We start from the raw sequence: 56,178 nt of genomic DNA, 5'->3' as shown, positions 1-56,178 counted from the left end.
GCTCGGGGTCCCGGGTGTTTATCCCGACGAACTGGACACCCTGGTCCTTCGTCTCCTCGGAGACCTGGGCGAAGTACTTCGCCTCCAGCCGGCAGGGGCCGCACCAGGAGCCCCAGACGTTGAGCACGACGACCTTGCCCTGGTAGTCCGCGACGTCGAGCGGCTTGCCGTCCAGCCCCTCGCCGTCGAGCTTCGGCGCGGCCACCCGGTCCGCCTTCGCGACGGTGGAGATGCCTCCGCTGCCGGTGATGAAGTTGGTGTTGCCGCCACCCCCGGCCTTGTTGCCGTCGCCGCACGCGGACAGTGTCAGGGCACCGGCCACGGCGGTGGCGGCGAGCAGGGTGAAGCGGCGTCGGGACGCGCGGCCAAAGCTCATGTGAAAAGTTTCGCATGGCAGTTTCCGGGGATCTGCGCGCCCCCCTCGGTGCCCGTAAAGCCCCTTGTCAAGCCTGTTTAAAGAAGGAGTTCCAGCCGCCTGCGGGCGCCTGTCCGACGTCCAGCGTCCGGAGCTTGGCGAGCACGGCGGGATCCTGGGCGTCGAGCCAGTCGACGTACTGCCGGAACGAGACGAGACGCACGTCGTCCTTGTCCGCGACCTTCTTGATCACTTCTTCCACGGCGTCCATGTAAATGCCGCCGTTCCACTCCTCGAAGTGGTTGCCGATGTAGAACGGCGCGCGATTCGACTCGTAGGCGCGCTGGAATCCGGCGAGATAGGCGCCGGTCGCCTGCTGCCGCCAGCCGGGATAACGCGAAGGCATGCCCTTGGTCGAATTATTCGACTGGTTGGCGAGGATGTTGTAGTCCATCGAGAGGACCTCGAAGGAGTGGCCGGGGAACGGCATCGCCTGGAGCGGCAGGTCCCAGACGCCGCCGCGCTTCACGGGCCAGGTCTGACGACCGCCGGGCGAGCTGGCGTCGTAGCGCCAGCCCAGCTTGCGCGCGGTCGGCAGGAGGTTGTCCTGGCCGAGCAGACAGGGGGTGCGGCCGCCGACCAGTTCCTTGCGGTAGTCGAACGGGAGCGGCTCCTCGTTCTCCCAGCCGGTGTTGGTCCGCCATTCCGTGACGAACGACATAGCCTGATTGATCTCGCTGTGCCATTGGGCCGGAGTCCAGCGCTCCACGGATCCGGAACCGCCGCAGAAATGCCCGTTGAAGTGGGTGCCGATCTCATGGCCGTCCAGCCACGCCTGACGTACGTACTTCAGTGTGTCCTTGACGTGATCATCGGTGAGATAGCCGATGTCGGAGGCGCCGCGGGGGTTGTTCGGCGGACGGTAGAGGGACTTCTTCGACTCGGGCAGCAGATAGATGCCGGAGAGGAAGAAGGTCATCGCCGCGTCGTGTTCCTTGGCGAGTTCGAGAAAGCGCGGGAAGAGCCCGTTGCCGACCTCGCCCGCACCGTCCCAGGAAAAGATCACGAACTGCGGCGGCTTCTGGCCGGGTTCGAGCGGGACCGGGGCCTCGGGCTGATGGGGCTGCTTGCCGGTGTCGGCCGTCGAACCGTCACCGATCAGCCGGACCTTGTTCTTCGGCGAACCGTTTCCACTGCCGTTGCCTCCGGCGCCGGAGTCGCCCGCGCCCGTGCCGCCCCGGCCGGACCCCCCATCACCGGCGGAGCCCGAGGTGCCACAGGCGGCGAGCCCGATCGCGGCTGCGGCCCCGAGCCCTGCGCCGAGCAGGCCCCTTCGATCGATGTCGCGCATACCGTCCCCATCTGCGGTCGTTTTATCTCAAGTCCATACAAACTGCTGCAGGGTTAGATGAGGTGCGCAACACGTCGGTTCCGTGCATTTAGGGACTTTCTTTGCGCTTTACCTTCCGATCGCGACGAGACGCCCATGCGGCTCTCGCACATCCTCACGAGCCACCCTGAAGGCGGGGACGCGGGAACGGCCCTCCGCAGTTCTGCCACCGGCCGGCGGATCGCGGATCGCGGGCCGGACGGACAGCGGATCGACTTCCCCGCCCCGTCGAACTCATGCGCGGTCGCGGGGATCGTTCGCCGTGCCGGCCGGGGGGGGCGCCGCCGAGCGTTCGACGCGGGGGGGGGACGGGCGACACGGAAAAAGGGGACGGGACCGCCCGCCGCAGTGTGCGGCAGCCGGTCCCGTACGTCCGTCTCGTCCTGGCGTCGTGCCGTGGCGCCCGGGGTTGGCACCCCGTGTTGGCGCCCCGTGTTGGCGCCCCGTGTTGCCGTCCGTGGCGTCGGACTACGCCCCGAACGCCTTCGACTGGCCCTTCGCGGCCTTCCCCTTCACCGGCTTGGCCCCGGCCAGCAGATGCGCGGGCACCAGGTCCCGGGCCGGCTCCGAGTAGCCGACCGAGACGATCTTGTCGCCCCGGTAGGTGAAGCTGGTCAGCGAGGCCAGCGTGCACTGCCGCTTGCGCGGGTCGTGCCACAGGCGGCGGCGCTCCACGAAGGACCGCAGGATCCAGATCGGCAGCTGGTGGCTGACGCAGACCGCCTCGTGCCCGCGCGCCGCGTCCCGCGCCGTGTCGATCGCGCCCATCATCCGGACGACCTGCTCGATGTACGGCTCGCCCCAGGACGGCTTGAACGGGTTGGTGAGGTGCTTCCAGTTGTCCGGCTTGCGCAGCGCGCCGTCGCCGACGCCGAAGGTCTTGCCCTCGAAGACGTTGGCGGCCTCGATCAGCCGGGCGTCGGTGGCCAGGTCCAGGCCGTGCGCCTTCGCGATGGGGTCGGCGGTCTCCTGGGCGCGCTCCAGCGGGGAGGCGACGACATGGGTGATGTCGCGCTTCTCCAGGTGCTCGGCGACCCGGTCGGCCATCTTCCGGCCCAGGTCGGAGAGGTGGTAGCCGGGGCGGCGGCCGTAGAGCACGCCGTCCGGGTTGTCCACCTCGCCGTGCCGGACGACGTGCACCACGGTCAGCTGCTCGTCGCGGTCGACGCCTTCGGAGCCGGAGCCTTCGGGGCCGGTGCTGTTCTGGCTCATGCGGTGGCCTCCGATGCGGCGCGGGCGGCGGCGGGCAGGGCGGCGGCGATGCGCTCGATCGCCCGCTCGTCGTGGGCCGTGGAGACGAACCAGGACTCGAACGCCGAGGGCGGCAGGTAGACGCCCTGCTCCAGCATGGAGTGGAAGAACGCGGTGAAGCGGAAGACGTCCTGCTTCTTGGCGTCGTCGTAGTTCCGCACCGGCCGGTCGGTGAAGAAGACGGAGAACATGTTGCTCGCGGCCGACACCGTGTGCGCGACGCCCTCCTTGGTCAGCGCGTCGCCCACCAGGGAGCGCAGCTCGGCGGAGACCGCGTCGATCTTCGCGTACGCCGCGTCGTCCAGCAGCCGCAGCTGGGCGAGCCCGGCGGCCGTGGCGACCGGGTTCCCGGAGAGGGTGCCCGCCTGGTAGACCGGGCCGGCCGGGGCCAGGTGCGCCATCACGTCGCCGCGACCGCCGAAGGCCGCGGCGGGGAAGCCGCCGCCCATCACCTTGCCGAAGGTCATCAGGTCGGGGCGGACGCCGTCGACGCCGTACCAGCCGGCCTTCGACGTACGGAAACCCGTCATGACCTCGTCGGAGATGTACAGCGCGCCGTCGGCCGCGCAGAGCTCCTTGAGCCCGGCGTTGAAGCCGTCCGCCGGCGGGACGACGCCCATGTTGCCGGGCGAGGCCTCGGTGATCACGCAGGCGATCTCGCCCGGGTGCGCGGCAAAGGCGGCGCGGACCGCGTCCAGGTCGTTGTACGGCAGCACCACGGTGTCCCCGGCCGTGGCGCCCGTGACACCCGGGGTGTCGGGCAGCCCGAAGGTGGCCAGGCCCGATCCGGCGGCGGCGAGCAGCGCGTCCACGTGGCCGTGGTAGCAGCCGGCGAACTTCACGACCTTGGCCCGGCCCGTGAAGCCGCGGGCCAGCCGGATCGCCGACATCGTCGCCTCGGTGCCGGAGGAGACCAGGCGCACCTGCTCGACCGGCTCGATCCGCGCCACGATCTCCTCGGCGAGCGCGACCTCGCCCTCACCCGGCGTGCCGAAGGAGGTGCCCCGGGAGACCGCTTCCTGGACGGCTGCGATGACCTCGGGGTGAGAGTGGCCGAGAATCATCGGCCCCCACGAGCAGACGAGGTCGACGTACTCACGGCCGTCGGCGTCGGTGAGGTACGGACCGGTGCCGGAGACCATGAACCTGGGCGTACCGCCCACGGCCCGGAAGGCACGCACGGGAGAGTTCACGCCGCCGGGCGTCACGACGGACGCCCGGTCGAACAGCGACTGCGAAACTGGGGCTTCGTATGAATACGCCACTTTGGTCCTGATCTGCGATTCGGGTGTCGGAGGGGCCGGGCCGGGAAATCCCGAACGATCTCGGCCACCGGTGAGCAGGGAGGGCGCTCCCCTCGTATCACGAAAGAGCGTCAGTGCTCTCGCGTCTGCGAAACTGGGGCGTCACAGGGAAAGCTCACCCATGCCATGGTGTCAGAGGCACGGACGGTCTTTGCGGACAGGTGTTTCACCGCACTCCCGCGGGGGAGGTCACTGACACGATGATCGGGTTGCGCGGCGGGGGCTGTGTCTCCTAAGAAGTAGTCGGGTGGATGAGATATGCATCGCGGTGGCGGAGTGGGCGAAGGGACCGACGACCTGGGGCCCGAGCCTGCCCGGCGAGGGCGGCACCGGCGCAGGGCCGAGCGCGCACAGAGCAGGGGCGCGGAGAGCACGCCGCCCCCCGGGACCAGGAGCGGGGGCGGGATGGGGGTGACGTACAAGTATTTCGGCGCGCCGGACGGCGCCACCGCCGCACGGGTGCCCATCTCGATGCGCCCGGAGGAGCTCGGCGGTGACGAGCTGGGCATGGGCGGCATGTTCACCAAGATCAAGCCGGAGACCGTGGCCGCCATGGTCCTCACCGGCATCCAGGGCATACCCCTGCACAAGGTCCCCCCGCTGGAACTGGTCGTCCTCCACCCCGACTACGCCGTGGTCAAGCTCCCGATGACCGTCGTCGACCCGCTGCGCGGCGTCGGCGAGGAGTCGGTCGGCGCGGCGGCCTTCATCTGGTCCACGGTCCCCGACCGCGGCGGCCCGCGCGACGCGTTCAACGTCTACCAGCTGCTCCACGAGTGGCAGGACTTCTCCCACCGCCTGCACGACGCGGGACATCAGGCGTACTGCCTGGTCTGGCCCTGATCCCGGCTCTTCTCGGTCGATCCGGCCGCACAGCGGGTCGAGGCGTTCAAACAGACGCACCCACGCGCACGCGTCCGGTCACATTCCGGCCAGGTCTCAGGGGTATTTGGCCGACGACAGGTCTTCAGCCGACCCGCCCGGCACGCCGATGGACAGGACACCGACCATCGAGGAGGTCCGCCGTGGGCGACGTTCTGCTGGCCCTGTCCATCCCCGTGCTCGTCTTCGGCGGCGGCATCTACGCCGCCTGCGACTGCTGGTGGCGCCGCAGGCACCCGGCGCCACCGTCCCCGTACACCCACCGGGCGGCCCGGCTGGCAGAGCAGGAGATGCTCCTCCTCGCCGAGGAGATCGTCGACGACGCGTACGCCGCGCTCGGCCCCCTCTACGACGCGCCGTCCGACGCGCCCGCTCCCGCCGGCCCGCCCTCCGGGCTCAGCCCGCGGTCGTCCCGCTCGCCCCGGCCGCCGTCCCCCGCGTCCACCCCGGATCGCGCCCCGTCACCGCCAGCAGCCGTTCGAAAGCCGTAGCGCTCTCCGGCACCGGGAACGGCTCGCCGAACATATTCATCTCCCGGGCCTGCGGAGCCATCGCCGCCAGCCCCGGGCCCACCTCGTCCAGCACGCTCCGGTCCGGCTCGAAGTCCGTGCCGGTCGCCCGCGCCAGGTCCCAGGCGTGCACGGTCAGATCGCCGAGCACCATGAGCCCCACCGTCCGGGCCGGCAGCCCCATCCGCCCCGTCGTGCCCTCCTCGACACCCGGCACGCTCCACGCCGCCACCAGCCGGGCCGTCTCCTCGCCGAACCTGCCCCGCCAGTCGCCGTCCGCCACGAAGTCCGGCTCCTGACCAAAATCCACGTCCTCGCGGGCCGCCAGGGCCTGGAAGTTCACGACCACCAGGAACAGGTGGTTCAGCAGCGCCCGTACGTCGTACTCGGCGCAGGGCGTGGGGCCGCCCAGTTGCCCGTCGTCGATCCCCCGCACCACGGGCAGGGCCCGGTCCGCGGCGGTTTCCAGCAGTTCACCGATCGTCTGAGTCATGCCCCCACCCTGCGCCGGGCGCCCGGCCCGCGTCTTGAAGAAACACGACAGACGTCCGGATCCCCCACTCGACCGGAGCCCCCACTAAAATCGTGGTCATGGCCGCCGGACCCCGCCGCGACACCCGGGGCATCGTCGACGCCCCGGACCTCTTCGCGCACGTCCGCTTCCGCCGCCGCGAGCCCGCCGCCGCGCTGCGCCCGTATCTGGAGCACTACTGGCTGATCGACTGGGACCTCGCCGAGCCGTACGCCGCCCATGTCGTCCCGCACCCGTCGGTGAACCTGGTCTGCCAGCGGTACGAGGCGGGGGACAGCCCCCGGGAGCGGTCCGGGTACGCCGAGGTGGCGGGGGTGGACCCCGGGCTCTTCACCCGGAAGCTGGCCGGGCGCGGCCGGGTCTGCGGGGTGCAGTTCCGGCCCGGCGGCTTCCGCCCGTTCGCCCCCGGGCCCCCGGTCTCCGCCTGGACCGGGCTGCGGGCCGACGCGGCCGGGGTGCTGCGGCTGCCGCCCCCCGTCGACGCGGTCCTCGGCCCGGACGACGAGGACGCGCGGGTCGCGGCGCTGGACGTCTTCCTGCTGGCGCTGGAGCCGCGCCCCGACTCCCGGGCGGCTCTCGCGATGGCCGCCGTCGACCGGGTGCGTACCGACCGCACGGTGCGCCGGGTGGACGGGCTCGCCCGGGACACCGGACTCTCCGCCCGCTCCCTGCAACGGCTGTTCGCGGCGTATGTCGGCGTCGGCCCGAAGTGGGTCATCCTCCGCTACCGCGTCCACGAGGCGCTGGAGGCCGCCGAGTCCGGCCCGGAAGTCGACTGGGCGCGGCTCGCGGCGGACCTCGGCTACAGCGACCAGGCCCATCTGGTGCGGGACTTCACCGCGACGGTGGGCGTGCCCCCGACGGCGTTCGCACCGCACTGAACCGGCCGGGGCGCACACCCGCGCGCCCCGCCAAATCCCTGGCAGGCCGTCCCCCGCCGGTGGCATCCTGACCGGGTGAACGGCCCCGAGATCACCCTCGAAGTAGCCCCTGAGCTGCGGCTCTTCGTCCCGCATGACCGACGCGGCGGGCCCACCCCCCTCGTCACCGACGGCTCCTCGACCCTCGGCCATGTCATCGAGTCCCTCGGCGTCCCGCTCACCGAGGCCGGAACGCTGCTGGTGAACGGCGCCCCGGTGGCCCGCTCGCACGTGCCCGGCCCCGGCGAACACGTCGACGTACGCGCCGTGGAACGCCCCCAGCGGGTCCCCGGCGCACCCCTGCGCTTCCTCCTCGACGTCCATCTCGGCACGCTGGCCCGCCGGCTGCGGCTCCTGGGCGTCGACGCCGCGTACGAGAGCGAGGACATCGGCGACCCCGCCCTGGCCGCCCTCTCCGCGCGCGAGCGGCGCGTCCTGCTCTCCCGGGACCGCGGGCTGCTGCGCCGCCGCGAGATCTGGGCGGGGGCGTACGTCTACAGCGACCGCCCCACGGAGCAGCTCCGCGACGTGCTCGGCCGCTTCGCCCCGGCCCTGGACCCGTGGTCCCGCTGCACCTCGTGCAACGGGACCCTGACCGGGGCCGCCAAGGACTCCGTGAGCGGACTGCTGGAGCACGGCACGCAGGAGGCGTACGACGTGTTCGCCCAGTGCACGGAGTGCTCCCGGGTGTACTGGCGCGGCGCCCACCACGGCCACCTGGAGACGATCGTGTCCGACGCCGTCCGCGAGTTCGGGCGCCCACCGGCGTAACGGCGCGCACCGCGCACCGCGCACGGGGCGCCCCGCGACGCCTGCCTATCCTTGCCCCGTACCCGTTCAGCAGCCGCCCGAGGAGATCCGCCATGGCCGCCACCCCCATCGCCGTCGTCACCGGCGCGAGCAGCGGCATCGGCGCCGCGACCGCCCGTACGCTGGCCGCCGAGGGCTTCCGCGTCGTCCTCACCGCGCGCCGCAAGGACCGCATCGAGGCGCTGGCCGCCGAGCTCAACGAGGCCGGTCACCAGGCGACGGCGTACGCCCTGGACGTCACCGACCGGGCGGCGGTCGACGAGTTCGCCACCGCGTTCCGCTCCCTCGCCGTCCTCGTCAACAACGCGGGCGGGGCGCTCGGGGCCGACCCGGTGGCGACCGGCGATCCCGCCGACTGGCGCCAGATGTACGAGACGAACGTGATCGGCACGCTCAACGTCACCCAGGCCCTGCTGCCCGCCCTCACCGCGAGCGGCGACGGCACGATCGTGATCCTTTCGTCGACCGCGGCGCTCTCCTCGTACGAGGGCGGCGGCGGGTACGTCGCCGCCAAGCACGGCGAGCACGTCCTGGCCGAGACCCTGCGGCTGGAGATCGTCGGCACCCCCGTCCGCGTCATCGAGGTGGCCCCCGGCATGGTCAGGACCGAGGAGTTCGCCACCACGCGCTTCCGCGGCGACACCGAGAAGGCCGCCAAGGTCTACGCGGGCGTCGACGCCCCGCTGACCGCCGAGGACGTGGCCGACACGATCGGCTGGGCCGTCACCCGCCCCAGCCACGTCAACATCGACCTCCTGGTCGTCCGCCCGCGCGCCCAGGCCTCCAACACGAAGGTGCACCGCACGCTGTGAGCACGGCACGGGGGCCCGGGACCGGCGTACCGGTCCCGGGCCCCCGTGGTCTTCGGTCTCGGCCCACCGTGACGTCGTCGGCCTCGGCACCGCCGTGCCACAGGCGGCCTCGGCACCGCCGTGCCACAGGTCCAGGGGCATCACGCGACAGGTTCAGGGGCATCACGCGCAGCGCTCGCGGCGGCCGGCTTTCCGGCCCTCGCGGACTCGCTCCCCTTCATCTACACCGTGACGGACGGGGCACCGGCCCGCTCGGCGACGAGCACGGGGTGCTCGTGCGGGGTGATCGTGCAGCGCGCTCCCGGAGCCAGGGCGGTCGCCTCCCAGCTGGGCAGGTCCGCCTTGCACGCGACCCCGGAATCGGTGGTCAGGTGCAGCCGGGTGGTGGGCCCGAGGAAGGTCGCCACCCGTACGGTCGCCGGGGTCCCCACCCCGTCGTCGGCGGCGCCCACCGCCAGCCCCTCGGGGCGCAGCAGGACGTCGACCTCGGCGCCGGCGGCGGGCCGCTCGCCGTGGACGGGCAGCCGCCGCCCGAACAGCTCGACGACCCCGCCGTCCCGGACGGTGCCCGGCAGCCGGTTCATGGTGCCGACGAACTCGGCGACGAACGGCGTGGCCGGGCGGTCGTACAACTCGCTCGGGGCGGCGCACTGTTCGAGCCGGCCGTCCTTCATCACGGCGACGCGGTCCGCCATGGACAGCGCCTCCTCCTGGTCGTGGGTGACGAAGACGGTGGTGATGCCCAGATCCAGCTGGATGCGCCGGATCTCCTCGCGGAGGCTGAGCCGCACCTTGGCGTCCAGGGCGGACAGCGGCTCGTCCAGGAGCAGCACCTTGGGCCGGATCGCCAGGGCGCGGGCGAGTGCGACGCGCTGCTGCTGGCCGCCGGAGAGCTGGTGCGGGTAGTGGCCCTCACGGCCGGGCAGCCCGACCAGATCCAGCAACTCCCCCGCCCGCTGCTTGCGTTCGGCGGCACCCCGGCCCCGTACCCGCAGGCCGTACGCGATGTTCTCGGCGGCCGTCATGTTCGGGAACAGGCTGTACGACTGGAACACCATGCCGATGTCCCGGCGGTTGGCCGGGACGGAGGTGACGTCGTCGCCGCCCATCAGCAGCTCGCCGCCGTCGGCGGTCTCGAAGCCCGCGACGATGCGCAGGGCGGTGGTCTTCCCGCAGCCGGACGGGCCGAGCAGGGCGACCATCTCGCCCGCGGCGATCTCCAGGTCGAGCCCGTCGAGCGCGACCGTGGAGCCGAACTTCCGGCGCAGTTGCTTGAGATGCACGGGGACGGTCATGACACGGTCTTCTTTCGGTTCTCGCGGTTCTCGCGTCCGGAGTTCGGGGGCGTACGACGGCGGCTGCGGCCACCGGCCAGGGTGGTGAGCAGGAGCAGCAGCCCCCACGTGATCAGCAGGCTCAGCATCGCGGCCGCCACCGAGAGCTGCGCCTCGGAGTCCTTGATCTCCACCATCCAGACGGAGAACGGACGGTAGGAGAGCACGGAGGCGACGGTGTACTCGCCGAGCACCATGGCCAGGCTGAGGACCGCGCCGCCCACCACGGCGGTCCGCAGGTTCGGCACGATCACCTGCCACAGGGTCTGGAGCCGGGAGGCACCGAGCGAGCGGGCGGCCTCGACGAGCGTGCGCAGATCGACGGCGCGCAGCCCGGCGTCCAGCGAGCGGTACAGGAACGGCAGGGACATGACCGTGTACACAAGGACGAGGACGAGCGGGAAGTTCTCGTCCCGCAGCATCTGGAAGGTCATGTAGAAGGGCGTGTCGGCCAGGTCCTGTTCCCAGGACAGCACCGTGGTCACCCCCGCGACCAGCGCGATCGGCGGGACCACCAGCGGCATCATGCACAGGATCTCGACGGTCCGGCGCAGCCCCGGCAGATAGAGCGCGACCGCCACCAGGGTCGGCACCATCAGGAGCAGCCCGCAGACGATGGTGGCCAGGCCCAGGCGCACCGAGAGCATCAGGCTGGTGGTCAGCCCCTCGGTGCCGAGCCCCTGGGTGTACGCGTCGAAGCTGATGCCCTCGACCTCGTTGACGCTGAACCAGATCGAGGCGCCGATGGGCACCAGGAAGTACAGCGCGGCGAGCGGCAGGACGACGGCCCGCGAGGTCAACTTCATCCGAGCCATCGGGCACTCCTGCGCTGCAACGGTATCTGTACGGCCATCACGAGCAGCGCGATCACGACCATGTTGAGGCTCATGGCCAGGGCCAGGTTCTCCTGCCCCACCAGGACGTTGCCGTTGAGCGCGTTGGCGATCTGGATCGTGATCAGCGGCTGCGAGGAGCCGACCATCACGGCGGCGGTGGCGTGCGAGGCGAACGCCGTACCGAACATCAGCACCGCGCCGCCGAGCAGCGACGGCGTCAGCACCGGGACCCCGACGTGGCGCCAGTACTGCCCCCGGGTCGCCCCGCAGGAAGCGGCGGCCTCCTGCCACTGGGAGCGCAGCCCGTCGAGCGCGGGCAGCACGGTCACCACCATCAGCGGGACCATGAAGTAGAGGTAGGCCAGCACCAGACCGGTGAAGCTGTAGAGGCTGAAGCCGGTCCGGTCCAGGTGGAGGAGCTGGGTGACCGTGCCGGTCGTACCGAGCGTCGCGATGAACGCGAAGGCGAGCGGCGCCCCGGAGAAGTTGGCGAGCACCCCGCTCGCCGAGACGACGACCCCACGCAGCGCCGGGCGCGGCGACGTGACGACGGCCTGGGCGATCAGCGTGCCGATCACGGTCGCCAACAGGGCGGTCACGAGCGAGAGTTCGACACTCCCGGTCAGCCCGGTGGCGTACGCCCCGGACAGCGAACCGCTGACGTTCTCCGTGGAGAAGCGGCTCGCACCGCTCTCCGGGTCCAGGACGGTGAACGCCCCGTACATCATGGTCCCGGCGGGCAGCCCGAAGCACACCGCGAGAAACGCGAAGAACGGGACGACGACGGGCCACCGGTGCCCCCGCACGCCACGGCGGCGGGGGGCGCCCCCGCCCCCGGCGGCGGCCGGGGCGGGCGGCACGGGGGCGGCCGTGCCCGTCACGGGCACGGAGCCCGTGACAGGGGCGGGAAGTGCGGTCTGGTCGGGCATGGTCAGCTGACCGCCTTGCCCCAGCCCTGGACGACGGTCTCCTTGGCCTTCGCCTCCTGCTCCGCGGTCGGCGCCTGCGGAGTGCCGTGGACCTCGGGGATCCGGGCGACGGCGGCCTTGTCGGCGGTGCCGTCCTTCTTCATCGCCTCCAGGAGCGCCGGGCGGGAGAAGCCCTTGAGCCAGATGTTCTGGCCCTCGGGGCTGTAGATGAACTCCAGCCACAGCCGGGCGGCCGCCGGGTGCGGGGCGTACTTGTTGACGCCCTGGTTGTAGTAGCGCGCGTACAGGCCGTCGGCGGGCACCACGACCTGCCAGTCGACGCCCTTGGGCTCGAGCTTCTGGCCGTACCCCAGGTTGAGGTAGTCCCAGTCGATCGAGATCGGCGTCTCGCCCTGCTGGATGGTGGCCAGCGTGGACTTCGCGGGAACGAAGTTGCCCTTCTTCCGCAGCTCCTGGAAGAAGTCGAGCCCCGGCTGTGCGTCGTCCAGGGAACCGCCGGCCGCGAGCGAGGCCGCGATCACCGCGGCCAGCGCCGAACTGGACTCGGTCGGGTCGCCGTTGAGCGCGACCTTGTTCCGGTACTCGGGCTTGAGCAGGTCCCGATACGTCTCCGGGCAGTTCTTCACCGCCTTGGCGTCACAGCCGATGGAGATGTAGCCGCCGTAGTTGTTCATGAAGGAGGCGTCCGGCTGCTTCTGCGTGTCCGGGATGTCGCCCCAGCCCTTGACCTTGTACGGCGCGAGCAGGCCCTGCTTCTTGGCCTCCTGCATGTACGAGGTGCCCAGGTCCAGCGCGTCCACGGCCCGCTCCTGGCCCTTGCGCTTGGCCGCCGCGTTCAGCGCGCCCTGGCTGCTGCCGCCCGGGTCCTCGTTGTTGACCTCGATGGCGTACTTCTTCTCGAACGCCGCGATCATCTCGCCGTAGTTGGCCCAGTCCGGCGCGAGGGCGTAGACGTTGAGCTTGCCCTCCTTCTCCGCCGCCGCGACGAGCTCCTCCATACCGCCGAGGTCCGCCGCCGACTCCGCCTTCGCCGCCTTGCTGTTCTGCCCGCCCGCGTTGTCGGGGGCGGAGCCACAGCCGGTGGCCACCAGAGCGGTGAGGCCGACGAGGGCCGCGGCGGTCAGGACGCGGCGGGGATGGTGTGCCTTCACGATGCGTACTCCTGGGTCTGCGGCGAGCCACCTGTATGGACAAGCCATCGTCAGTAAGCGAGCTGAAGCTAGCAGCAGGGCAGCAGGAAGGTAAAGCCTTCCGGAAGGAAAAAGTGCAGGTCAGAAGCGTTATGAAGACGTAGGTTTACGTTCCTCGAATCTGGTAAGACGCAGGGTTCACACTTCGGCGGGGAACATGGACTGCGCGCAGTTACGAGGATGCGGAACACCTCGCACGGATGACATGATCACCCTGGCCCATCCACCCGCGCGCCGCCCCGAGGCCCCATGACGCCCCAAGGCGCCCCATGACGCTCCCTAGGAGAGACGTGACCCGACGGCACCAGCAGATCGCCGAGGAGCTGCGCCTCGCCATCGCCGACGGCACCTACCCCGTGGGCTCCGAGCTGCCGTCCGAGTCCGAACTCGCCCTGGCCCACGGCGTTTCGCGCGGCACCCTCCGGCAGGCCTTCGGCACGCTCCAGTCGGAGGGGCTGATCGGCTCCCGGCAGGGCGCCCGCCGCACGGTCCTGTCCACCACCCCCAGCCAGAGCTTCGCCGAACTGCGCAGCTTCGCCCAGTGGGCCAGGGCGGGCGGCCGCACCCCCGGCGGCCTGGTCCTCGGCTCCCGCCACGCGAAGGCGACCGAGGCGGAGGCCGCCCAGCTCCACCTCGCGCCCGGCGACGCGGTCCTGCACGTCCTGCGGGTCCGCACCCTGGACGGCGAACCGGCGCTCCTGGAACGCACGGTGTACGCCGGGTGGGTCGCGGCGGCCGTCGAACGCCTCCCGGACGACTGCGAGTCGGTCACCCAGAGCCTCTACGACGAGGCGGGCGTGGTCATGAGCCACGGCGAACACCACCTGGACGCGGTCGCCGCGGGCACCACGGACGCCCGTGAGCTGGCCGTACGACGCGGCGCACCGCTGCTGCGGGTGCGCCGCACCACGACCACCCCGGACGGCCGCCCGGTGGAGACGTCGGACGACCGCTACAAGCCGGACTCGGTGGTGTTCACGGTACGCAACTCGGTCCAGGCGAACCCGCTGGTACGCACGGCACCGGACTGAGGACCGGGCCGGCCACGACCGCCGCGCGGCTCCCCGCGCCCGGCTCCCCGTGCCCGGCGCGCACGCCCCCCGCACCCCCACTCCCGGCCCTCCGCACACGGTTCCCGCACCCCGGCCCCCGACCCCAGGAACAGCGAGCCCAGCCATGCCCCCGCTCCCCCAGCACGCCCAGCTCCCCCCGCTCCCCCGCCCGGCGGCCCTGCTCTGCGACATGGACGGCACCCTCGTCGACACCGAGCACGCCTGGCTGGACACCGTCGCCGGCTTCCTGCGGGCGCAGGGCTCCCCGGCCGACCCGGGCACGCTCGCCCCGTTCGCGGGCGCCGCACTGGCCGACGCCGCCGACCGCCTCGTACGCGACGGCCGCACCGCGCTGTCCCCGGCGCAGGCGGCGGCGCGGCTGGACCGGGAGTTCACGGCACGGGTGGCGGCCGGGGTGACCGTCCAGCCGGGCGCGCTCCGGCTCCTGGACCGGGCGCGCGCCCTGGGCGTACCGACGGCCCTGGTGACCGCGTCCGAGCGGCACGTGGCCGACCTGGTGCTGGACACCCTGGGCCGGCACCGCTTCGACGCATCGGTCGCCTCGGGCGAGACGGAGCGGGGGAAGCCGCACCCCGACCCGTACCTGGCCGCGGCCGCCGCGCTCGGCGTGGCAGCACCCGACTGCCTGGCCGTCGAGGACACCCCCACCGGCGCGGCCGCCGCCCTGGCCGCGGGGTGCCGCCTGCTCGCGGTCCCGTCGGTGCCGGGCATCGAACCGGGTCCGCGCACGGTCCTGGTGACCTCGCTGACGGAGGCGGACCTGGCGGACGCGGCGCGCTGAGCCGCGTGCCGCGCGGGCGGCCGTGCCAGGAAGAAGGGCGGCCCCGGCGGGCCTCTCCGTCCACATCTTCGCGGTGACGGGGACGCCGGACTGCACGACGCACGGGGGCGGGGAGCAGGCGGATCCCCCCCCAGGGGGGACCCGCCTCGGACCGGAAAGACCTCAGCCCTTGATGCAGATGACCTGCTTGAGCTTCGCGACGACCTCGACCAGGTCCCGCTGCTGCTCCATGACCTGGTCGATCGGCTTGTACGCGGCCGGGATCTCGTCCAGGACACCGGAGTCCTTCCGGCACTCCACGCCCCGCGTCTGCTCCTCCAGGTCGCGCACCGTGAATCGGCGCTTGGCCGCGTTCCGGCTCATCCGGCGACCGGCGCCGTGCGAAGCCGAGTTGAACGCCTTCTCGTTGCCGAGGCCCTTCACGATGTACGAACTGGTCCCCATCGAACCGGGGATGATCCCGTACTCCCCGGAACCGGCGCGGATCGCCCCCTTGCGGGTCACGAGCAGGTCCGCCCCGTCGTACCGCTCCTCCGCCACGTAGTTGTGGTGGCAGGAGATCTCCGGCTCGAAGACCGGCTTCGCCTTCTTGAACTCCCGGCGGACCACGTCCTTGAAGAGCGCCATCATGACCGCGCGGTTGTACTTGGCGTACTCCTGCGCCCAGTAGAGGTCGTTCCGGTAGTCGGCCATCTGCGGGGTGTCCGAGATGAAGACCGCCAGGTCCCGGTCGACGAGGCCCTGGTTGTGCGGAAGCTTCTGCGCGATGCCGATGTGGTGCTCGGCAAGCTCCTTGCCGATGTTGCGGGAGCCCGAGTGCAGCATCAGCCACACCGCACCCTCACTGTCGAGGCAGAACTCGATCATGTGATTTCCCGATCCGAGCGTCCCCATCTGCTTCGTGGCACGCTCCTGACGGAACTTGACCGCGTCCGCGATCCCCCCGAACCGCCCCCAGAAGTCGTCCCAGCCCGCCGTGGGGAACCCGTGCAGCCTCCCCGGGTCCACCGCGTCGTCGTGCATCCCCCGGCCGACCGGAATCGCCTGCTCGATCTTGGAGCGCAGCCGTGACAGGTCACCGGGGAGATCGTTCGCGGTGAGGGACGTCCTGACGGCGGACATCCCGCAGCCGATGTCCACCCCGACCGCCGCCGGGCACACCGCGCCCCGCATCGCGATCACCGATCCGACCGTCGCCCCCTTGCCGAAGTGGACGTCCGGCATGACGGCCAGACCCTTGATCCACGGCAGCGTGGACACGTTGCGCAGCTGCTGCATGGCGACGTCCTCGACCGACGCGGGGTCCGTCCACATCCGGATGGGAACCTTCGCCCCCGGCACCTCTACGTACGACATAACTCCTCGATTCCCCCGAAAAGACTGAAAGCGCAAAACCGGTGCCAAGGTCGGCAAACCCGTCGGCCGACCGGCATTCACAGCAGCGCGTGCGATACACATTGTGTCCATCGGCCGCCTTCGAGCGGCAACTCGTTTTCCGTACCGAAGGGAGCCTGGGACGGTGCGACACATGGCGTACGTACCCGGCGTCGCGCTTCTCGCAGCGCTCGTCGTCGGCTGCAGCGCCGGCGACGGCGGCAACGCGAACGGCGCCGACAGCAAGGCGGGCAGCCCGACGGTCACCCCCGCGCCCCCCGGCAAGTACCTCACCCTGCCCGCCCCTTGCCGGGCCGTGCCGCGCTCCACGCTGAAGGACCTGCTCCCCGGCGCCGCGGAACTGCCCGGGGACCAGCAGGACAAGGTGTTCCGGGGCTCGGCGGCCGTCACGTACGACACGGACCGCAAGGTCGGCTGCAGTTGGAAGGCCGACGGGCCGAACGCCACCCGGAGCCTCTCCATCGACTTCGAGCGCGTCGTCTCGTACGACCCCGCCGTCAGCGACGACGACCGCGCCGACACCGTGTACGCGAAGAAGGAGAAGGCCGCGGGCCTGTCCTCGGCGACCCCGCCCGACGAGAAGGACAAGAAGGGCGAGGCGAGCGAGAAGGCGAAGGATCCGGCCGACGGCGACGCCGACGCCACGGGTTCCGCCGACCCCTCGCCCTCCGGAAGCGACGGCGAAAGCACCGGCGGGACCCCCGGAAGCAGCGGCAGCCCGGAGGAAGCCCTCCCCTCCCGCATCCTCGACAACCTCGGAGATGCCGCATTCCTACAGGATCTACCCAAAACGGCAGGTTCCACCGCACAGCATCACCGGGTGAGCGTGGTGTTCCGCACATCGAACGTGGTCGTGACCGTCCGGTACGCCGAGCAGCCGGCCCTCGTCACCCAGGTGCCCGACGGCAAGGAACTTCAGGAGAAGGCCCAGGCACTGGCCCGGAAGCTGGCCGAGGCGCTCAGCGAATAGCCCCCTCCGACGAGCCCCCACCGGCCGGTTCTCCGGTCCTCGGGGGCTCCCGGCGGCGGCGCGGCAGGCCGGCCGCCCGTCGTACGGTGGCTGTCCGGAAGACGTACCGACCCGCTACCGAGCCCGCCCGCACACCGCACGAACCGAGACCTCCAGCACCGAGGGCTCCCCTCCGTGCCATCCGAGTGAAGGAACCATGCACCGATCTGCCCCGCGCCTGTCCCGCATCCTCGCCTGCGCCGCCGTTCCGGTGATGCTCGTAGCCGTCGGCTGCTCGTCGGACTCCGGCTCCGACGGCAAGAAGAGCGCGGGCTCCTCGGCGTCCGGCACGGCCGGCACCAAGCCCTCGGAGCCCACCGTCGAACCGGCGAAGTTCTCCGATCTGCCCGACCCGTGCACCTCGATCGGGAAGAAGACGATCGAGGACCTGGTGCCCGACGCCAAGAAGAAGGGCGGCACCGCGGGCGGGTCCTCCGACCTGTCGGTCCGCAGCAGCTGCTCCTGGAACGGCCTGGACGACCAGGGCGTCAAGGGCTCGCAGTACCGCTGGATGGACGTCGGCTTCACCCGGTTCGACTCGGACCAGTCGCTGGGCAGCGGCGCCAAGCGCGCCACCGCCGACTACACGAAGCAGGTCACCAAGGCGAAGGAGTCCGAGGGCGCCAAGAAGGTCGCCGCGGAGCCCGCCGCCGGCATCGGCGACGAGGCGACCCTGGTCACGTACGGCCTCAGCAAGACGGACGAGGACTTCGTGTACGCCACCGTCGTGGCGCGCACGGGCAACGTCGTCGTCACCCTGACGTACAACGGCGCGGGCTACGCGGGTGCGAAGACCCCGTCCTCCTCGGACATCGTCAAGGGCGCCCGGAAGGCGGCGAAGGAAGCGGTCGCCGCGGTCGACGAGATCGCCGACGCCGAGACCACGCCTCCGGCGAAGAGCGGCTCCGGGGACGACGCCAAGGGCGACGGGAAGGACAGCTCCGAGAGCGGCGGGAAGGACGCGGCCACGGGCAAGGGCACGACCAAGCCGAAGTCGAGCTGACGTCCCGCCCCCGGGGGCCGCACGCCCCGGGTGACCTGAGGCCCGCACGGCCGACGGGGCGTGACGACCTCGGTGAACACAGCTTTTCCGGAACCCGGCCCTCCTCCGAGAGCCGGGTTCCGCACGTTCGGGCACATCCCGCCGGCATACGCCTGTCACCTTCATGCCAACCCTCTCCCGGTTGCGTTTCGAGCGGGCGGGGCGCCGTTACGCTCCACGGCGAACCCCGAGGAAAGGCAAGTACATTGCGCAATCGAATCGCACTCGCCGCAGCGCTCACCACCGGTCTGATCGCGCTCACCGCCACCGCCGCCACCGCGGCTCCGGCCCAGCCCGCGACGGCGGCATCCGGCGATACCCGTGCGTGCGGGGACGTGAAGCTGTCGGGCGCCCTGCCCGTACCGCCCGAGGGCATGGCCGTACGGCAGGACGTCTCCATCGGCCCCGACTGCGAGCCGGTGCTCGGCCCCGCACGGCTGGTCGCGAAGTCCGGCCCGGCCGCGACCGCACGGACGACCCGGGCCGCCGCCCAGGGCGACCGGCAGGTCCGCAGCTGGTCCGAGATGTACGACTGCTGCAACATCCGGATGACGGGGCTCTACACGACGTCCGACTGGAGCTCCGACGGCACGGTGGTCACCGCCTCGTCCACCGAAGCGACCCAGCAGTGGAACCGCGAACCGTGGAACGCGGGCTGGTCGCTGAAGTCCTCGGGCACCTCCGCCGACTGCGTCGCGAACTGCGCCGTCTCCACCAACGTGGCCGACGCCTCGTTCACCTACAAGGGAATCTTCGACCTGACGGGCAACGTGTACGCCAACACGCACCGCTCCACCGTCGCCCTCAAGGCCGACGGAACCGCGTCCTGCGAGTTCGAGGTCGACCTGAAAAACACGTTTATCGGCTGGAACTGGCAGCGCGGCTGCGAGTAACAGAAACAAGGGCCTTCACTCCGCCGGAAGAAATAGCCGGGGACGCACATTCCGCTGTGGCACCCACCTGCCACTCCTCTTGATCGACGCATCGCGGGTCAGCACGATAAGCCTCGCCATGCTCCATCCGTAGAGAGAAAAGGAGTGTCATCCATGAAGAAGGCTGTCTACGAGACCCCTGAGTTCAATGCCGCGGGCTCCTTCCGCAGCGAGACCGGCCTGGTCGTCATCATCCAGGCCGACTGGAACGCCCCCGGCTGGTTCTAGTAACTCGTTCCTCAGGAGTTGACTGTGATGGATCACGGCACGCCGCACTTCCTGGCCTTTCCCGATCGGGACGACGCGGCGGCCGTGGTCCGTCGCCTGCGTTCCGCGCACCCCGGCTTCAAGTCGGTCGACCACCCTTCGGGCCGCCCCTGGATCCTGGGCAACTGGGACGACGAAGACCTGGCCGTGGCCCGGGCCGGGCACGACTCCGTGGCGCTGATCGGCACCCTTCCCCGGCTCGGGGGCGAGCTCCAGGACCTGGTCGCCCGCATGAACGGCTCCCCCGCCGCGCTCGACAACCTGCCGTCGGTGCTGCCCGGCGACTTCCATGTGCTCGGCAGCGTCGCGGGCGCGCTGCACGTCCAGGGCACCGCCTACGGCACCCGGCGCGTCTACCACGGCCGGGTCGACGGCACGGTGGTCGCCTCGGACCGGGCGCTGCGCCTGGCCGAACTCGTCGGGGCCTCCATCGACATGTCGGCGCTCGCCTGGAAGCTGCTGCTGCCGGTGCCGCGACACCTGGACGGCCGCACCATGTGGCTCGGCGTCGACGCCGTGGAGCCCGGTCTGCGCCTGGTGGTCGGCGCGGGCGACGAACGGGTCCGCACCGTACGCCGGCACCGGCCGCCCGAGTCCCGGCTGCGGATGGCCGAGGGAGCCGCGGCCGTACGGGAAGCCCTGGTCTCCTCGGTGCGAGCCCGCACCCACCGCGGCGGACTGATGAGCTCCGACCTCTCCGGCGGCCTCGATTCCACCTCGCTCAGCTCGATCGCCGCGGGCCAGCTCGGCGAGGGAGAATTCATCGTCTGCACCAACGGCGGTGACGAATCCATCAACGAGGACGGCCACTGGGCGCGGGTCGCCGCATCCGCATGGCCGCACGTGGAGCATTACCAGCTCCCTCCCGAGGAACAGCCGCTCTTCTATTCGGGCGCACTCGACACCACCTGTCGGTCCGATTTTCCCGGAATGATCGCAGTCAGCCGGAAACGCGCGACAATCCTCATGTCCCGCATGGCGGAACGGGGCTCCCGGCTGCATATGGGCGGCCAGGGCGGAGACCATCTGTTCTTCAGTTCCGGATCGCACTATTACAGCCTGCTGACCCGTCGCCCTCTTCTCTCTCTTCAGCGTATTCGCGCATATGGAATTCTTTATGGATGGTCCTGGACCACCGTGCTGCGCCAACTGGCCAACCGGGGTTCGTACCGCAGCTCCTTGGCCGCCGTCGACCTGGACGGGTCGGGCGATCTCAGCTTCAGCGCCCCCGGGCTGAACTGGGTACGCCAGCCCGTGGTGCCGTCCTGGCTCACGGCCGACTGCCGGGAGCTGCTGGCGAAGGAGCTCGCCCGGGTGGTCGCGGAGGCGGAGCCCCGCAGTCCGGTCGTCAGCCGGCATCTGGAGCTGGACAACCTGCTCACCACCACCCTGGACATGGCGTCCACCTGTGACGCCTCCCGGCTCGCCGGAGTGCCGTTGTCCATGCCGTACTTCGACGAGGCCGTGGTGGACGCCGCGCTCTCCGTACGCGTCGAGGACCGGGCGACCCCCTACGCGTACAAGCCGCTGCTGATGGAGGCGATGCGCGGGATCCTGCCGGACGCGTGTCGGGCCCGCACCTCCAAGGCCGAGGGCAGCTTCGACGCGGTCGGCGGTCTCTACCGGCACCGCGCGGAACTCATCGAGCTCTGGCAGGAGAGCGCGCTGGGCAAGGCGGGGCTCATCGACGCCGCCCGTCTCGCGGATCTGTGCAGCCGGCCGGGCACCCCGGACCTGAAGGACGGATCCATCAACTCCACGCTCAGCTGCGAGGTCTGGCTGCGTTCCGTCGCCTGACGGGCGGCCACACGACGCAGCGACGACGGCACCCACCCCACAGACAAGGATGAGCCAGGCATGAAACTGCGCAACCGCAAGCATCTGGTCGTCACCGACACCGACTACGGCGCCGTGCTGCTGGACTCCAAGAGCGGGCAGTACTGGCAGCTCAACCCGCCCGGTGCGGTGATCGTCCGGACGTTGCTGGACGGCGAAGGACCCGACGAGGCGATCCGGCGGGTCACCGAACGATTCGACGTGGAGACCGAGCGGGCCACCACCGATGTGCACGCGCTGATCGACGCCATGCGCTCCGCCGGGGTGGTGGAGAAGTGAGCGTCACCGTCGCGCTCAACCGCGACCACCGGCCGCGCTCCTGGAAGCTGCGCCTCCAGACCAGGCTCGCCATCTGCCTCGCCCGGATCCTGGCGCTCTTCAAGCCGTACGTGGTGCGCCGCGTGCTGGTCCGGTTGAGCAAGGGGGCGAAGGCCGCCGACGCCGCCGAGGTCACGTCCGCGCGGGACTCCGTGCTCGCCTCCAGCCTCGGGCTGCACGGGCTGCGCGCCTGTCTGCCCCGCTCTCTGGCGACGGCGCTGCTGTGCCGGTTCCGGGGGACCTGGCCGACCTGGTGCGTGGGGGTGCGCACGGCACCGCCGTTCGCCGCCCACGCCTGGGTCGAGGCCGGGCGGGAGATGATCGGCGAGACGGGCGGTTACGACAGCTACTCACGGCTGTTCACCGTGCCGCCGACCACGCCGCTTCCCCGCGCGGAGAGAGAACCGGCCACGAAGGACGAACCGGCCACGGATCAGTAGGCCCGGCCCGCCGAAGGCCCCCGCCCTCAGGGCCGGGACCGCCGACGGCAGGCCCGAACCCCGGGCGGGAATCCCGCCAGAAACCCCGGCAAGTCGCCGCCATGGCGGTCGCCCCGAGCCGCCCGCGCTCCTCCCCGCGTAACGAAACTCGCACACATGTGCCAGGCTGTGCCATCGCCGGGCGTCTGAAGCCTGGCCGAAAAACAAGGCCGGGCACACGTCGGGTTCGGGTAACAGAGGTCGGGGAGGGGATCGCTGGTGGCCGCGATGCAGCTGACACGCACGCACCGCATACTCATCGGGGTCGTCGTCGCGGGCGCGGTGGTCATCGCCGCGATCGGGTTCGCGGGTTCCTACGCCGCCGTGCGCGAACTCGCGGAGGAGAAGGGCTTCGGGACGTTCTCCCTGGTCTTCCCGATCGGCATCGACGCGGGCATCTGCGTCCTGCTCGCCCTGGACCTCCTGCTGACCTGGATGCGGATCCCGTTCCCGATGCTGCGTCAGACGGCGTGGCTGCTGACGGCGGCGACGATCGCGTTCAACGGCGCCGCCTCCTGGCCCGATCCGCTGGGCACCGCGATGCACGCGGTGATCCCGGTGCTGTTCGTCGTCTCGGTCGAGGCGGCCCGGCACGCGGTGGGCCGGATCGCGGACATCACGGCCGACAAGCACATGGAGGGCGTCCGCCTCACCCGCTGGCTGCTCTCGCCGATCCCCACGTTCAAGCTGTGGCGGCGGATGAAGCTGTGGGAGCTGCGCAGTTACGAACAGGTCATCAAGCTCGAACAGGACCGGCTGATCTACCAGGCCCGCCTCCAGGCCCGCTTCGGCCGCAACTGGCGGCGCAAGGCCCCGGTCGAGTCGATGATGCCGCTGCGCCTGGCGAAGTACGGGGTCCCGCTCGCCGAGACCGCCCCGGCCGGCCTGGCCGCCGCCGGCATCGAACCGGCTCTGCTGCCGCCGGTGCCCGTCGAGGCCGACCGCCCGAAGGCCGAACTGCGCCCCGCCGGGCCGGACCGGGCCGCCGAGCCCGTTCACGCCGAGCTGCCGTACGGACCGCGGCCCGGCACCGAGCACGGGCAGCAGGACGGCCAGGAGCACGGCCAGCAGGACGGCCAGCAGGACGCCCACGGGCACGGCCGGCCCGACCAGGGCCGGCACCCGGAACACGCCCAGCCCCACCCCCAGCCCCAAGAGCCCCACCCCGCCTCGCTCCAGAAGCAGGACCCGCCCGTCCCGCCCACCCACGACAGCCCCTGGTTCGCCGCGCAGAAGCTGCCGGACAACGGCCACGAGAGCGCGTACGACCCGCAGCACGTCGAGGGCCCGGAGCCGGGCCCGGTCCAGATCCCCGCGGGCCCCGGCCGCACCCGGCCGCTCGGTGACGTCGGCACGATCGGCGCGGTCCCGCACCCCCGCCAGGAGGAGCAGGCCCCCGAGCCGCCGGAGGTCCCCGATCCGGAGGAGGCCCCGCAGGTGGAGCAGTGGCCCATGGAGGACACCGACTTCGCCCGGGAGGCGTACGAGGTGTTCAGCGAGTACACCGACGCGCAGGGGCAGTACCCGTCCGTGGAGGTCCTGGACATCCACCTCGCCGACACGCGCAACGTCCGCCACCCGCGCTCGACGGAGCTGCTCCAGCAGCTGATGCCGCAGTTCAGGGACGCCTACGCGCAGCGGCCGACCGCCGAGCAGCCCGCCTGAGGCACCGGCGTACGACAGACGGCGGAGGGCCGCCGCCCGGGAGTGGTTCCCGGGCAGCGGCCCTCCGCCGTTGTCAGGGTGTTACGCGCCCAGCAGCCTGCGCACCCGGTCCGCCCCCACCGCGAGGAGCAGCGTGGGCAGACGCGGGCCCGTGTCGCGGCTGACGAGGAGGCGGTAGAGCAGCGCGAAGAAGGACCGCTGCGCGGCCTTCAGCTCGGGCGTCGGCTTGGCGTCCGGCTCCAGGCCCGCCAGCACCTTCGGCACGCCGTAGACGAGCGTGGTGAGCCCGTCCAGCGACCAGTGCGTGTCCAGACCCTCCAGGAGGAGGCGCAGCGACTCCCGGCCCTGGTCGTCGAGCGAGCCCAGCAGCTCCTTGTCGGGCTCGTCCCGGACGATGGTGCGGGCCTCGGCCGGGACCTGGGTGGTGATCCAGTTCTCGGCCCGGTCGAGGCGCGGGCGCGCCTCGTCCAGCGAGGTCAGCGGGTTCTCCGGGTCCAGCTCGCTGAGGATGCGCAGCGTCTGGTCCTCGGCGCCCGCGGTGATGTCGGCGACCGAGGCGAGCGTCCGGTACGGCAGGGGGCGCGGGGTGCTCGGAAGCTCCCCGGCGGCCGTGCGGACGGCCCGGGAGTACGCGGCGGCGTCGGCGGGCAGCACCGTGCCGTCGGCGACCTTGCGGCCCAGCGAGTCCCACTCGTCGTACAGCCGCTGGATCTCCTGGTCGAAGGCGATCTTGAACGACTGGTTGGGCTTGCGGCGGGCGTACAACCAGCGCAGCAGCGGCGCTTCCATGATCTTCAGCGCGTCGGCCGGGGTGGGCACCCCGCCCTTGCTGCTGGACATCTTGGCCATGCCGGAGATGCCGACGAAGGCGTACATCGGCCCGATGGGCTGGACGCCGTCGAAGACCTCGCGGACGATCTGGCCGCCGACGACGAAGGAGGAGCCGGGCGAGGAGTGGTCGACGCCGCTGGGCTCGAAGATCACGCCCTCGTAGGCCCAGCGCATCGGCCAGTCGACCTTCCAGACCAGCTTGCCGCGGTTGAACTCGCCCAGCCGGACCGTTTCGGCGAAGCCGCACGCCGAGCAGGTGTAGTTCAGCTCGGTGGTGTCGTCGTCGTAGGAGGTGACGACGGTGAGGTCCTTCTCGCAGTTGCCGCAGTAGGGCTTGTACGGGAAGTAGCCGGCGCTGTTGCCGCTGCCGTCGTCCTCGTCGGCGGCGCCGGAGCCCTCGGCGGCCTCCAGCTCGGCCTCGTCGACCTTCTTCTGCTGCTGCGGCTTCTTGCCGCCCTTGCCCTGCGCCGCCGGGTCCTTCTTGGTGCGGTAGCGGTCGAGGACGGCGTCGATGTCGGCGCGGTGCTTCATCGCGTGCAGGATCTGCTCGCGATAGGTCCCGGAGGTGTACTGCTCCGTCTGGCTGATCCCGTCGTACTCCACGCCCAGCTCGTCCAGGGCCGCCGTCATGGCGGCCTTGAAGTGCTCGGCCCAGTTCGCGTACGCCGACCCGGCCGGGGCGGGCACCGAGGTCAGCGGCTTGCCGATGTGCTCGGCCCAGGACGCGTCGACGCCCGGGACACCGTTCGGGACCTTGCGGTAGCGGTCGTAGTCGTCCCAGGAGATCAGGTGGCGCACGGTGTACCCGCGGCGGCGGATCTCGTCGGCGACCAGGTGCGGGGTCATGACCTCGCGGAGGTTGCCGAGGTGGATCGGGCCCGACGGGGACAGACCGGAGGCGACGACGACCGGTTTGCCAGGCGCACGACGCTCCGATTCGGCGATGACATCGTCCGCGAAGCGGGAGACCCAGTCGGTCTCGGTGCTGGTCTGACTCTCGGCCACGGTCGGCACGTCCTTCTCTCGTCTGTCGTTTCCCGATGGGGTACGGACCATTCTCCCAGCTACCACCCGCAGCGCGAAAACGGCTTTGCACCCCGTGGGATACTGGACCGATCCCTTGTACCCCTACGGAAACGGCAGCCAGACCATGGCCTCGGTCCCTTCCCTCGCTTCCACGCTCCAGCAGCAGCTGGCGGACGCCCTGACGGCAGCGCTGCCGGATGCCGGCACCGCGGACCCGCTGCTGCGCCGAAGCGACCGGGCCGACTTCCAGGCCAACGGCATCCTGGCGCTCGCCAAGAAGCTCAAGGGCAACCCCCGGGAGCTGGCCGGCCAGGTCACCGCCGCCCTCCCGGCGGGTGAGCTGATCAAGGACATCGAGGTCTCCGGCCCCGGCTTCCTCAACATAACGCTCGCGGACCGGGCCATCGTCGAGACGCTGGCCGCCCGGGCGGCGGACGGCGAGGGCCGGCTCGGCGTGCCGCTGCGGCCGGAGGCGGGGAAGACCGTCGTCGACTACGCCCAGCCCAACGTGGCCAAGGAGATGCACGTCGGCCACCTACGGTCGGCGGTCATCGGCGACGCGATGGTCAACATCCTGGAGTTCACCGGCGAGGACGTCGTACGGCGGCACCACATCGGCGACTGGGGCACCCAGTTCGGCATGCTCATCCAGTATCTGATCGAGCACCCGGGCGCCCTGAAGCACGAGGGCGGCGCCACGGACGGCGAGGCGGCCATGTCGACGCTGAACCGCGTCTACAAGGCGTCCCGGGCGCTGTTCGACTCGGACGAGGAGTTCAAGGCCCGGTCCCGGGACCGGGTGGTGGCCCTCCAGGCCGGTGACCCGGAGACGCTGGAGCTGTGGCAGGGCTTCGTCGACGAGTCGAAGATCTACTTCCACTCGGTCTTCGACAAGCTCGACATGGAGGTCCGTGACCCCGACATCGTCGGTGAGTCCGGCTACAACGACATGCTGGAGGAGACCTGCCGGATCCTGGAGGAGACGGGTGTCGCCGTCCGCTCCGAGGGTGCGCTGTGCGTGTTCTTCGACGATGTGAAGGGCCCGGACGGCAACAAGGTCCCGCTCATCGTGAAGAAGACGAACGGCGGCTACGGCTACGCGGCCACCGACCTCTCCGCGATCCGCGACCGGGTCCAGGACCTCAAGGCCGACACCCTGGTGTACGTGGTGGACGCCCGGCAGTCGCTGCACTTCAAGATGGTCTTCGAGACGGCCCGCCGGGCGGGCTGGCTGAACGAGGACGTCAAGGCCGTGCAGCTGGCGTTCGGCACGGTCCTCGGCAAGGACGGCAAGCCGTTCAAGACCCGTGAGGGCGAGACGGTGCGGCTGGAGGACCTCCTCGACGAGGCGGTCTCGCGGGCCACGGCGGTCGTCCGGGAGAAGGCCGAGAAGGTGGGCCTGTCCGAGGACGAGATCGTGGAGAACGGCCGGTACGTCGGCGTCGGCGCCGTGAAGTACGCGGACCTGTCGACCTCCGCCGTGCGGGACTACAAGTTCGACCTGGACCAGATGGTGTCGCTGAACGGCGACACGTCGGTGTACCTCCAGTACGCCTACGCGCGGATCCAGTCGATCCTGCGCAAGGCCGGGGACGCGGTTCCGGCCGCCCACCCGGAGCTGGAGCTGGCCCCGGCGGAGCGGGCGCTCGGTCTGCACCTGGACCAGTTCGGCGAGGTGCTGGCCGAGGTGGCGGCAGGCTACGAGCCGCACAAGCTGGCCGCGTACCTGTACCAGCTGGCGTCGCACCTGACCACGTTCTACGACCAGTGCCAGGTGCTCAGCGCGGACAACGCCCCGGAGGTCGTCGAGAACCGGCTCTTCCTGGTGGACCTCACCGCCCGGACCCTGCACCGGGGGATGGCGCTGCTGGGCATCCGGACGCCCGAGCGCCTCTGACCGCGTCCGCCGCGCGGGCACCTATACGACCGGCCCCGGCCACCTGTTTCGCGGGTGCCGGGGCCGACGGTCGCCGCCTCCCACGCCGCCGCCCCGGGGCTGCCGACCGGCTACTGGGGACGGCCCAGCGCCCACCCCGACACATCGGAGAGCCGCCCGCGCCACAGGGTCAGGGAGACGGGGGCCTGGGCCCCGGTGACGAGGGTGACGTCGCGCAGATGGATCCAGCGGGGCAGCCGGGCCGCCCCGGTCCCGTCCTCCTCCTCCGCGCGCAGCTCCCGGACACCCTGGTCGACGGTCTCGGGGAACTCGGCGAGCAGGTCTGCCCCCTCGCCTTCCACCTGACGCAGGCTCCTGGCCCACTCGGCCTTCCACTGCTCGTGCCCGATGACGTCTCCGTGCAGGATGCCACCGGGGTGCGTGAGGGTGAGGGGCAGACTGGAGCGGGGGTCCTCGTCGAGGAGCTGGATGAGCAACTGGAGCTGAAGGTCGGGCAGCGGTTCGGTGATCACCGCGGCGGACGGTGCGGACGAGGTCTCGGCGGTGGCGCTCATGGGCCCTTCCCCTCACATGTCGGGCGGCGGTCGTCCTCCCCGCCTGCCCGCCGAACGCGCGGCCACGCCTCGGCGGGCCCGGGACCTCGGCCGATCAGAGGAAGCGGCGGATCGGTACGACGGCCGCTTCCCGGGCCCGCTGGAGGAGATCGCGGCGCTTCCACCGGCCGTGCTCGATCAGCACGCTCCTCGCCCGGTCCTCCTCGAAGTGGCCGTCGAGGGTGGCGGTGAAGTCCCGGTCGAGGACGGCGAGCATGACTTCCTCGTCGTGGTCGAGGGAGCGCCGGTTGAAGTTGGTGGAGCCGATGAGCGAGGCGACCCGGTCGACGGTGAGCGTCTTGGTGTGCAGCATCGTCGGCTGGTACTGGTGGATCTTCACACCGCAGGCGGTGAGGTCCTCGTAGAAGCGCTGCCCGGCGAGCTGGCAGACCCGCTTGTCGGTGTGCGGCCCCGGCAGCAGGATCTCGACCTCGACGCCACGCCGGGCGGCGTCGCAGAGGAGCCCCGTGAAGTAGGCGTCGGGGGCGAAGTAGGCGGTGGTGAGGCGGATGCGCTCCTCGGCGGACTCCAGGACGACCCGGATCAGGGTCTGCATGTCCTGCCAGCCGAAGGAGGCGGAGCCGCGCACCACCTGCACGACGGCGTCCCCGTGGTGCTCCTCGTCGATGAAGCGGTCACGCTCGTCGAACAGCTCCGCGTGGCACTCGGCCCAGTTCTGCGCGAACGCGGCGGCCAGACCGTCGACGGCGGGCCCGGTGACCTGGACGTGCGTGTCGCGCCACTCGTGCTCGTTGCGGGCGTCGCCGCACCATTCCTCCGCTATCCCGACGCCGCCGGTGAAAGCGGTTCGCTCATCGACGACGAGGACCTTCCGGTGGCAGCGGTGGTTCTGCTTGAACGGGGAGAGGTGGAGGGGCTTGCGGAACCAGGTGACGGTGACCCCGGCGGCGTCCATGAGGTCCAGCTGGTCCTGCTCGATGAGCCGCGACCCGAACCCGTCGAGCATGAGGCGCACCCGGACCCCGGCGCGGGCGCGGTCGGCCAGCGCCTCGGCGAACCGGAGGGCGATGTCACCCCGCCAGTAGACGAAGGTCATCAGGTCGACGGTGTGCTCCGCCTCCTCGATGGCCTTCAGCATGGCTCCGAAGATCGCGTCGCCGTTGCGGAGCGGGACGAGGGCGTTTCCCTCGGTGGCGGCGATGCCGATCAACCGCTCCAGTCTGCGTCTGAGCCGCAGGGACCGCTCCTCGCAGGTGCGATCGTCCAGGGCCGGCAGTCCGCCTGGGGCAGGTCGGTCGTCCGGGGCAGGTCGGTCGGTGGATTCGGCAGCAGTGGCGGACATGGATCACCTGTGGGCACGGGGCGGGGCGGCCGGCACCGTCGTCGCGCGGCGGCGGGGCTGCCAGAACCTCGCAGACTGTACTCCCGCGTTCTGGACATGCGTACGAACACCTGTCGGTCTGCCACCGGGACGGACTGCACATCTCAGGGCTGACCGGCGCGCTCCCAGCCGTAGCCGGGTCCCCCGTGCACGTACTCCGGACGCCCCTTCATCCCGCTCAGGCGGAACGGCTTCCCGCGGTCGTCGATCCGCAGCGTCCCCTCGTTGCCCCCGCTGCTCCACTCCAGCTCCAGGTACCAGCTCACGTCGTGGCTCACGGCCGTCATCTCCAGGTTGAAGACCTCCACGTCCTCGGACGACACCTTGTACGGGAAGTCCACCGCCGGGACCTCGGCGTCCCCCTGCTTCCCCGGCACCGCCCGGAGGACGGGGTGCCCGGCGTCGAGGCCGGCGGCGAAGGTCTGCGGGGTGATCCCGCTGCCGCAGCCGTTGCCCATCAGATACGCCGACCAGGGCAGCGGCGCCTTCCGGGACACGACGCGGACGTTCATCCCCTTCAGGACGACCGCCTCGCGCGAGGTCCCCTGCACGGTGAGCTGGAGCCGGGTGACCCCGCCCTCGACCCCGCCGTACGACTCCGCCCAGCCGCGCCGGTCCTGCGGTGCGGGCGGCGGGTCGAGCTTGTCCGGGCCCTGGTTGACCAGAAAGTGCTGCCCGCAGGGTTCCTCCCAGTTGTACGAGGAGATGGTGACGGCCGGCGGAGCGCCGAGGCCCGTACCGCCGCCGCCCGCCGCACCGCCACCGCTCCGCGGCTGCCCCGGCCCGGAACCTCCCGGCTGCTTCGCGGACGGCTGCCCGGACGGGGAAGCGGACGCGCCCGCCGAGGAGCCGGACGGGCTCGGGCTCGCGGAGGGCCGGGGCATACCGGAAGTGGAGCCTTCCGGAGCCGCGGCGAGGCCCCCGCCCGCGTCCTCCACCCGGTCCGCGGCGCTCCCGCCGCCGTCCTTCCCCGACCCGACGAGATCGACGGCGACGACGGTGCCGGGCACGAGGAGCGCGGCGACTCCGGCGGCGGCGATGAGCACCCGCGTACTCCGGGAGAGCCGGCCCCAACGGGAGCCAGGACCCGACGCGGGGCCCTGGCGCACCTCCGGTGCCCGGCGCACCTCGGGCGTCCGGGACGGCTCAGGCCCCCCGGACGACTCGGGCTCCCGGGGCGCCGGAGTCGGCTCACTCGCCTCGCCCCCACCGGGAACGGCGTCAGGCACGACAGCAGGCGCGGCGGCTCCCGCCGGAGCCCGCCGCCGGGCCGCGTCCGCCACGATCCACCGCCGGTGCACCTCCACCAGCTCGTCGCCCGACGCCCCGCACAGCCGCGCGAACCGCTCGATCGGCGCGTACTCGTTCGGCACCGCGTCCCCGTTGCAGTACCGGTGGAGGGTCGACGTACTGACGTGCAGCCTTCCGGCCAGCACCCCGTAGCTACGCCCCGAACGGTTCTTCAGTTCCTTCAGCAGGGCCGCGAAATGCTCGGCCTCAGGCGTCGCCACGACGGCGTTCCCTCCCTGGTCCGTCCCGGAACGGCGTTCCAGGGACGCGGAATTCCCGCAGGTCACCCTACGCGTAGACGTTCCAGCATCCCCAATGGTTCGGCAGGCGTTGCGGCCGGATTCCGCCACCCCGCAAGCTCGGACCAGACCACAGCAGGACCGCAGATCAACCGAGTACGGGGAGTACCACCGCCATGCGCACCAACCGCATCCGCACCACCGCCCTCGCCGCAACCGCCCTCGCGGCCGCCCTGTCGCTGACCGCCTGCGGCGGGGACGACAAGGCCATGGGGACCAAGCCGGCCGGCGCCGCCGAGACGGCGGCCCCGGCGGCGACGAACACCGACGGCAAGGCACCGACGGACGCGCCGGAGGCCGGCGCACCCGAGACGCAGACCGTGCCCACCGAGGGGAAGCACGCGGGCGGCAACGGGGACAGCCGCGCCAAGAAGCCGGAGACCGCGCGGAACGCGGAGGCGGCGGCCTCGATCCCGGCCTGCACGCCCGAGAACTCCACGATCAAGGTCTCCTCGGTGAGCCGCCCCATCAACCACCTGCTGCTCACGGTGACCAACACCGGCTCCAAGGACTGCGCCGCGTACTACGCGCCGTTCCTCCGCTTCGACGACGCGCAGGCGGTGTACCCGATCCTCGACGACAGCAAGCCGCAGGCGGTCGTCGTGCTCTCTCCGGGCGAGAAGGCGTACGCGGGCATCGGCCTGCTCGGCGAGCCCGGCGAGGACGAGCCGGTCAAGAGCGACAACCTCGGCGTGATCATGGTCGACAGGAACAACACGTCCAAGGGCGAGACCACGCTGAAGCTCCCGGCGGAGACGTACACGGACAGCCGGGGCTTCGTCACCTACTGGCAGTCGGACATCGAGACCGCGCTGATGTTCTGAGCCGCGGAGCCCCCCGGAGCACCCCGGAGCACCACGAAGCGCCGCCGAGCGCCCTCTCGGGAACACCTCCGGCCAGCGCCTGACGTGCCGTAACCATGCGCGACCCGTACAGATGTGTTGTACGGGTCGCGCATGCGTGAAGCGGGTTCCGGGGTGGGAGGGGGAACCGTATGCACCCCAGAAAGCGGCAGCGCAAAAACGCGTCGACGATGAAGCTCGTGGGCAAGCTCCTGGCCCGGTTCCGCGCCGAGGCGGGCATGACCCAGGTCGAACTGGCCCTGGCGGCAGGCGTACAGGAGGACACGATCGCCTCCATCGAGCAGGGCAGACGCTCGCTCGTGCCGGATCTGGCGGAGACGATCGACGATCTGCTGGACACCAAGGGCGCGTTGGCGACGGCGGTCGACAACATGCCTGAATACGACCTGATTCCGCTGTGGGCCGAGCACTACCTCAACATGGAACACGAGGCGCTGGCGCTCTCCTGGTACGACAACCAGGTCATCCCGGGCCTGCTCCAGACGAAGGCGTACGCGGACGCGGTGTTCAGCAACAAAATCCCCGTCTACAGCCCGGAGGAGATCGAGACGCAGACGGCGACGCGGCTGCAACGCCAGCAGATCCTGGACCGGAAGAAACCGCCGACGATCAGCATGGTGATCTGGGAGCCGGTGCTGATGATGAAACTGACGTCGGACGAGGACCACCGGGAGCAGCTGCGCCACCTCTACGCGATGGCCCAACTCCCGGGTGTCTGCCTCCAGGTGCTGCCGCTGGACAGCAGGGCCCACGCAAGCCTCGACGGCCCGTTCATCCTCTTGGAAACACCGGACCACCAGCACATCGCCTACACCGAGACCCAGCGCGGCAGCCACCTGATCTCGGACCGGAATGAGATCAGCATCCTCGCCCAGAAATATGCGATGCTGCGAGCCCAGGCGCTCACCCCTCTTGAGACCCTGCGCCTGCTGGCCCGCTTACTGGGAGAGACATGAGCACCGGACTGAACTGGTTCAAGTCGAGCTACAGCGGCAGCGAAGGCGGCCAGTGCCTCGAAGTCGCCTACGACTGGCAGAAGTCGAGCTACAGCGCCAGTGAAGGCGGGGCCTGCGTCGAGATCGCCGCGCACCCCGCCGCCGTCCACGTCCGTGACTCCAAGGACATCGAGGGCCCGACCTTCACCGTCGCGCCTTCGGCCTGGTCGGCGTTCGCCGCCTACGCGGCCACCGCCTGACGCCCTCCGGTCATCCCGCCCGGACCGTCTCGTAACGGAGCAGGACGACTCCGTTCCCGAAGGTCCGGGTCTCCATCAGCCGGAGCATCTGCCGCTCCTCGGTGTCCCGGAAGAAGGGGCGGCCCCGGCCGAGGATGACGGGGTGGATGTAGATCCGGTACTCGTCGATCAGATCGGCCTGCCGGAACGACTCCAGCAGATCCGCCCCGCCGACCGCCAGGTCCCCCGACGCGGCGTCCCGCAGGCCGCGCACCTGCTCGGGGTCGACCTCGTGCAGCAGGGTCGCGTTCGGCCCCACGCTCTCCAGCGTCCGCGAGAAGACGAACTTCGGCATGTCCCGCCAGATGCCAGCGAATTCGGCCATCGGGCCTTCGTTGTCCGGGTCCTGATCGGCGGTCGGCCAGAACTCCTCCATCAGCTCGTAGGTGACACGCCCTTCCACGAACCCGCCCATGGTCCGGAAGTAGTCGTTGAAGTGCTGGTGCACCTCCTCATCGACCGTGTGCCAGTCGATGTCCTGGTCGGGCCCTTCGAAGAAGCCGTCGAGGGAGAGCGAGATGGACGTGACGATCCTGTTCACGGAGGCTCCTGGGGGGTTCGTTGGGGGACTCGTCAGGTGGCTCGTTAGGTGGCTCGTTAGGTGACTCGCGGGGTGGTCGTCAGGTGACTCGCGGGGTCGTCAGGTGGCTCGCGAACTGGCATCTTCCTGGCGTCGCACCATCTCGGCGATCCAGGCGGGCGCGTACGGGGACGTGCAGTTCGGCGGGGTCGGGTAGTCCTTGAGGACCTCCAGACGCTCACCGATGGCGACGGCACGGGCGCGGTGTCCGGGGTGCTGGATGCCGATCTGGGCCAGGCAGTGGTTCATCGCCCACTGGAGCCGGTCCGGGGCGTCCTTCATCTCCGCCTCGACGGTGCCCAGCAGCCCGGCGAGGTCCAGCCCTTCGGGCTTCTTCACCACCCGCTCGGTGGTCAGCGCCCACCCGGCGCTCGCGACCACGGGGTCGGGGTCCTCGGTCCAGGCGAGGCGCAGCTCCTCGGCGTGCGGGCTCTTCTTCACCACGTAGTTGACGAGCCAGTCGTGCACCTTGGGGGCGCGCGCCTCACGGAGCATGGTGTCCAGCTCCTGCCGCCCGAATGCCTTCGGGCGGCAGATCAGGAGCGCCAGAAGGCGGGCCGCCGTGTCGTCGGTGGCCCAGAGGTCGCGGGCGAGGTCCTGCTGCGTCTTGAGCCGCTTGGCCAGTGCGCGCAGCTTGCCGAGGTTCACGCCGTGGTCGTCGCCGTGCCGCTCGTTGACCGCGCGTGCCTTCGGGTCCTCCAGCCCGGCCAGCTCCGCCATGACCTGCGCCGCAGTCGTTCCGGCTGTTCCGGCTGTTCCGGTCGCCCCGGACGCGCCGGACTTCGCGGTCGCGCCGGACTTCGCGGTCCCCGCTGTCATCGCGGTCTCCTTCCCGTGGCCGTGGTCGCGTCGCACGGCAGTTTTCAGCCTATGACCGACAGGGGCCGCCCGCTCCCGCTCGGCATCCAGTCGGCACAAGCTGTCAGTGCCCGCTACCCGTACCCACTGCCAGTGCCCGCTGCCCGTACCCACTTGGCAGTACCCGCTGCCCGTACCCACTTGTCAGTGCCCACTGTCCGTACCCACTTGTCAGTGCCCCCGCCTAGGCTCCCCCTCATGGCGACGCTCCCGAATCCTCTGCCCTCCCTGGCCTCCTCCGGCCTGGATCTCCCGCCCGGCTCCCTGGTGGACGCCACGCTGGACGGCCCCTGGCACGAGCCGCTGCTCTGGTACGCGGACGGCCCGGCGACCCCGCGCGACTGGCCGGACCTGCGGGCGGCCGGGCGGCGGGTCGGGCTGCTGCCGGTGCTCGTCACCGGCGGCTCGCGCGACCAGTGGCCCGAGGACTGGGACCTCTGCCCGGACGACACCTCGTATCCCGGCGACCACGACGCCGACGAGGTCCTCGCGGGGTACTGGACGGACTACGCGGACGACGAGCCGGGCGAGGGCACGGCGGCCGACGAGACCGGCGAGGCGAGCGGGGAGGACGAGAAGAACGGGGAGGACGGGGAGGGCGGGGAACAGCCCGGCGGCGCCGGCTCCTGGCCCGGCCTCGCGCCCGTCCCCGCCCGGGAGGCCCCCGAGGACCCGGACGCGGTGGCGGCAGGGCTCGCGGGCGTCATCGCCGCCGACGCCGACGCGTGGCTCGGCGGAGCCCGCATCGCCCTCGTCCCGGCCCGCCGGAGCGCCGACATACCGGCGGCGATCGGCTGGTCGGGCCCGATGAACCACGAGAACGACGTGGCCCGGCTCTGCGCGGTGCTCCGCTCGTGGGAGGACCGCTACGACGCCCGGGTCGTGGTGCTCGGCTTCGACACGATGATCGTCTCCGTGGGCCGCCCGCCCGGCACGATCGAGGAGGCCCGCGCCCTGGCCGCCGAGCACTACGCGTTCTGCCCGGACAACATCGACCAGTCCCCGCCGTACGACCTCGACGCCTACGCCGAGAAGGCCGTGCTCAACCAGGAAGCGTGGTCGTTCTGGTGGGACTGAACACGGACCTCGGCAGGATCAAGGCCTGGTGGCGCACGCTGGGCGGCGACCGCTTCGCCGTCCTGCCTCCCCCCACCCGGGGCCGCTACACCCAGTCGGACGGCCACGAGGACGCGGCGGAGATGTTCGCGTCCCGGGGCATCGCCACCGACACCTCCTTCGCCTACTGGCACTGGCAGTCCCATGACGCCTTCGCCCGCTCCGGCGAACTGACCGGCGTGCTCTACCTGCACTGGGGCGGCGACCACGCCACGGTCGCCGCCGGTCTCGGGGAGGGCCCGCCCGGCTACCGGATCGTCGACAACGGTCCGCAGGGGGCCTTCCAGCTGGACAAGGTCACGGCGACGGACGCCGACGGGCTGCCCGACCCCGAAGACACCGCGGGCGTACGCCAGTTCCTCGCCCGCGTCGACGAACCGCGCAGCCGGAGCACCCGGTCCACGGAGTACGACCCGCTGACCGCCGCCGAGGAACGCTGGCTCCACGACCGGCTGGCGGGCCCCGTGGACCTGGCCGCCGCCCACCGCTTCGCCGCCCCGCTGGAACACCGGCAGGCGCTGACCCCGGACGAGACGGCGCGGCTGCTGTCCGCCTGGCGGGAGACGTACGCCGGACGGCTCACGGCCTGGCAGGGCTGGCGTTCCGTGCTCCTCGCCCTGCTGCGCCAGGAGCACCCGGAGGCCTGGGAGGTGGCCGCCGAGCTGGGCGCCGACGCGTCCCACGCCCTCGCCGCGCATCCGTCCCCGCGCTCGCTGGAGCTGCTCCGCGCATGGGCGCTGACCGGTGACGGCAGTGCCGTACGCGGCTGGTTCCGCGCCCACCACGCCCTGCGCGAACCGGACCCGGTGCGCGCCGCCGCCGCGCTCTCCGAGGAGCTGACGGCGCACACCGCACCCGAGACCGCGCAGACCGGCCTCCTCCACGCACTGCGGGGAGCCGTCACCGCCGAGCACCGCACCCCCCGCCCGCCCACCTCCGAGAGGTTCTTCCCGCTCCTGCTCTCCACCGTCCGGTTCGCCACGGACGAGCGGCTGCCGCGCCCGCTGCGGGTCGCCGCGGCGCAGGCCGCCGCCGACACGGCCGGCCGCGTGCGCGAGGCGGCCGGCCGCCTCGCCGACCCCGCCGAAGCGGCCGACGCACTGGCGGCCGTCGACCGCTACGAGACCGCCCGCGACGACCTCCTCGCGGGCACCGGCCCCGACCTGTCCGGCTACGAGGGCCGCCTCGGCGACATCTGGCACCACTACCGCACCCTCGCCCCGTCCGACGTCCAGTGGCTCCGCGACCGGCTGGCCGACCCGGCCACCGGCGTCCAGGGCATCGCGTTCTGCCTGGAGTTGCTGTACGCCCACGGCGAGGCCACGGAGACGGACCTGCAAGCGCTCCTCCCCCGCTGGAAGAAGGAACTGTCCAAGCAGTACCGCACCACGTACACCGAGTGGCGCCACCCGTTGGTCACCCTGACCTGCCTGGCGCTCGACCTGGAACACCCCGCCGCGGCCGACCTGCTGGCCTGGTGGGCGAAGCCCAAACCGCTCTGGAAGGCGCCGGTCCGGCTGCTCACCCACCTCGGCGCGCCCGACGAGGAGAAGGCCGCCGAGCTGTGGGAGTTCATCGTCTCCGGCGGACACGACACCGGGCACCTGATGACGTGGGTGCTGCTCCGCGCCCGCCTCGACGGCGTCCACCCGCTGCACGTCGCGGAGAAGCTGATCGACGAGCCGGGCATCCGCGCGTACGTCCTGCACCACGTCCTGATCGGGGTCGCCGACCCCGCCCAGCCGCTCTGGCACTACACGATCGACTCGCGCAGCCACAGCTGGTGGCACCGCGCCCAGGAGGTGGCCGACCACCCCGCGCTCTCCGCCGGGGCCCGCGCGATCGGGCTGAAGGCGGCCCGCGAGCACTGCATCACGCGCTACCCGGACCAGGTGCGCCCGGCCCTCACGGAAGGCGAGGTGAACACGGCACGCGCCTGGCTGGCGGCCCGCGCCGACCGGACCGCCGCCGACTGAGCCCTCGTACTCATGCGGGCGGCGGCCCCGCACGGTTCACTCGGAGACATGAGCGACGACAGGCCCGGGACCGCCCCCGCACCCACCCCCGACGAGACGCCCGACCCCCGTGCCTGGATCGCCCCGCTGATCTCCACGGTCGTCACCGTGCCGCTGGGGCTGCTCGCCCTGCTCTACGGGGCGCTCTCCCCCATGGAGTGCGACTCCTGCAACGGCGCGGTGGCCGACCGCTTCCACGACAGCTGGATGATCGGGTGGACCGTTCTGTGGATCGGCCTGCTCATCGCCCTGGCCGTGCTGATCGCGAGCTGGGCGGTCCCCCGCCGGCTTCGCTTCGCCGCCCGCCGCGTGGGTCTGGCCCTGGCCGCGCCCGCCACCGTGGGGGTCACTTTCGTAGCATTCATGGCGTTGGTCGACTGGCCCTGACAGAAAGTGTCCACCCCCATGAACGACACGAGCGTCCCGACCACGACGGAAACCGCCTCCGCGACGGAAGCGGCCGAAGTCGCCGAACGCCTGATAGCCGAGTTCCGCGCGCTGCCGCCGGGCAACGACCGCAAGCGGGAGATCATCACCGAGCTGGACGACAACGCCCAGGCGCTGCCGTTCCTCGTCTCGGTCGTCGCGGACCCGGGCGAGTACGACCTGGCCCGGGTCGAGAGCGCCACCGTCCTGCGCCTGTGGCCCCCGGCCGATCCCGCTCTGCGCCACGAAGCGGGCCGCGCCCTGCTCACCGCGCTGCGCGACCCGGCGGAGGACCTGGTCCGGCAGTACGCGGCGATGTCCCTGGCGCCCTACACCGACGACCCGGTCGTCGCCACGGTCCTGGACACCACAGCGCGGGCCGACGAGGACCCGCTCGTCCGGGACAGCGCCCGCTTCTCCATCGAGGAGGCCCACCGGCTCCAGGAGACCGGAGCGGGTGGGCCGTGATCACACGGGGGCTCAGCCCCTGCCGCGTCCGAGCCACTGGGCCGCCTCGGTCGCCCAGTAGGTGAGGATCATCTGCGCCCCGGCCCGCCGGATCCCGGTCAGGCTCTCCAGGATCGCCTTGTCCCGGTCGATCCAGCCCTTCTCGGCGGCGGCCTCGACCATCGCGTACTCGCCGCTGATCTGGTACGCCGCGACCGGCACGTCCACGGACTCCGCGACCTTGGCGAGGATGTCCAGATACGGTCCGGCGGGCTTCACCATGACCATGTCCGCGCCCTCCGCCAGGTCCAGCGCCAGCTCCCGCAGCGACTCGCGGGCGTTGGCCGGGTCCTGCTGGTAGGTCTTGCGGTCACCGGTGAGCGAGGAGCCGACGGCCTCGCGGAAGGGGCCGTAGAAGGCGGAGCTGTACTTCGCGGTGTAGGCGAGGACCGACACGTCCTCGTGGCCGGTCTGGTCCAGGGCGTCGCGGATCACGCCGACCTGACCGTCCATCATCCCGCTGGGGCCCACCACATGGGCCCCGGCGTCCGCCTGGACCTGGGCCATCTCCGCGTACCGCTCCAGCGTCGCGTCGTTGTCCACCCGGCCGTCCGCCGTCAGGACCCCGCAGTGACCGTGGTCGGTGTACTCGTCCAGGCACAGGTCCGACATGATCACCAGGTCGTCGCCGACCTCCTCGCGGACCGCGCGCAGGGCGACCTGGAGGATCCCGTCGGGGTCGGTGCCCGCCGTGCCCCGGGCGTCCTTCTTCCCGTCCTCCGGCACCCCGAAGAGCATGATCCCCGAGACCCCGGCCTCCACCGCCTCGACGGCCGCCTTCCGCAGGGTGTCCAGGGTGTGCTGGTGCACGCCGGGCATGGCCGAGATGGCGACCGGGGCGTCGATGCCCTCCCGGACGAACGCGGGGAGGATCAGGTTCGCGGGGTCGAGCCGTGTCTCGGCGACCATCCGCCGCATCGCCGGGGTCGTCCGCAGCCGCCGGGGGCGGGAGCCGGGGAAATTTGCGTACGCAGTCATCCTTCGACGATAGCCCCGTACGCAGCGCGGTCTTACCGACACCGGTGCCGGGAAAGGCCCGCGAACAGGCCCCTGACAGGGGGCCACTCTCCCGGCCCGGAAAGGCGGTGGGCCCGGCCGCCGAAGCGACCGGGCCCACTCACCCGCGTACTGCCGTCACGTCGTCGTCCGGCGTCTGCGCGCACCGGGGCGGCGCTCGCTCGGCCGGGTCACCGGGTCGCCGGCGTCCTTCGCCGCGTCCCGGCGCTGCGCGCCGAAGGCGGCGAGCGCCTCGGCGAGCTTGTGCACCGACGGCTCGGGGGACAGCACGTCCACCCGGAGGCCGTGCTCCTCGGCGGTCTTCGCGGTGGCCGGGCCGATGCACGCGATCACGGTCACGTTGTGCGGCTTGCCCGCGATGCCGACCAGGTTCCGCACCGTCGAGGACGAGGTGAACAGGACCGCGTCGAAGCCGCCGCCCTTGATCGCCTCGCGGGTGTCGGCCGGCGGCGGCGAGGCGCGGACCGTGCGGTACGCGGTGACGTCGTCGACCTCCCAGCCCAGCTCGATCAGCCCGGCCACCAGGGTCTCGGTGGCGATGTCGGCGCGCGGCAGGAACACCCGGTCGATCGGGTCGAAGACCGGGTCGTAGGGCGGCCAGTCCTCCAGCAGCCCGGCGGCGGACTGCTCGCCGGAGGGCACCAGGTCCGGCTTCACACCGAAGTCGATCAGCGCGGCGGCGGTCTGCTCGCCGACGGCGGCGACCTTGATCCCGGCGAAGGCCCGGGCGTCGAGACCGTACTCCTCGAACTTCTCCCGGACCGCCTTGACGGCGTTCACGCTGGTGAAGGCGATCCACTCGTAGCGCCCGGTGACCAGGCCCTTGACCGCGCGCTCCATCTGCTGGGGCGTACGCGGCGGCTCGACGGCGATCGTCGGGACCTCGTGCGGCACCGCACCGTAGGAGCGCAGCTGGTCGGAGAGCGACGCGGCCTGCTCCTTGGTACGCGGCACGAGCACCCGCCAGCCGAACAGCGGCTTGGACTCGAACCACGCGAGCTGGTCGCGCTGGGCGGCGGAGCTGCGCTCTCCGACCACGGCTATGACCGGCCGGTGGCCCTCGGGCGAGGGGAGCACCTTGGCCTGCTTGAGGGTCTGGGCGATCGTCCCGAGGGTCGCCGTCCAGGTGCGCTGACGGGTGGTCGTGCCGGCGATCGTCACGGTCAGCGGGGTGTCGGGCTTGCGGCCCGCCGAGACGAGCTCACCGGCGGCGGCCGCGACCGCGTCCAGCGTGGTGGAGACGACGGCGGTCGCGTCGCTCGCGCCGACCTCGCTCCAGCACCGGTCGGAGGCCGTACGGGCGTCGACGAAACGGACGTCCGCGCCCTGCTCGTCGCGGAGCGGCACCCCGGCGTACGCGGGCACGCCGACGGCGTTCGCGATGCCCGGGACCACCTCGAAGGGCACCCCGGCGGCGGCGCAGGCGAGCATCTCCGCGCCCGCGTCGCCGTCCAGACCCGGATCGCCCGCGACCGCACGGACCACCCGCCTGCCGCCCTTCGCGGCCTCCATGACAAGATTGGCCGCATCCCTGAGAACGGGTACCCCGGCGCTTGTTGACGAGACGTCAACAAGCGTCAGCTCAGGCGTGCTCACGCCTTCCCGCGCATGGCTGCGAACGACGTCGAGCACATCGGGCTCGGCGACAAGGACGTCCGCGCTCGCGAGCGCTTCGACAGCGCGCAGAGTCAGCAGTCCCGGGTCGCCGGGACCGGCGCCGAGGAAGGTGACCTGGCCTTGGGCGGACAGGGCCGGAAAGTCGGATGCGGCGGGGCCGGTGGGGCTCAAAGTGCTCGCTCCCCCATAAGACCGGCCGCACCCTTGGCGAGCATCTCGGACGCGAGTTCGCGACCGAGGGCCGCCGCGTCGTCGTGCGACGTGGGGACGGGACCGGTGGTGGACAGCTGTACCAGCGAGGAACCGTCGGTGGAACCGACGACTCCGCGCAGGCGCAGTTCGTTGACAACATGCCCGTCGGCCAGGACGTCGGCCAGCGCACCCACAGGTGCGGAGCAGCCGGCCTCCAGGGCGGCGAGCAGGGCGCGCTCGGCGGTCACGGCGACCCGGGTGTACGGGTCGTCGAGCTCGGCGAGCGCGGCGGCGAGGTCGCCGCTGGACGCGGCGCACTCGATCGCCAGTGCTCCCTGGCCGGGAGCGGGCAGGACGGTGTCGACCGCCAGGAAGTCGGTCACCTCACCGCTCCGCCCGAGACGGCTGAGCCCGGCGGCGGCGAGGACCACCGCGTCGAGCTCGCCGTCGCGCACGAACCCGATCCGCGTGTCGACGTTGCCCCGGATGGGGACGGTCTCGATCCGCAGTCCGTGGGAACGGGCGTACGCGTTGAGCTGGGCCATGCGGCGCGGCGAACCGGTGCCGATGCGGGCGCCGTCGGGCAGCTGCTCGAAGGTCAGCCCGTCCCGGGCGACGAGCGCGTCGCGCGGGTCCTCGCGCTGCGGCACGGCGGCCAGCACGAGGTCGTCGGGCTGGCTGGTCGGCAGGTCCTTGAGCGAGTGGACGGCGAAGTCCACCTCGCCGCGCGCCAGCGCCTCGCGCAGGGCGGCGACGAAGACGCCGGTGCCGCCGATCTGCGCCAGGTGCTCGCGGGAGGTGTCCCCGTACGTGGTGATCTCGACGAGCTCGACGGCGCGCCCGGTCACCTCGCGGACCGCCTCGGCGACGAGCCCGGACTGGGCCATGGCGAGCTTGGAGCGCCGGGTGCCCAGCCGGAGCGGCGCGGCGCCCCGCGCTTCCGGCGATGAGTTGTCGGTCATGACCGCCCTCTATTCGGGTCGTTCAGGTCGGCCCGGGAGACGGCGGCCACCGTCTGCGGGTCGAGGTCGAAGAGTTCTCGCAGCGCGTCCGCGTACCCGGCGCCGCCGGGCTCGCTGGCGAGCTGCTTGACCCGCACGGTGGGCGCGTGCAGGAGCTTGTCGACGACGCGGCGCACGGTCTGGGTGATCTCGGCGCGCTGCTTCTCGTCCAGGTCGGGGAGGCGGCCGTCCAGCCGGGCGATCTCGCCGGCGACCACGTCGGCGGCCATGGTGCGCAGGGCGACCACGGTCGGGGCGACGTGCGCGGCGCGCTGGGCGGCGCCGAAGGCGGCCACCTCGTCGGAGACGATGGTGCGGACCCGGTCCACGTCGGCGGCCATCGGGGCGTCGGCGGATGCCTCGGCGAGCGACTCGATGTCGACGAGGCGCACCCCGGGGATGCGGTGGGCGGCGCCGTCGACGTCGCGCGGCATGGCGAGGTCGAGCAGGGCGAGCCGGACCGGGCCGGTGGACTGGGCGGGCACGGTGGCCCGGCGCGGCGCGGTCACCGGACCGGCGTGCGCGGCGGAGGCGGCGGAGCCGTTCTCCACCCAGGCGGCGTGCTGGTCGACGTCGTCCGGGGCCGGGGCGACGGCGGTGACCGCCGGTGCCTCGGGCGCGGCGTCCGGGGTCACGCCCAGGGCGTCGGCGAGGGCGTCGGCGGTGAGTACGAGGCCGGTGGAGCCGGTGCAGGAGACGACGACGTCGGCACGTGTCAGTTCGTCGCCCACCGCGGACATCTCGACGGCGCGGGCGCGCACGGCGGTGTCGTCGCCCTGCTGGAGGATCTCCACGAGGCGGTCGGCGCGGGAGCGGGTCCGGTTGGCGACGACGATCTCGGCGACACCGGTGCGCGCGAGGGTCGCGGCGGCCAGCGAGGACATCGAGCCGGCGCCGATGACCAGGGCGCGCTTGCCCCCGGCCCACAGGGCGGGGTCGGCCCCGGCGGCGAGCTGCTGGAGCCCGAAGGTGACGAGGGACTGCCCGGCCCGGTCGATCCCGGTCTCGCTGTGGGCGCGCTTGCCGACCCGCAGGGCCTGCTGGAAGAGGTCGTTCAGCAGCCGTCCGGCGGTGTGCAGCTCCTGGCCGCGCGCGAGCGCGTCCTTGATCTGGCCGAGGATCTGGCCCTCGCCGACGACCATCGAGTCGAGCCCGCAGGCCACCGAGAACAGGTGGTGGACGGCCCGGTCCTCGTAGTGCACATAGAGATACGGAGTGAGCTCTTCCAGCCCGACGCCGCTGTGCTGGGCGAGCAGGGTGGAGAGCTCGGCGACGCCCGCGTGGAACTTGTCCACATCCGCGTACAGCTCGATGCGGTTGCAGGTGGCCAGCACGGCGGCCTCGGTCGCGGGTTCCGCGGCGAGGGTGTCCTGGAGCAGCTTGGCCTGGGTGTCGGCAGCGAGGGACGCCCGCTCCAGTACGGAGACGGGGGCGCTGCGGTGGCTCAGCCCGACGACGAGGAGGCTCATGCGGGCATCACGGCGGGCATGTCCCCGTCGGGTCCTTTCCGGCCGGTGGGCGTGGCGCGCATCGGGGGCGCGCCCTCGTCCTCGGCGGTGGCGTCCTCGCCCGCCTTGCGCTGCTCGTGGAACGCGAGGATCTGGAGCTCGATGGAGAGGTCGACCTTGCGTACGTCGACGCCCTCGGGCACCGACAGGACGGTCGGCGCGAAGTTCAGGATGGAGGTCACCCCCGCGGCGACGAGCCGGTCGCAGACCTGCTGGGCGGCGCCGGGCGGGGTGGTGATCACACCGATGGACACGCCGTTCTCGCTGATGATCCGGTCGAGGTCGTCGGTGTGCTGGACGGGGATCCCGGCCACCGGCGTACCGGCCATGGCGGGGTCGGCGTCGATGAGCGCCGCGACACGGAAGCCGCGGGAGGCGAAGCCGCCGTAGTTGGCGAGGGCCGCGCCGAGGTTACCGATACCGACGATCGCGACCGGCCAGTCCTGGGTGAGCCCGAGCTCACGGGAGATCTGGTAGACGAGATACTCGACGTCGTACCCGACACCCCGGGTGCCGTAGGACCCCAGGTAGCTGAAGTCCTTCCGCAGCTTCGCCGAGTTGACGCCGGCCGCCGTGGCCAGCTCTTCGGAGGAGACCGTGGGGACCGATCGCTCGGAGAGCGCGGTCAGGGCGCGCAGATACAACGGAAGTCGGGCGACGGTGGCCTCGGGAATTCCTCGGCTACGGGTCGCCGGTCGGTGAGTTCGGCCAGTTGCCACGGTGCTCCTGCGGGATGAGCGGGGCTGCAGGCGGCCGTATGTCCCAAGACCGCCCCGTCGAATGCAGGCTATGCCTTTGTGAACGCGTGCACAAAGATTGTGTCCGTTTTGTCCGGTCAAAGTGACCGGGGTCACGCGCATTTCCCGCGCGATCCCGGAACCAGGGACCGCAACAGCCCGTTGCAGCCTCGAAGGGGGCAAAGCGGTACACACTCCTCACAACTACGCCCCCGAGGCCACTCAAAACGCCCGCAATGTTAACCGGGTTTCGCGTCCGCACCCAGCGCCTTGCGCAGCCTGGCCGGGTCCACGCGCCAGAACGTGTGCTGTTCGCCATCGATCAGCACCACCGGAATCTGCTCCCAGTACTCCTTGTACAGCTCCTCGTCCTCGGTGATGTCCTTCTCCACCCACGACGCACCGGTCTCCGCGCAGACCGCGCCCACCACCGCCCGCGCGTCCTCGCACAGATGACAGCCCGGCTTCCCGACCAGCGTGACCACCCGCTCGGCGGGCTTCTTCTTCGTACGTCGCAGCAGAGGACTCATTCCTCCATTCTGCGCCCGCCGCGCCCGCCCCCCGGGCCTGCGCCACCCGCCCCCGGGGCCGCCCGGAATCGACCGATTCACCATCCCGCCCCGAAGCGTTCACACCGCCGCATCACGGCAGGTCGGGCACGTACGGACGGACTGGCTATGCTCACCGCATGGCCGCTCTTGGATGGCTCACCCCCCGTAGGCGTTCCGCGACTGCGCGCAGCGTCCTGGCAGGCGAGGCCGCCGCCGAGGCCGCGCGCAAGACCTCGGCCGCCGACGACGACGCCGCCCTGCTGACCACCACCCCCGAAGAGGCGCCCGAGGAACCCGCGTTCCCGGTCGCCGGGGACGTCCGCGCCGCCGCCTTCTTCGACCTCGACAACACCGTGATGCAGGGCGCCGCGATCTTCCACTTCGGCCGCGGCCTCTACAAGCGCAAGTTCTTCGAACGCCGCGAACTCACCCGGTTCGCCTGGCAGCAGGCGTGGTTCCGGCTGGCCGGCGTCGAGGACCCCGAGCACATGCAGGACGCCCGCGACAGCGCCCTGTCCATCGTCAAGGGCCACCGCGTCTCCGAGCTGATGTCCATCGGCGAGGAGATCTACGACGAGTACATGGCCGACCGCATCTGGCCCGGCACCCGCGCCCTGGCCCAGGCCCACCTGGACGCCGGACAGAAGGTCTGGCTGGTCACCGCCGCACCCGTGGAGACCGCCACCATCATCGCCCGTCGCCTCGGCCTGACCGGCGCGCTCGGCACTGTCGCCGAATCGGTCGACGGCGTCTACACCGGCCGCCTGGTCGGCGAACCGCTGCACGGCCCCGCCAAGGCCGAGGCCGTCCGGGCCCTGGCCGCCGCCGAGGACCTCGACCTGGACCGCTGCGCCGCCTACAGCGACTCGCACAACGACATCCCGATGCTCTCGCTGGTCGGCCACCCCTACGCGATCAACCCGGACACCAAGCTCCGCAAGTACGCCCGCGCCCGCGACTGGCGGCTGCGCGACTACCGCACCGGCCGCAAGGCGGCCAAGGTCGGCATCCCGGCCGCCGCCGGGGTCGGCGCACTGGCGGGCGGCACGGCCGCCGCGCTCGCCCTGCACCGCCGTCGCCGCTGACCCCGCCTCCGCTCCGCGCCCCGTGCCCGCCCGCACCGTCCGGTCACGGGGCGCAGCCACGCCCGAAGCCGTACCGCCGGTCGAAAGCCGTTTCGCCGATCGCGCCGACGCCCCCTCCGGCCAGCCGGATCGCCGGTGCACGGCCACAACCCGTCGTCCCCGTAGGCAGATCACGAAGTAATCCGATCAATAAACGGTCACCATGTGCGACTTGATACGTCACTTAGCGATAAGAGAAGCGACGGAACCGGCGATTTAGACAACTGGGTGTAGCACTGCCTGCACGAAGCGTTATTCTCCTCAGACGCATCACGGAGACCGTCACCCGCTACCACGGGTGACGATTTTCGAACTGCTCGTGATGGAAGCTCTGCCTCTGGGAGTCCCGTGTACCCACACGTCGGGGTTGACGCCTCGGGCCTGGCTACGCTGCGTGCATCGGTCATTGACCGCTTGCGCGGCTTCGTCCCCACCGCGTACGCCGTCCCCGCATTTGCCACCCCTGCACCTGCCGGCCCCTGCTACGCCCTGGCCGAACGCAGTGCGGCGGTCGGAAGACGCAGCACCCGCGCCGCCTCGACCACCACGTCGACCGTCCGCCGCCCCACGGCCGACAGCGACAGCGCGCGCATGATGGACCTCGTCGAGCGCGCGCAGGCCGGCGAGGCGGACGCCTTCGGCCGCCTGTACGACCAGTACAGCGACACCGTGTACCGGTACATCTACTACCGCGTGGGCGGCAAGGCGACCGCGGAGGACCTCACCAGCGAGACCTTCCTCCGCGCGCTGCGCCGTATCTCCACGTTCACCTGGCAGGGCCGCGACTTCGGCGCCTGGCTGGTCACGATCGCTCGCAACCTGGTCGCCGACCACTTCAAATCCAGTCGTTTCCGACTGGAAGTGACCACCGGCGAGATGCTCGACGCCAACGAGGTGGCGCGCAGCCCCGAGGACTCCGTCCTGGAGTCCCTCTCCAACGCCGCTCTGCTCCAGGCCGTCCGGCGACTCAACCCCCAGCAGCAGGAGTGCGTCACCCTGCGGTTCCTCCAAGGGCTCTCGGTCGCCGAGACCGCCCGCGTGATGGGCAAGAACGAGGGCGCGATCAAGACCCTCCAGTACCGAGCCGTGCGGACGCTCGCCCGACTCCTGCCGGACGACGCCCGCTGACCACCCCGGTCGACGACCCCTGCGTGACCGTCCCGTCACGCACTGGTCCGATCATCTTTCGTGCGTAACCCAAGTGCCGCGCGCGTCGTTGTGCCGGTTGCAGGCCCCCTGTCGTCACCACCTGTCCGTCTCCACTCACTCCATCGAGTGGAAACGCTCAAGGTGCGCAACCTTCCGGACCGCCAGGGGAGTCGACCGTCATGACGAGAGGAGGTGCCGCCAGTGATCGCAAACGTTTCGGCACACCGGCGGGCGAACGCCTTCGCCCAGGCCCTGGAGGAGCAGACCCCCCAGGGTGCGGCGGCCGCAGAGCCCGCGGAGCCGGCCGACCAGGCCGACCGCGGACCACTGTTGGCCCTGGCGAACGGCCTCGGTGAGCTACCGAAGCCGCAGTTGGACCCCGAGGTCAAAGTGGTGCAGCGAGCCCAGCTCGTCGCCGCCATGGAGGCCATGTTCGCCGAGGGCGGCGCGTCCACGGGCCCTACGGTGCCCGTGCAACGGGGCAAGGGGGCCCACCGGGCCTCACCACTGCGGAGACTGCGCCCCCGCTCCCGCTGGGCGAAGGGACTCACCGCCGGCGGGCTCACCGTCGGCGTGGCCGCGGGAGCCTTCGGCGGAGTGGCCGCCGCCAGCTCCGACGCCCTCCCCGGTGATTCGCTGTACGGGCTCAAGCGCGGGATGGAGGACATCAGCCTCGGCCTGGCCAAGGGCGACGCCGACCGCGGCGAGGCCTATCTCGACCAGGCCTCCACCCGGCTCAGCGAGGCCCGCAGACTCATGGAGCGCGGCCGCTCCGGCAGCCTGGACCACGAATCCCTCGGCGCCGTCAGACGCGCGCTCAACGGCATGTCCCACGACGCCTCCGAGGGCCACCGCCTGCTCCGCTCCGCCTACCAGCGCGACGGAGCGATCGGCCCCATGCAGACCCTGGACACCTTCTCCCGCTCGCACCGCGCCACCTGGAGCAGTCTCCGCGACCGGCTGCCCGTCCAGCTCACCGACGTCCGCGACGAGGTCACCTCCGTCTTCGACGCCATGGAGGAGGAAGTCGCACCGCTCCAGTCCCTCCTCCCCCGCCCCCCGGGCGAGGACCGGGGCACCGGCCGCTCCGGAACCACCACCCCGGGCAAGGACTCCCCCCGCACCGACGCCCCCGCACCTCCGGCCTCCCCCGAGAAGCCCGGAGACCGCACCGACGGCAGCGCGGACCCCAAGCCCTCCGGCTCGCCGGGCTCCTCCGACGCCACCCCGGACGGCGGCCTGCTCGGCGGCGGCACGGACGGCCTGCTGGACGAGCTCCCCACCGACGAGCTCGCCCCGCAGCCCTCCGAGAGCCGCCCGAGCACACCCGCCGCCCCGGACGTCACCCTGCCCCCGCTCCTCCCCGGGCTCCTCCCGGGCCTCGGCATCGACGGCGAGAACCTCAGGCCGTAGAGCCGAAACGGAGACACGACAGGAGACACGACAAGGGGCCGGTACGCGGATCGCGTACCGGCCCCTTGCTCGTCACAGCCTCAGAAGAAGACCGACCGCCGCTGCACCAGCAGCTTGTACAGCGTGTGCTGGATCTGCTCCCGCACCTGGTCCGTCAGGTTGAACATCAGCATCGGGTCCTCCGCCGCCTCCGGCGGATAGCCGTCCGTGGGAATCGGCTCACCGAACTGGATCGTCCACTTCGTCGGCAACGGCAACGCACCCAGCGGCCCCAGCCACGGGAACGTCGGCGTGATCGGGAAGTACGGGAAGCCCAGCAGCCGGGCCAGCGTCTTCGCGTTGCCGATCATCGGGTAGATCTCCTCCGCCCCCACGATCGAGCACGGCACGATCGGCGCGCCCGCCCGCAGGGCCGTCGACACGAACCCGCCCCGCCCGAAGCGCTGAAGCTTGTAGCGCTCGCCGAACGGCTTGCCGATGCCCTTGAACCCCTCCGGCATCACCCCGACGATCTCCCCCATCTCCAGCAGCCGCTGCGCGTCCTCCGCACAGGCCAGCGTGTGACCGGCCTTGCGCGCCAGCTCGTTGACGACCGGGAGATGGAAGACCAGATCGGCGGCGAGCAGCCGCAGATGCCGCTCGGCCGGATGGTTGTCGTGCACCGCGACCTGGAGCATCAGCCCGTCCAGCGGCAGCGTCCCGGAGTGGTTGGCCACGATGAGCGCCCCGCCGTCCGACGGGATGTTCTCGATGCCCTTCACCTCGACCCGGAAGTACGTGTCCGCCAGCGGCCGCAGCGCCGACATCAGGACCTGGTCGGTGAGCTCCCGGTCGTACCCGAACTCGTCGACGTCGTAATCACCGGTGATCCGCCGCCGCAGGAACGCCAGCCCGCCCGCGATCCGCCGCTCCCAGCCCCCGGCCGACGAGCGCCCCTCGTCCGGACCCGGCACCCCCGGCCCACCGCCCGTCTCCCCGGCCCCCGGGGAGAGGCCGGACAGCGCGTCGGACGGGACGTCGCCCTGCTCGGGCACCTGCGCCCCCGGCAGCGCGCTCACCGGAGCGGCGGAGCCGTCACCCCGCCCGCTGCCGCCCGCCCCCGTCCGGCGCCGCGCCGGACGCGCACCGCCACCGGACCGCGAACGGTCGTCGTCGAACGGAATGACCTTGGCATCCGCCATCGTCGGTGCGCTCCTCTACCTGGCGCCGTGAGTCGTCTGTACCGCACCGGCCCCGCGCTCCCGCGGTCCGGCGCCTCCGGGCAGCGGCAACGCCGCCAGCCGGTCCACCGCCCTGCCCACCGTCTCCGGCGGCAGCAGCCCGGGCCCCCGGCTCCGCGCGAACTCCGCGAAGGTCTCCGCCGTGGTGAACGCCGGCCGGAAACCGAGGGTCTCGCGCATCTGCACCGTCGAGACCACCCGGCCGTGGGTGAGCAGCCGGATCTGTTCCGGCGAGAAGTCGGTCATGCCGATCGTACGGAGCGCGGAGCCGACCCAGGTGACGGCGGGCAGCAGCACGGGAACGGTCGGCCTCCCCAGCCGCCGCGAGCACTGCGACAGCAGCAGCACCCCGTCGCCGGCGATGTTGAACGTGCCGCTGTTCAGCGTGCCGCGCCGGGGCTCGCTCGCCGCGATCCCGAGGACGTCGATCACATCGTCCTCGTGCACGAACTGGAGGCGCGGGTCGTAGCCGAAGACGGTCGGCAGGACGGGCAGCGACAGATAGTCGGCGAGCGGCGAGTCCGGATGCGGGCCCAGGATGTTGGCGAACCGCAGCACGCACACCGCCACGTCCGGGCGGCGGCGGGCGAAGCCCCGTACGTACCCCTCGACCTCCACCGCGTCCTTCGCGAAGCCGCCACTGGGCAGCGACTTGGGCGGGGTGGTCTCGGTGAACACGGCCGGATCGCGGGGCGCCGACCCGTACACGCTCGTGCTGGACTTCACCACGAGCCGCTGCACCGTCGGCGACTTCTGACAGGCGCCGAGCAGCTGCATGGTGCCGATGACGTTGGTCTCCTTGATCGCCGTCCGGCCGCCGGCGCCGAGCGCCTTGCCGGAGACGTCCAGGTGGACCACCGTGTCGACGGCGTACTCGGCCAGGATCCGCGCTATGGCCGACTGCCGGATGTCGGCGCGGACGAACTCCGCGTCGCCCAGCCGGTGCGGGGGCACGACGGCGTCGACCGCGATCACCCGGTCCACCCCGGGATCGCGCTGGACACGCCGGACGAAGCGGCCCCCCAGCTGCCGGGCCACTCCTGTGACGAGGACGACCTTCCCCAAGACCAGTGCCTTCCGTCGGCCCGGGAAGCCTGGCCCGGCTCCCCTGCTTCCCGCGGTAACTTCCCTGGCGGTCACCGTAGCGGGTGGACGCCGTCCTGTGACGCCCCCATGCCCCGAAACGCACCGCAGCCCTCCCACCATGACGGCGGGAGGGCTGCGGATCTCACGAACTGCGTTCGCTTACTTCTTGTTGCGACGCTGAACGCGCGTGCGCTTGAGCAGCTTGCGGTGCTTCTTCTTGGCCATCCGCTTGCGCCGCTTCTTGATAACAGAGCCCACGACTACCCTCGCTCACTTCTTCTTCACTGGTGCGGGGCGTCTGGGCCCACACGACCTACGTCGGCCTAGCCTACCCGCCACCGTCCGAGGGACGTAATCCGCGGGCAACCCGAGGCTCACCTCAGGCTGATTCCACCCCCACGAAGGACTCGCGGAGATACGCGTGAACCGCTTGCTCCGGCACCCGGAAGGACCTGCCCACCCGGATCGCCGGCAGATGACCGCTGTGCACCAGGCGGTACACCGTCATCTTCGACACTCGCATGACCGAGGCGACTTCCGCCACGGTCAGAAACTTGACCTCGTTGAGAGGCCTCTCGCTGCCAGCAGCCATGACCCACCTGTCCCTCCGCACCGGACGCGCACCGGCTTCCCCTCCGGTGACTCTTCGTCGTTGTGCGCTCACTCACCAGATTAGGGGCGGGTGGTGCGAGTGGGGAAGAGGGGAGGCGATCGACGGCTTACTGTGACAGACAGGCCCGATTGAGCACATAGCGCGTCAACGGCCGGTAGAACGGCGCCCGTACGCCGTCGTCGAGCGGGACGACCAGGGACACCCGCCCCTCCGCCTCCCCCACGAACAGCGCCGGATCGTCCGTGTCCGCCGGACCGATCGCCTCGATCCCCAGCTGACCTGCGCCGCAGACCCAGCCGTGATCCCCGATCACCAGCTCGGGCAGCACCCCGAGCCGCTCCGCCGCGTCCTGGAGCGCGAGCCGCACGGGAAGCGGCGAATGCGTGTGCGCGCCGGTCTCACCCCCGGTGGGCCGCCCCCCGGGTTCGCGCACCAGGGCGACACCCCGTACGTAGTCGAGACGGTACGTGCGTACGCCAAACCGGGTCGTTATGTCGACACATCTGCCCTGCGCGGGGGTGAGAACAGGACAGCCCGCCGTCGACAGGGCGTCTGCCAGCCCGGCGTAGAAACCGAGCAGCCGGTGCGGATGCCCGGTCCCCAGCAGCACCGGAGCCCGCCGCTCCGCCACCAGCGCCAACCGCTCGCCGAACGCGTCCAGCGCGGCCACCGTCCGGTCCGGATCGATCGCGTCGGGGCCGCTCACATGCGCGGGGTCCGCCGAGACCCCGCACCGGTCCGCCATCAGCCGCAGCAGCTCGCCCTCGCCCCAGGCCCGCTCGGGCGCGAGCCCCAGCATCACGCGCGGATCCCGGGCGGCGAACAGCCGGTAGCTGCGCAGACTGGTCTCGCGCGACGTGGCCACGGGCCCGGCCAGCCGGGCCGCCAGCAGATGGGCGCGCAGCGCCCCGGTGCTCAACACCCCTGGGATGCTGCCGCATCGGGGAGCCGGAGCGGGCCGGAATCCCGTTACGCCCCACCGTTGGCGTAACGCACGGCACAATGCCCCCGCGCGACGCACGGACTCAGGTCAGCAGCCCCCGCAGGGGGAAGGCGGCCTTCCGGGACGCCAGCACCGCCTGGTCCAGCCGGTCCGCCGGGTCGTACCCGTCCTCCCACGCCTTCCACGACGGCGTACGCCCGTCCGTCATCCGGCCGGGTCCCAGCTGCCGCGTACGGGCGTAGACGAGATCGCGCCAGGACGGCGGCACCACCGACTCCGGATCGACCGGCGCGTGCGCGGCGATCCCGACGAGGTGCGTCCACGACCGGGGCACCACGTCCACCACCGCGTACCCGCCGCCGCCGAGCGCCACCCAGCGCCCGTCGGCGTGATCGTGGGCCAGCCGGTGGCAGGACTCCATGACCGCCCGCTGCGCGTCCAGTGATACGGCGAGATGGGCGAGCGGGTCCTCGAAGTGCGTGTCGGCCCCGTGCTGGGTGACGAGCACCTGGGGCCGGAAGTCGGCCAGCAGCTCGGGCACCACCGCGTGGAAGGCCCGCAGCCACCCCTCGTCCCCGGTGCCCGCCGGCAGCGCCACGTTCACCGCGGACCCCTCGCCGTCCCCGGCCCCGGTCTCCTCCGGCCACCCGGTCTGCGGGAACAGCGTCCTCGGGTGCTCGTGCAGCGAGATCGTCAGGACGCGCGGGTCCTCCCAGAACGCGGCCTGCACCCCGTCCCCGTGGTGGACGTCCACATCGACGTACGCGACCCGCTCCGCGCCCAGTTCCAGCAGCCGGGCGATGGCGAGGGCCGGGTCGTTGTAGACGCAGAACCCGGCGGCCGCACCCGGCATGGCGTGATGCAGCCCCCCGGTGAAGTTCACCGCGTGCTCGGTCTCGCCCCGCCACACGGCCTCCGCGGCACCGACGGACAGCCCGGCGATCAGCGCGGACGCCTCGTGCATCCCGGTGAACGCCGGATCGTCCACGGTCCCGAGCCCGTAGCTCTGGTCGGCGGCCCGAGGGTTCGCGGAGGCGGCCCGCACGGCCGCCACATAGTCCTGCCGGTGCACGAGTCTCAGGCTGGAGTCCCCCAGGGGCCTCGCCGACCGCAGATCCACCGCCGAATCCAGCCCGAACGCCCGCACCAGCCCCATCGTCAGGGCGAGGCGGACCGGGTCCATGGGGTGGGTGTCCCCGAAGTCGTATCCCGTAACTGCGTCATCCCACATCAGCTGTGCGCGGCCGCTCATGCCCGCCACCGTATCGGGCGGGCTCCGGCCCGAACGCGCGGGCATACACGAGCGTCGCCAGCACCAGAACCATCGGTACGAGCATGGCCCCGCGATAACTCCACGCATCGCCCAGAGCACCCACGAGCGGCGAACCGACCAGGAACCCCACATAGTTGAAGATATTCAACCGGGCCACGGCGGCGTCGCTGTTCCCCGGGAACAGCCGCCCGGCGGCGGCGAAGGTCTGCGGCACGATCACGCAGAGCCCGAACCCGAGCATCGTGAACCCGAGCATCCCCACCCAGGCCCCGGGCGCCACCGCCACGACCGCGAACCCGCCGGCCGCCAGCAGACTCCCGCCCCGCACCACGGCGACCGCCCCGAACCGCCGCACCCCGAGGTCCCCGACGGCCCGCCCCAACAGGGTCGTCACCATGTAGACGTTGTACGGGACGGTCGCGAGCTGCTCCGAACTGCCCAGCACGTCCTGGAGGTACTTGGCACTCCAGTTGGAGACGGTCGAGTCCCCGATGTACGCGAAGGTCATGATGAGGCAGAGCGGCAACAACAGCTTGAACGAGAACGCCCCGCCCGCACCGACAAAACCGGCACCGGTCTCCGTGCCGGCCTTCGTGGCGGCCTTCGTACCGTCCGGCCCCGCCCCTTCCGCGCCCTCCCCCTCCGTGTACCACCGGCTCCCGACCAGCGCGGCGGGCAGCAGTACGGCGACGACGGGCAGGTAGGACGCGAGCAACGACATCTCCCAGCGCGCCCCGGCCCAGGCCAGGGAGGCCCCTGCGATCCCGCCCAGGCTGTAGGCGGCATGAAAGCCGGTCATGATCGAGCGCCCGTAAGCGCGTTGGAGGCTGACGCCCAGCATGTTCATGGAGGCGTCGAGCGCCCCGACTGCCAGCCCGAACACGCCGAGGGCGACGGCGACGTGCCACATCTCCCGCCCGGCGCCCACCCCGAGGAGAGCGAGGAGAACGAGGGGCTGGGCCCAGCGCAGGACGACGCTCGGCCGCACCCGCGCGACCACCTTCTCGGTGGCCACGCTGCCGGCACCCGCCAGGATCGGGACGGCGGCGAGGAAGACGGGCAGCAGCCCGTCGGATATCCCGTACCGGTCCTGAATGGCGGGGATACGCGTCACCAGAAGAGCGAACGCCACGCCTTGAACGCCGAAGCTCAGCCCCAGGGAGGCCCTGCCGTGCCGCAAGACCGCATCAGTCATGGCGGCGAGCGTAGGGCCAACCGCTACCCCTGGGTAGATGGATCAGCCGAGCAGTTTCCGGACGAGGGCGAGGTCCGGAGGAGGGCTTCAGGCGAGGAGCTGGGGCAGTTGGGCCATGTCCGAGAAGTGCCCGGTCACTCCGACGAGCCGGTCGGCGGGCACCATCGACGTGAAGCCGTACACGTCCATCCCGGCCGCCCGTGCCGCTTCGACCCCGAGCGGGCTGTCCTCGATGACGACGCACCGCTCGGGTGCGACGCCCATGCGCTCGGCTGCGTAGAGGAAGAGGTCCGGCGCCGGCTTGCCCCGCCCGACGTCCTCCGAGCTGAAGATCCACTCCTCCTCGAACCACTGGTCGAGCCCCGTCTTGCGGTGGCCGACCCGGATCCGCTCATGGCTCCCGGAGGAAGCGACGCAGTAGTCCACCCCGTCCGCGACGAGCTTCCCGAGCAGTTCCTCGGCACCGTCGACGGCCACCAGTTCCTCCTGGAAAGCGGCGAAGGTGCGGGCCGCGAGCGTGGAGTCGAAGTCCTCGGGCAGCTTCTGTCCGGTCCGCTCTCCGACGAGGTCGTGGATCCGGTGCACCGCCGACCCCATGTAGTCACGGAGCGAATCCTCGTACGAGGTGGGGTGACCGAGTTCGGTCAGGTAGCCGGAGAGGACGGTGTTGGCGATCGGCTCGCTGTCGACGAGCACACCGTCGTTGTCGAAGATGACCAGTTCGTAGCGCATGCTCCGACCCTAGACGTTCAGAACGCAGAAAAGCCCCGTGCCACAAGGGCACGGGGCTTTCCCACAATAATTGTTCGGC

The 56,178-nt window shown here is 71.6% G+C and carries 55 protein-coding genes (1 of these 55 only partly in view); 25 read left to right on the top strand and 30 right to left on the bottom strand.

The window, feature by feature from the left end; translation table 11 throughout:
- The 4 genes from IE145_RS10995 to hemL form a co-directional block, all read right to left on the bottom strand.
- Positions 1 to 376 carry the 5' portion of a TlpA family protein disulfide reductase gene (locus IE145_RS10995; RefSeq protein WP_189520737.1) on the bottom strand. Its footprint begins 227 nt before the window's first position, so 376 of the gene's 603 nt are visible here — the first part of the coding sequence; its start codon is at positions 374 to 376; its stop codon lies beyond the left edge, outside the window.
- Positions 377 to 443: 67 nt separating this feature from the next.
- The gene (locus IE145_RS10990) at positions 444 to 1,706 is read right to left on the bottom strand and encodes a polysaccharide deacetylase family protein (RefSeq protein WP_189520736.1); all 1,263 of its coding nucleotides are present in this window, start codon (positions 1,704 to 1,706) and stop codon (positions 444 to 446) included.
- Positions 1,707 to 2,213: 507 nt separating this feature from the next.
- A complete protein-coding gene (locus tag IE145_RS10985; RefSeq protein ID WP_189520735.1) occupies positions 2,214 to 2,957 on the bottom strand; it encodes a histidine phosphatase family protein in 744 nt (247 codons plus the stop codon).
- Complete coding sequence (gene hemL / locus IE145_RS10980; protein WP_189520734.1) at positions 2,954 to 4,261, bottom strand: glutamate-1-semialdehyde 2,1-aminomutase; 1,308 nt, start codon at positions 4,259 to 4,261, stop codon at positions 2,954 to 2,956. Before hemL ends, IE145_RS10985 begins: the two co-directional genes overlap by 4 nt.
- Positions 4,262 to 4,558: 297 nt before the next feature.
- Here hemL and IE145_RS10975 point away from each other — a divergent pair, with 297 nt between their 5' ends.
- Positions 4,559 to 5,143 carry a hypothetical protein gene (locus tag IE145_RS10975; RefSeq protein ID WP_073780093.1) on the top strand — a complete coding sequence of 195 codons (585 nt, stop codon included), beginning with the start codon at positions 4,559 to 4,561 and terminating at the stop codon, positions 5,141 to 5,143.
- 182 nt (positions 5,144 to 5,325) lie between these two features.
- Entirely contained in the window at positions 5,326 to 5,673 is a 348-nt protein-coding gene (locus tag IE145_RS10970) for a hypothetical protein (protein WP_189520733.1), read from the top strand.
- Here IE145_RS10970 and IE145_RS10965 read toward each other — a convergent pair.
- The gene (locus tag IE145_RS10965) at positions 5,579 to 6,184 is read right to left on the bottom strand and encodes a TIGR03086 family metal-binding protein (RefSeq protein ID WP_189520732.1); all 606 of its coding nucleotides are present in this window, start codon (positions 6,182 to 6,184) and stop codon (positions 5,579 to 5,581) included. The two genes, IE145_RS10970 and IE145_RS10965, sit on opposite strands and share 95 nt — an antisense overlap.
- 98 nt (positions 6,185 to 6,282) lie before the next feature.
- On the opposite strand from IE145_RS10965, the gene IE145_RS10960 reads away from it, so the two are divergent.
- The 3 genes from IE145_RS10960 (at position 6,283) to IE145_RS10950 (ending at position 8,765) form a co-directional block, all read left to right on the top strand.
- Positions 6,283 to 7,104 carry an AraC family transcriptional regulator gene (locus tag IE145_RS10960; RefSeq protein WP_189520731.1) on the top strand — a complete coding sequence of 274 codons (822 nt, stop codon included), beginning with the start codon at positions 6,283 to 6,285 and terminating at the stop codon, positions 7,102 to 7,104.
- Positions 7,105 to 7,179: 75 nt separating this feature from the next.
- Positions 7,180 to 7,914, top strand: coding sequence for a Mut7-C RNAse domain-containing protein (locus tag IE145_RS10955; RefSeq protein WP_189520730.1), 735 nt, complete (start codon positions 7,180 to 7,182; stop codon positions 7,912 to 7,914).
- Between the two features lie 92 nt (positions 7,915 to 8,006).
- On the top strand, positions 8,007 to 8,765 hold the full coding sequence (locus IE145_RS10950; protein WP_010063959.1) for an SDR family NAD(P)-dependent oxidoreductase: 759 nt from the start codon (positions 8,007 to 8,009) through the stop codon (positions 8,763 to 8,765).
- A gap of 221 nt (positions 8,766 to 8,986) precedes the next feature.
- Here the strand turns inward: IE145_RS10950 and IE145_RS10945 are convergent, their stop codons facing one another.
- From IE145_RS10945 to IE145_RS10930, 4 genes are read right to left on the bottom strand one after another with little or no spacing between them, the layout of a single operon-like run.
- The gene (locus IE145_RS10945) at positions 8,987 to 10,060 is read right to left on the bottom strand and encodes an ABC transporter ATP-binding protein (RefSeq protein ID WP_189520729.1); all 1,074 of its coding nucleotides are present in this window, start codon (positions 10,058 to 10,060) and stop codon (positions 8,987 to 8,989) included.
- Entirely contained in the window at positions 10,057 to 10,905 is an 849-nt protein-coding gene (locus tag IE145_RS10940; RefSeq protein WP_189520871.1) for an ABC transporter permease, read from the bottom strand. The genes IE145_RS10945 and IE145_RS10940 overlap by 4 nt, the downstream gene beginning before the upstream one ends.
- Complete coding sequence (locus IE145_RS10935) at positions 10,902 to 11,864, bottom strand: ABC transporter permease (RefSeq protein ID WP_189520728.1); 963 nt, start codon at positions 11,862 to 11,864, stop codon at positions 10,902 to 10,904. Before IE145_RS10935 ends, IE145_RS10940 begins: the two co-directional genes overlap by 4 nt.
- Positions 11,865 to 11,866: 2 nt before the next feature.
- Positions 11,867 to 13,015: an extracellular solute-binding protein gene (locus tag IE145_RS10930; RefSeq protein WP_189520727.1), complete on the bottom strand. Its 1,149-nt coding sequence runs from the start codon at positions 13,013 to 13,015 to the stop codon at positions 11,867 to 11,869.
- A 329-nt stretch (positions 13,016 to 13,344) separates the two neighbouring features.
- Between IE145_RS10930 and IE145_RS10925 the strand changes: the two genes are divergently transcribed.
- Positions 13,345 to 14,085: a GntR family transcriptional regulator gene (locus tag IE145_RS10925; RefSeq protein ID WP_189520726.1), complete on the top strand. Its 741-nt coding sequence runs from the start codon at positions 13,345 to 13,347 to the stop codon at positions 14,083 to 14,085.
- A gap of 145 nt (positions 14,086 to 14,230) precedes the next feature.
- Complete coding sequence (locus IE145_RS10920; protein WP_189520725.1) at positions 14,231 to 14,908, top strand: HAD family hydrolase; 678 nt, start codon at positions 14,231 to 14,233, stop codon at positions 14,906 to 14,908.
- A gap of 162 nt (positions 14,909 to 15,070) precedes the next feature.
- Here the strand turns inward: IE145_RS10920 and IE145_RS10915 are convergent, their stop codons facing one another.
- Positions 15,071 to 16,264 carry an RtcB family protein gene (locus IE145_RS10915; protein ID WP_189520724.1) on the bottom strand — a complete coding sequence of 398 codons (1,194 nt, stop codon included), beginning with the start codon at positions 16,262 to 16,264 and terminating at the stop codon, positions 15,071 to 15,073.
- A 172-nt stretch (positions 16,265 to 16,436) separates the two neighbouring features.
- On the opposite strand from IE145_RS10915, the gene IE145_RS10910 reads away from it, so the two are divergent.
- The 7 genes from IE145_RS10910 to IE145_RS10880 all read left to right on the top strand — a co-directional run bounded on the left by IE145_RS10910 (position 16,437) and on the right by IE145_RS10880 (position 23,851).
- Entirely contained in the window at positions 16,437 to 17,273 is an 837-nt protein-coding gene (locus IE145_RS10910) for a DUF3558 domain-containing protein (protein ID WP_189520723.1), read from the top strand.
- 196 nt (positions 17,274 to 17,469) lie between these two features.
- Positions 17,470 to 18,315, top strand: a complete 846-nt coding sequence (locus tag IE145_RS10905; RefSeq protein WP_189520722.1) for a DUF3558 domain-containing protein — start codon at positions 17,470 to 17,472, stop codon at positions 18,313 to 18,315.
- Positions 18,316 to 18,560: 245 nt separating this feature from the next.
- Complete coding sequence (locus IE145_RS10900; protein WP_189520721.1) at positions 18,561 to 19,247, top strand: hypothetical protein; 687 nt, start codon at positions 18,561 to 18,563, stop codon at positions 19,245 to 19,247.
- Between the two features lie 294 nt (positions 19,248 to 19,541).
- Positions 19,542 to 21,350 (top strand): asparagine synthase-related protein, encoded by a 1,809-nt coding sequence (locus IE145_RS10895; protein WP_189520720.1) that lies wholly within the window; start codon positions 19,542 to 19,544, stop codon positions 21,348 to 21,350.
- A gap of 60 nt (positions 21,351 to 21,410) precedes the next feature.
- Positions 21,411 to 21,668 (top strand): lasso peptide biosynthesis PqqD family chaperone, encoded by a 258-nt coding sequence (locus tag IE145_RS10890; RefSeq protein WP_189520719.1) that lies wholly within the window; start codon positions 21,411 to 21,413, stop codon positions 21,666 to 21,668.
- Positions 21,665 to 22,147, top strand: a complete 483-nt coding sequence (locus IE145_RS10885; protein ID WP_189520718.1) for a lasso peptide biosynthesis B2 protein — start codon at positions 21,665 to 21,667, stop codon at positions 22,145 to 22,147. Before IE145_RS10890 ends, IE145_RS10885 begins: the two co-directional genes overlap by 4 nt.
- 258 nt (positions 22,148 to 22,405) lie before the next feature.
- The gene (locus IE145_RS10880) at positions 22,406 to 23,851 is read left to right on the top strand and encodes a DUF2637 domain-containing protein (RefSeq protein WP_189520717.1); all 1,446 of its coding nucleotides are present in this window, start codon (positions 22,406 to 22,408) and stop codon (positions 23,849 to 23,851) included.
- A gap of 81 nt (positions 23,852 to 23,932) precedes the next feature.
- On the opposite strand, the gene lysS is transcribed toward IE145_RS10880, so the two are convergent.
- Positions 23,933 to 25,696, bottom strand: a complete 1,764-nt coding sequence (gene lysS, locus IE145_RS10875; RefSeq protein WP_189520716.1) for a lysine--tRNA ligase — start codon at positions 25,694 to 25,696, stop codon at positions 23,933 to 23,935.
- Between the two features lie 136 nt (positions 25,697 to 25,832).
- Between lysS and argS the strand changes: the two genes are divergently transcribed.
- Entirely contained in the window at positions 25,833 to 27,605 is a 1,773-nt protein-coding gene (argS, locus tag IE145_RS10870) for an arginine--tRNA ligase (RefSeq protein WP_189520715.1), read from the top strand.
- 110 nt (positions 27,606 to 27,715) lie between these two features.
- On the opposite strand, the gene IE145_RS10865 is transcribed toward argS, so the two are convergent.
- The 3 genes from IE145_RS10865 to IE145_RS10855 all read right to left on the bottom strand — a co-directional run bounded on the left by IE145_RS10865 (position 27,716) and on the right by IE145_RS10855 (position 31,051).
- Entirely contained in the window at positions 27,716 to 28,159 is a 444-nt protein-coding gene (locus tag IE145_RS10865; protein ID WP_189520714.1) for a GvpU-like protein, read from the bottom strand.
- A gap of 94 nt (positions 28,160 to 28,253) precedes the next feature.
- On the bottom strand, positions 28,254 to 29,501 hold the full coding sequence (locus tag IE145_RS10860; RefSeq protein WP_189520713.1) for a phospholipase D-like domain-containing protein: 1,248 nt from the start codon (positions 29,499 to 29,501) through the stop codon (positions 28,254 to 28,256).
- A gap of 143 nt (positions 29,502 to 29,644) precedes the next feature.
- Positions 29,645 to 31,051 carry a helix-turn-helix domain-containing protein gene (locus IE145_RS10855; RefSeq protein ID WP_189520712.1) on the bottom strand — a complete coding sequence of 469 codons (1,407 nt, stop codon included), beginning with the start codon at positions 31,049 to 31,051 and terminating at the stop codon, positions 29,645 to 29,647.
- Positions 31,052 to 31,245: 194 nt separating this feature from the next.
- Here IE145_RS10855 and IE145_RS10850 point away from each other — a divergent pair, with 194 nt between their 5' ends.
- From IE145_RS10850 to IE145_RS10840, 3 genes are all read left to right on the top strand, one after another.
- Entirely contained in the window at positions 31,246 to 31,953 is a 708-nt protein-coding gene (locus IE145_RS10850) for a DUF4232 domain-containing protein (RefSeq protein ID WP_189520711.1), read from the top strand.
- 209 nt (positions 31,954 to 32,162) lie between these two features.
- Entirely contained in the window at positions 32,163 to 32,948 is a 786-nt protein-coding gene (locus IE145_RS10845; RefSeq protein WP_189520870.1) for a helix-turn-helix domain-containing protein, read from the top strand.
- Positions 32,945 to 33,187: a DUF397 domain-containing protein gene (locus tag IE145_RS10840; protein ID WP_189520710.1), complete on the top strand. Its 243-nt coding sequence runs from the start codon at positions 32,945 to 32,947 to the stop codon at positions 33,185 to 33,187. The genes IE145_RS10845 and IE145_RS10840 overlap by 4 nt, the downstream gene beginning before the upstream one ends.
- 10 nt (positions 33,188 to 33,197) lie before the next feature.
- Here IE145_RS10840 and IE145_RS10835 read toward each other — a convergent pair whose 3' ends face one another.
- The gene (locus tag IE145_RS10835) at positions 33,198 to 33,767 is read right to left on the bottom strand and encodes a dihydrofolate reductase family protein (RefSeq protein ID WP_189520709.1); all 570 of its coding nucleotides are present in this window, start codon (positions 33,765 to 33,767) and stop codon (positions 33,198 to 33,200) included.
- A 99-nt stretch (positions 33,768 to 33,866) separates the two neighbouring features.
- Positions 33,867 to 34,526 carry a DNA alkylation repair protein gene (locus tag IE145_RS10830; RefSeq protein WP_229825513.1) on the bottom strand — a complete coding sequence of 220 codons (660 nt, stop codon included), beginning with the start codon at positions 34,524 to 34,526 and terminating at the stop codon, positions 33,867 to 33,869.
- A 336-nt stretch (positions 34,527 to 34,862) separates the two neighbouring features.
- Between IE145_RS10830 and IE145_RS10825 the strand changes: the two genes are divergently transcribed.
- Genes IE145_RS10825 through IE145_RS10810 form a run of 4 tightly spaced genes read left to right on the top strand, consistent with a single transcriptional unit; the run spans position 34,863 to position 38,689 of the window.
- Positions 34,863 to 35,741: a DUF4253 domain-containing protein gene (locus tag IE145_RS10825; RefSeq protein ID WP_189520707.1), complete on the top strand. Its 879-nt coding sequence runs from the start codon at positions 34,863 to 34,865 to the stop codon at positions 35,739 to 35,741.
- A complete protein-coding gene (locus IE145_RS10820) occupies positions 35,720 to 37,756 on the top strand; it encodes a hypothetical protein (RefSeq protein ID WP_189520706.1) in 2,037 nt (678 codons plus the stop codon). The genes IE145_RS10825 and IE145_RS10820 overlap by 22 nt, the downstream gene beginning before the upstream one ends.
- A 48-nt stretch (positions 37,757 to 37,804) precedes the next feature.
- Complete coding sequence (locus IE145_RS10815; protein WP_069737152.1) at positions 37,805 to 38,182, top strand: hypothetical protein; 378 nt, start codon at positions 37,805 to 37,807, stop codon at positions 38,180 to 38,182.
- A gap of 18 nt (positions 38,183 to 38,200) precedes the next feature.
- Positions 38,201 to 38,689 carry a hypothetical protein gene (locus IE145_RS10810; RefSeq protein WP_189520705.1) on the top strand — a complete coding sequence of 163 codons (489 nt, stop codon included), beginning with the start codon at positions 38,201 to 38,203 and terminating at the stop codon, positions 38,687 to 38,689.
- Positions 38,690 to 38,701: 12 nt separating this feature from the next.
- On the opposite strand, the gene hemB is transcribed toward IE145_RS10810, so the two are convergent.
- The 6 genes from hemB to IE145_RS10780 all read right to left on the bottom strand — a co-directional run bounded on the left by hemB (position 38,702) and on the right by IE145_RS10780 (position 45,330).
- Entirely contained in the window at positions 38,702 to 39,706 is a 1,005-nt protein-coding gene (gene hemB / locus IE145_RS10805) for a porphobilinogen synthase (protein ID WP_189520704.1), read from the bottom strand.
- Positions 39,707 to 39,862: 156 nt separating this feature from the next.
- Positions 39,863 to 41,533 carry a bifunctional uroporphyrinogen-III C-methyltransferase/uroporphyrinogen-III synthase gene (locus tag IE145_RS10800; RefSeq protein ID WP_069737041.1) on the bottom strand — a complete coding sequence of 557 codons (1,671 nt, stop codon included), beginning with the start codon at positions 41,531 to 41,533 and terminating at the stop codon, positions 39,863 to 39,865.
- Entirely contained in the window at positions 41,530 to 42,516 is a 987-nt protein-coding gene (gene hemC, locus IE145_RS10795) for a hydroxymethylbilane synthase (protein WP_189520703.1), read from the bottom strand. Before hemC ends, IE145_RS10800 begins: the two co-directional genes overlap by 4 nt.
- Positions 42,513 to 44,024, bottom strand: coding sequence for a glutamyl-tRNA reductase (locus tag IE145_RS10790; protein WP_189520702.1), 1,512 nt, complete (start codon positions 44,022 to 44,024; stop codon positions 42,513 to 42,515). Before IE145_RS10790 ends, hemC begins: the two co-directional genes overlap by 4 nt.
- Positions 44,021 to 44,782 (bottom strand): redox-sensing transcriptional repressor Rex, encoded by a 762-nt coding sequence (locus IE145_RS10785; protein ID WP_069737038.1) that lies wholly within the window; start codon positions 44,780 to 44,782, stop codon positions 44,021 to 44,023. The genes IE145_RS10790 and IE145_RS10785 overlap by 4 nt, the downstream gene beginning before the upstream one ends.
- Before the next feature lie 257 nt (positions 44,783 to 45,039).
- Positions 45,040 to 45,330, bottom strand: a complete 291-nt coding sequence (locus IE145_RS10780; RefSeq protein WP_069737151.1) for a glutaredoxin family protein — start codon at positions 45,328 to 45,330, stop codon at positions 45,040 to 45,042.
- A gap of 158 nt (positions 45,331 to 45,488) precedes the next feature.
- Between IE145_RS10780 and IE145_RS10775 the strand changes: the two genes are divergently transcribed.
- The 3 genes from IE145_RS10775 (at position 45,489) to IE145_RS10765 (ending at position 49,037) form a co-directional block, all read left to right on the top strand.
- On the top strand, positions 45,489 to 46,436 hold the full coding sequence (locus tag IE145_RS10775; RefSeq protein ID WP_075265694.1) for an HAD family hydrolase: 948 nt from the start codon (positions 45,489 to 45,491) through the stop codon (positions 46,434 to 46,436).
- Positions 46,437 to 46,823: 387 nt separating this feature from the next.
- Positions 46,824 to 47,603: an ECF subfamily RNA polymerase sigma factor, BldN family gene (locus IE145_RS10770; protein WP_032766607.1), complete on the top strand. Its 780-nt coding sequence runs from the start codon at positions 46,824 to 46,826 to the stop codon at positions 47,601 to 47,603.
- Between the two features lie 222 nt (positions 47,604 to 47,825).
- A complete protein-coding gene (locus IE145_RS10765) occupies positions 47,826 to 49,037 on the top strand; it encodes a DUF5667 domain-containing protein (RefSeq protein ID WP_189520701.1) in 1,212 nt (403 codons plus the stop codon).
- Between the two features lie 80 nt (positions 49,038 to 49,117).
- Here the strand turns inward: IE145_RS10765 and IE145_RS10760 are convergent, their stop codons facing one another.
- From IE145_RS10760 to IE145_RS10725, 8 genes are all read right to left on the bottom strand, one after another.
- Positions 49,118 to 50,218: a lysophospholipid acyltransferase family protein gene (locus IE145_RS10760; protein WP_189520700.1), complete on the bottom strand. Its 1,101-nt coding sequence runs from the start codon at positions 50,216 to 50,218 to the stop codon at positions 49,118 to 49,120.
- A 15-nt stretch (positions 50,219 to 50,233) separates the two neighbouring features.
- Positions 50,234 to 51,322, bottom strand: a complete 1,089-nt coding sequence (locus IE145_RS10755) for an NAD-dependent epimerase/dehydratase family protein (RefSeq protein ID WP_189520699.1) — start codon at positions 51,320 to 51,322, stop codon at positions 50,234 to 50,236.
- Positions 51,323 to 51,502: 180 nt separating this feature from the next.
- On the bottom strand, positions 51,503 to 51,601 hold the full coding sequence (locus tag IE145_RS10750) for a 30S ribosomal protein bS22 (RefSeq protein WP_003948845.1): 99 nt from the start codon (positions 51,599 to 51,601) through the stop codon (positions 51,503 to 51,505).
- Between the two features lie 121 nt (positions 51,602 to 51,722).
- Positions 51,723 to 51,935, bottom strand: a complete 213-nt coding sequence (locus IE145_RS10745) for a helix-turn-helix domain-containing protein (RefSeq protein WP_003968329.1) — start codon at positions 51,933 to 51,935, stop codon at positions 51,723 to 51,725.
- 127 nt (positions 51,936 to 52,062) lie between these two features.
- Positions 52,063 to 52,878 (bottom strand): phosphatase, encoded by an 816-nt coding sequence (locus IE145_RS10740; protein WP_189520698.1) that lies wholly within the window; start codon positions 52,876 to 52,878, stop codon positions 52,063 to 52,065.
- A 103-nt stretch (positions 52,879 to 52,981) separates the two neighbouring features.
- A complete protein-coding gene (locus IE145_RS10735) occupies positions 52,982 to 54,151 on the bottom strand; it encodes an acetoin utilization protein AcuC (protein ID WP_189520697.1) in 1,170 nt (389 codons plus the stop codon).
- On the bottom strand, positions 54,120 to 55,367 hold the full coding sequence (locus IE145_RS10730) for an MFS transporter (RefSeq protein WP_189520696.1): 1,248 nt from the start codon (positions 55,365 to 55,367) through the stop codon (positions 54,120 to 54,122). The genes IE145_RS10735 and IE145_RS10730 overlap by 32 nt, the downstream gene beginning before the upstream one ends.
- Positions 55,368 to 55,454: 87 nt before the next feature.
- A complete protein-coding gene (locus IE145_RS10725; protein ID WP_189520695.1) occupies positions 55,455 to 56,099 on the bottom strand; it encodes an HAD family hydrolase in 645 nt (214 codons plus the stop codon).
- Positions 56,100 to 56,178 lie beyond the last annotated feature (79 nt).

The organism is Streptomyces sindenensis, from assembly GCF_014649035.1.
GTDB classification, from domain to species: domain Bacteria; phylum Actinomycetota; class Actinomycetes; order Streptomycetales; family Streptomycetaceae; genus Streptomyces; species Streptomyces sindenensis.
The sequence above is the reverse complement of the archived record's forward strand: the minus strand, read 5'-3'. Positions and strand labels throughout refer to the sequence as shown.

What these genes read in the sequence shown, in the direction of transcription:
- IE145_RS10990 (WP_189520736.1), bottom strand. Translation starts at nt 1,706, where the DNA reads ATGCGCGACATCGATCGAAGGGGCCTGCTCGGCGCAGGGCTCGGGGCC.
- IE145_RS10985 (WP_189520735.1), bottom strand. Translation starts at nt 2,957, where the DNA reads ATGAGCCAGAACAGCACCGGCCCCGAAGGCTCCGGCTCCGAAGGCGTC.
- IE145_RS10975 (WP_073780093.1), top strand. Translation starts at nt 4,559, where the DNA reads ATGCATCGCGGTGGCGGAGTGGGCGAAGGGACCGACGACCTGGGGCCC.
- IE145_RS10965 (WP_189520732.1), bottom strand. Translation starts at nt 6,184, where the DNA reads ATGACTCAGACGATCGGTGAACTGCTGGAAACCGCCGCGGACCGGGCC.
- IE145_RS10960 (WP_189520731.1), top strand. Translation starts at nt 6,283, where the DNA reads ATGGCCGCCGGACCCCGCCGCGACACCCGGGGCATCGTCGACGCCCCG.
- IE145_RS10950 (WP_010063959.1), top strand. Translation starts at nt 8,007, where the DNA reads ATGGCCGCCACCCCCATCGCCGTCGTCACCGGCGCGAGCAGCGGCATC.
- IE145_RS10945 (WP_189520729.1), bottom strand. Translation starts at nt 10,060, where the DNA reads ATGACCGTCCCCGTGCATCTCAAGCAACTGCGCCGGAAGTTCGGCTCC.
- IE145_RS10940 (WP_189520871.1), bottom strand. Translation starts at nt 10,905, where the DNA reads ATGAAGTTGACCTCGCGGGCCGTCGTCCTGCCGCTCGCCGCGCTGTAC.
- IE145_RS10935 (WP_189520728.1), bottom strand. Translation starts at nt 11,864, where the DNA reads ATGCCCGACCAGACCGCACTTCCCGCCCCTGTCACGGGCTCCGTGCCC.
- IE145_RS10920 (WP_189520725.1), top strand. Translation starts at nt 14,231, where the DNA reads ATGCCCCCGCTCCCCCAGCACGCCCAGCTCCCCCCGCTCCCCCGCCCG.
- IE145_RS10915 (WP_189520724.1), bottom strand. Translation starts at nt 16,264, where the DNA reads ATGTCGTACGTAGAGGTGCCGGGGGCGAAGGTTCCCATCCGGATGTGG.
- IE145_RS10910 (WP_189520723.1), top strand. Translation starts at nt 16,437, where the DNA reads ATGGCGTACGTACCCGGCGTCGCGCTTCTCGCAGCGCTCGTCGTCGGC.
- IE145_RS10905 (WP_189520722.1), top strand. Translation starts at nt 17,470, where the DNA reads ATGCACCGATCTGCCCCGCGCCTGTCCCGCATCCTCGCCTGCGCCGCC.
- IE145_RS10895 (WP_189520720.1), top strand. Translation starts at nt 19,542, where the DNA reads ATGGATCACGGCACGCCGCACTTCCTGGCCTTTCCCGATCGGGACGAC.
- IE145_RS10890 (WP_189520719.1), top strand. Translation starts at nt 21,411, where the DNA reads ATGAAACTGCGCAACCGCAAGCATCTGGTCGTCACCGACACCGACTAC.
- argS (WP_189520715.1), top strand. Translation starts at nt 25,833, where the DNA reads ATGGCCTCGGTCCCTTCCCTCGCTTCCACGCTCCAGCAGCAGCTGGCG.
- IE145_RS10865 (WP_189520714.1), bottom strand. Translation starts at nt 28,159, where the DNA reads ATGAGCGCCACCGCCGAGACCTCGTCCGCACCGTCCGCCGCGGTGATC.
- IE145_RS10860 (WP_189520713.1), bottom strand. Translation starts at nt 29,501, where the DNA reads ATGTCCGCCACTGCTGCCGAATCCACCGACCGACCTGCCCCGGACGAC.
- IE145_RS10850 (WP_189520711.1), top strand. Translation starts at nt 31,246, where the DNA reads ATGCGCACCAACCGCATCCGCACCACCGCCCTCGCCGCAACCGCCCTC.
- IE145_RS10845 (WP_189520870.1), top strand. Translation starts at nt 32,163, where the DNA reads ATGAAGCTCGTGGGCAAGCTCCTGGCCCGGTTCCGCGCCGAGGCGGGC.
- IE145_RS10840 (WP_189520710.1), top strand. Translation starts at nt 32,945, where the DNA reads ATGAGCACCGGACTGAACTGGTTCAAGTCGAGCTACAGCGGCAGCGAA.
- IE145_RS10830 (WP_229825513.1), bottom strand. Translation starts at nt 34,526, where the DNA reads ATGGCGGAGCTGGCCGGGCTGGAGGACCCGAAGGCACGCGCGGTCAAC.
- IE145_RS10825 (WP_189520707.1), top strand. Translation starts at nt 34,863, where the DNA reads ATGGCGACGCTCCCGAATCCTCTGCCCTCCCTGGCCTCCTCCGGCCTG.
- IE145_RS10815 (WP_069737152.1), top strand. Translation starts at nt 37,805, where the DNA reads ATGAGCGACGACAGGCCCGGGACCGCCCCCGCACCCACCCCCGACGAG.
- IE145_RS10810 (WP_189520705.1), top strand. Translation starts at nt 38,201, where the DNA reads ATGAACGACACGAGCGTCCCGACCACGACGGAAACCGCCTCCGCGACG.
- hemB (WP_189520704.1), bottom strand. Translation starts at nt 39,706, where the DNA reads ATGACTGCGTACGCAAATTTCCCCGGCTCCCGCCCCCGGCGGCTGCGG.
- hemC (WP_189520703.1), bottom strand. Translation starts at nt 42,516, where the DNA reads ATGACCGACAACTCATCGCCGGAAGCGCGGGGCGCCGCGCCGCTCCGG.
- IE145_RS10790 (WP_189520702.1), bottom strand. Translation starts at nt 44,024, where the DNA reads ATGAGCCTCCTCGTCGTCGGGCTGAGCCACCGCAGCGCCCCCGTCTCC.
- IE145_RS10780 (WP_069737151.1), bottom strand. Translation starts at nt 45,330, where the DNA reads ATGAGTCCTCTGCTGCGACGTACGAAGAAGAAGCCCGCCGAGCGGGTG.
- IE145_RS10775 (WP_075265694.1), top strand. Translation starts at nt 45,489, where the DNA reads ATGGCCGCTCTTGGATGGCTCACCCCCCGTAGGCGTTCCGCGACTGCG.
- IE145_RS10760 (WP_189520700.1), bottom strand. Translation starts at nt 50,218, where the DNA reads ATGGCGGATGCCAAGGTCATTCCGTTCGACGACGACCGTTCGCGGTCC.
- IE145_RS10745 (WP_003968329.1), bottom strand. Translation starts at nt 51,935, where the DNA reads ATGGCTGCTGGCAGCGAGAGGCCTCTCAACGAGGTCAAGTTTCTGACC.
- IE145_RS10735 (WP_189520697.1), bottom strand. Translation starts at nt 54,151, where the DNA reads ATGAGCGGCCGCGCACAGCTGATGTGGGATGACGCAGTTACGGGATAC.
- IE145_RS10730 (WP_189520696.1), bottom strand. Translation starts at nt 55,367, where the DNA reads ATGACTGATGCGGTCTTGCGGCACGGCAGGGCCTCCCTGGGGCTGAGC.
- IE145_RS10725 (WP_189520695.1), bottom strand. Translation starts at nt 56,099, where the DNA reads ATGCGCTACGAACTGGTCATCTTCGACAACGACGGTGTGCTCGTCGAC.